This is a genomic window from Mycobacterium kyogaense (genome assembly GCF_003254575.1).
GTDB classification, from domain to species: Bacteria; Actinomycetota; Actinomycetes; order Mycobacteriales; family Mycobacteriaceae; genus Mycobacterium; species Mycobacterium kyogaense.
Genome location: NZ_QJUA01000020.1, coordinates 1 through 57,671, shown reverse-complemented (window position 1 = coordinate 57,671; position 57,671 = coordinate 1). Strand labels below are relative to the sequence as shown.

General features: G+C 69.2%; 51 protein-coding genes and 1 other RNA gene (1 of these 52 running past the window's edge). 28 read left to right on the top strand and 24 right to left on the bottom strand.

The features are described 5' to 3' along the window. Together DMB80_RS15230 and DMB80_RS15225 are read right to left on the bottom strand one after the other, a co-directional pair. A protein-coding gene (locus tag DMB80_RS15230; RefSeq protein WP_111510620.1) for a site-specific integrase crosses the window boundary here: on the bottom strand, window positions 1-691 show its 5' portion. Its footprint begins 716 nt before the window's first position; the window shows 691 of its 1,407 coding nt (coding positions 1-691); the start codon lies at window positions 689-691; the stop codon falls past the left edge of the window. Window positions 692-742: 51 nt separating this feature from the next. Next, on the bottom strand, window positions 743-1,171 hold the full coding sequence (locus tag DMB80_RS15225; RefSeq protein ID WP_111510619.1) for a hypothetical protein: 429 nt from the start codon (window positions 1,169-1,171) through the stop codon (window positions 743-745). A gap of 44 nt (window positions 1,172-1,215) precedes the next feature. Here DMB80_RS15225 and DMB80_RS15220 point away from each other — a divergent pair, with 44 nt between their 5' ends. From DMB80_RS15220 to DMB80_RS15215, 4 genes are all read left to right on the top strand, one after another. Next, window positions 1,216-2,286: a hypothetical protein gene (locus tag DMB80_RS15220; RefSeq protein ID WP_111510618.1), complete on the top strand. Its 1,071-nt coding sequence runs from the start codon at window positions 1,216-1,218 to the stop codon at window positions 2,284-2,286. A gap of 492 nt (window positions 2,287-2,778) precedes the next feature. Beyond that, window positions 2,779-2,904 carry a hypothetical protein gene (locus DMB80_RS28825; RefSeq protein WP_276131549.1) on the top strand — a complete coding sequence of 42 codons (126 nt, stop codon included), beginning with the start codon at window positions 2,779-2,781 and terminating at the stop codon, window positions 2,902-2,904. A gap of 12 nt (window positions 2,905-2,916) precedes the next feature. Continuing rightward, on the top strand, window positions 2,917-3,066 hold the full coding sequence (locus tag DMB80_RS28150) for a hypothetical protein (RefSeq protein ID WP_162938544.1): 150 nt from the start codon (window positions 2,917-2,919) through the stop codon (window positions 3,064-3,066). Window positions 3,067-3,466: 400 nt separating this feature from the next. After that, a complete protein-coding gene (locus DMB80_RS15215) occupies window positions 3,467-3,727 on the top strand; it encodes a hypothetical protein (protein ID WP_111510617.1) in 261 nt (86 codons plus the stop codon). 4 nt (window positions 3,728-3,731) lie between these two features. On the opposite strand, the gene DMB80_RS15210 is transcribed toward DMB80_RS15215, so the two are convergent. The 3 genes from DMB80_RS15210 to DMB80_RS15200 all read right to left on the bottom strand — a co-directional run bounded on the left by DMB80_RS15210 (window position 3,732) and on the right by DMB80_RS15200 (window position 8,523). Further along, a complete protein-coding gene (locus DMB80_RS15210) occupies window positions 3,732-5,288 on the bottom strand; it encodes a hypothetical protein (protein ID WP_111510616.1) in 1,557 nt (518 codons plus the stop codon). Window positions 5,289-5,546: 258 nt separating this feature from the next. Next, window positions 5,547-6,797: an MgtC/SapB family protein gene (locus DMB80_RS15205; protein ID WP_111510615.1), complete on the bottom strand. Its 1,251-nt coding sequence runs from the start codon at window positions 6,795-6,797 to the stop codon at window positions 5,547-5,549. Window positions 6,798-6,813: 16 nt separating this feature from the next. Beyond that, window positions 6,814-8,523, bottom strand: a complete 1,710-nt coding sequence (locus DMB80_RS15200) for an amidohydrolase (protein ID WP_111510614.1) — start codon at window positions 8,521-8,523, stop codon at window positions 6,814-6,816. 36 nt (window positions 8,524-8,559) lie between these two features. Between DMB80_RS15200 and DMB80_RS15195 the strand changes: the two genes are divergently transcribed. Next, window positions 8,560-9,525, top strand: coding sequence for a cobalamin biosynthesis protein (locus tag DMB80_RS15195; protein ID WP_111510651.1), 966 nt, complete (start codon window positions 8,560-8,562; stop codon window positions 9,523-9,525). On the opposite strand, the gene DMB80_RS15190 is transcribed toward DMB80_RS15195, so the two are convergent. The 3 genes from DMB80_RS15190 to DMB80_RS15180 are packed head-to-tail and all read right to left on the bottom strand — an operon-like array spanning window position 9,479 to window position 11,453. Next, window positions 9,479-10,285: an SURF1 family cytochrome oxidase biogenesis protein gene (locus tag DMB80_RS15190; RefSeq protein WP_111510613.1), complete on the bottom strand. Its 807-nt coding sequence runs from the start codon at window positions 10,283-10,285 to the stop codon at window positions 9,479-9,481. The genes DMB80_RS15195 and DMB80_RS15190 overlap by 47 nt on opposite strands. Window positions 10,286-10,288: 3 nt before the next feature. After that, complete coding sequence (locus DMB80_RS15185; protein ID WP_046366447.1) at window positions 10,289-10,783, bottom strand: low molecular weight protein-tyrosine-phosphatase; 495 nt, start codon at window positions 10,781-10,783, stop codon at window positions 10,289-10,291. Beyond that, on the bottom strand, window positions 10,776-11,453 hold the full coding sequence (locus tag DMB80_RS15180; protein WP_111510612.1) for an HAD-IA family hydrolase: 678 nt from the start codon (window positions 11,451-11,453) through the stop codon (window positions 10,776-10,778). Before DMB80_RS15180 ends, DMB80_RS15185 begins: the two co-directional genes overlap by 8 nt. Window positions 11,454-11,541: 88 nt before the next feature. On the opposite strand from DMB80_RS15180, the gene DMB80_RS15175 reads away from it, so the two are divergent. From DMB80_RS15175 to DMB80_RS15165, 3 genes are read left to right on the top strand one after another with little or no spacing between them, the layout of a single operon-like run. Continuing rightward, window positions 11,542-12,672: a Nif3-like dinuclear metal center hexameric protein gene (locus DMB80_RS15175; RefSeq protein WP_111510611.1), complete on the top strand. Its 1,131-nt coding sequence runs from the start codon at window positions 11,542-11,544 to the stop codon at window positions 12,670-12,672. Next, window positions 12,662-13,399 (top strand): zinc ribbon domain-containing protein, encoded by a 738-nt coding sequence (locus DMB80_RS15170; protein ID WP_111510610.1) that lies wholly within the window; start codon window positions 12,662-12,664, stop codon window positions 13,397-13,399. Before DMB80_RS15175 ends, DMB80_RS15170 begins: the two co-directional genes overlap by 11 nt. Beyond that, a complete protein-coding gene (locus tag DMB80_RS15165) occupies window positions 13,396-14,457 on the top strand; it encodes a bifunctional RNase H/acid phosphatase (protein ID WP_111510609.1) in 1,062 nt (353 codons plus the stop codon). Before DMB80_RS15170 ends, DMB80_RS15165 begins: the two co-directional genes overlap by 4 nt. On the opposite strand, the gene DMB80_RS15160 is transcribed toward DMB80_RS15165, so the two are convergent. After that, complete coding sequence (locus DMB80_RS15160) at window positions 14,448-15,032, bottom strand: helix-turn-helix domain-containing protein (RefSeq protein ID WP_111510608.1); 585 nt, start codon at window positions 15,030-15,032, stop codon at window positions 14,448-14,450. The two genes, DMB80_RS15165 and DMB80_RS15160, sit on opposite strands and share 10 nt — an antisense overlap. 47 nt (window positions 15,033-15,079) lie before the next feature. Here DMB80_RS15160 and DMB80_RS15155 point away from each other — a divergent pair, with 47 nt between their 5' ends. Further along, window positions 15,080-15,997, top strand: coding sequence for an NAD(P)/FAD-dependent oxidoreductase (locus DMB80_RS15155; protein ID WP_111510607.1), 918 nt, complete (start codon window positions 15,080-15,082; stop codon window positions 15,995-15,997). Beyond that, window positions 15,994-16,632: a class I SAM-dependent methyltransferase gene (locus DMB80_RS15150; RefSeq protein ID WP_111510606.1), complete on the top strand. Its 639-nt coding sequence runs from the start codon at window positions 15,994-15,996 to the stop codon at window positions 16,630-16,632. The genes DMB80_RS15155 and DMB80_RS15150 overlap by 4 nt, the downstream gene beginning before the upstream one ends. On the opposite strand, the gene DMB80_RS15145 is transcribed toward DMB80_RS15150, so the two are convergent. After that, complete coding sequence (locus tag DMB80_RS15145; RefSeq protein ID WP_111510605.1) at window positions 16,610-17,236, bottom strand: maleylpyruvate isomerase family mycothiol-dependent enzyme; 627 nt, start codon at window positions 17,234-17,236, stop codon at window positions 16,610-16,612. The genes DMB80_RS15150 and DMB80_RS15145 overlap by 23 nt on opposite strands. Before the next feature lie 54 nt (window positions 17,237-17,290). On the opposite strand from DMB80_RS15145, the gene DMB80_RS15140 reads away from it, so the two are divergent. After that, window positions 17,291-18,589: a DUF222 domain-containing protein gene (locus tag DMB80_RS15140; protein WP_111510604.1), complete on the top strand. Its 1,299-nt coding sequence runs from the start codon at window positions 17,291-17,293 to the stop codon at window positions 18,587-18,589. Between the two features lie 62 nt (window positions 18,590-18,651). Further along, window positions 18,652-19,080: RNase P RNA component class A (rnpB, locus tag DMB80_RS15135), an RNA gene on the top strand. Between the two features lie 12 nt (window positions 19,081-19,092). Here the strand turns inward: rnpB and DMB80_RS15130 are convergent. Then, window positions 19,093-20,574 carry a CYTH and CHAD domain-containing protein gene (locus tag DMB80_RS15130; RefSeq protein WP_111510603.1) on the bottom strand — a complete coding sequence of 494 codons (1,482 nt, stop codon included), beginning with the start codon at window positions 20,572-20,574 and terminating at the stop codon, window positions 19,093-19,095. A gap of 152 nt (window positions 20,575-20,726) precedes the next feature. On the opposite strand from DMB80_RS15130, the gene DMB80_RS15125 reads away from it, so the two are divergent. After that, entirely contained in the window at window positions 20,727-22,508 is a 1,782-nt protein-coding gene (locus DMB80_RS15125) for a fatty acyl-AMP ligase (RefSeq protein ID WP_111510602.1), read from the top strand. Window positions 22,509-22,533: 25 nt separating this feature from the next. After that, a complete protein-coding gene (locus DMB80_RS15120) occupies window positions 22,534-23,313 on the top strand; it encodes an enoyl-CoA hydratase/isomerase family protein (protein WP_111510601.1) in 780 nt (259 codons plus the stop codon). 3 nt (window positions 23,314-23,316) lie between these two features. Here the strand turns inward: DMB80_RS15120 and panB are convergent, their stop codons facing one another. Next, on the bottom strand, window positions 23,317-24,159 hold the full coding sequence (gene panB / locus DMB80_RS15115; RefSeq protein WP_111510600.1) for a 3-methyl-2-oxobutanoate hydroxymethyltransferase: 843 nt from the start codon (window positions 24,157-24,159) through the stop codon (window positions 23,317-23,319). 157 nt (window positions 24,160-24,316) lie between these two features. On the opposite strand from panB, the gene DMB80_RS15110 reads away from it, so the two are divergent. From DMB80_RS15110 to DMB80_RS15075, 8 genes are all read left to right on the top strand, one after another. Beyond that, complete coding sequence (locus DMB80_RS15110) at window positions 24,317-25,714, top strand: WS/DGAT/MGAT family O-acyltransferase (protein WP_111510599.1); 1,398 nt, start codon at window positions 24,317-24,319, stop codon at window positions 25,712-25,714. Window positions 25,715-25,770: 56 nt separating this feature from the next. Continuing rightward, window positions 25,771-27,306, top strand: a complete 1,536-nt coding sequence (locus tag DMB80_RS15105) for an alpha/beta hydrolase (protein WP_205538694.1) — start codon at window positions 25,771-25,773, stop codon at window positions 27,304-27,306. Window positions 27,307-27,317: 11 nt separating this feature from the next. Next, window positions 27,318-27,746: a GNAT family N-acetyltransferase gene (locus DMB80_RS15100; RefSeq protein WP_240431212.1), complete on the top strand. Its 429-nt coding sequence runs from the start codon at window positions 27,318-27,320 to the stop codon at window positions 27,744-27,746. Window positions 27,747-27,853: 107 nt separating this feature from the next. Then, entirely contained in the window at window positions 27,854-29,320 is a 1,467-nt protein-coding gene (locus DMB80_RS15095) for an alpha/beta hydrolase (RefSeq protein WP_240431211.1), read from the top strand. Between the two features lie 45 nt (window positions 29,321-29,365). Beyond that, entirely contained in the window at window positions 29,366-30,706 is a 1,341-nt protein-coding gene (gene glnA / locus DMB80_RS15090) for a type I glutamate--ammonia ligase (protein ID WP_111510597.1), read from the top strand. Window positions 30,707-30,736: 30 nt separating this feature from the next. Next, entirely contained in the window at window positions 30,737-33,721 is a 2,985-nt protein-coding gene (locus tag DMB80_RS15085; RefSeq protein WP_111510596.1) for a bifunctional [glutamine synthetase] adenylyltransferase/[glutamine synthetase]-adenylyl-L-tyrosine phosphorylase, read from the top strand. Window positions 33,722-33,779: 58 nt separating this feature from the next. Continuing rightward, window positions 33,780-34,418, top strand: coding sequence for a PaaI family thioesterase (locus DMB80_RS15080; protein ID WP_111510595.1), 639 nt, complete (start codon window positions 33,780-33,782; stop codon window positions 34,416-34,418). Then, window positions 34,415-35,275 (top strand): TIGR03619 family F420-dependent LLM class oxidoreductase, encoded by an 861-nt coding sequence (locus tag DMB80_RS15075; protein WP_111510594.1) that lies wholly within the window; start codon window positions 34,415-34,417, stop codon window positions 35,273-35,275. Before DMB80_RS15080 ends, DMB80_RS15075 begins: the two co-directional genes overlap by 4 nt. Here DMB80_RS15075 and DMB80_RS15070 read toward each other — a convergent pair. The 4 genes from DMB80_RS15070 to DMB80_RS15055 all read right to left on the bottom strand — a co-directional run bounded on the left by DMB80_RS15070 (window position 35,264) and on the right by DMB80_RS15055 (window position 41,656). After that, the gene (locus tag DMB80_RS15070) at window positions 35,264-37,783 is read right to left on the bottom strand and encodes an Ig-like domain-containing protein (RefSeq protein WP_111510593.1); all 2,520 of its coding nucleotides are present in this window, start codon (window positions 37,781-37,783) and stop codon (window positions 35,264-35,266) included. The genes DMB80_RS15075 and DMB80_RS15070 overlap by 12 nt on opposite strands. Before the next feature lie 181 nt (window positions 37,784-37,964). After that, window positions 37,965-38,414, bottom strand: coding sequence for a DoxX family protein (locus DMB80_RS15065; RefSeq protein WP_111510592.1), 450 nt, complete (start codon window positions 38,412-38,414; stop codon window positions 37,965-37,967). Window positions 38,415-38,423: 9 nt separating this feature from the next. After that, complete coding sequence (locus DMB80_RS15060) at window positions 38,424-40,577, bottom strand: MDR family MFS transporter (protein ID WP_111510591.1); 2,154 nt, start codon at window positions 40,575-40,577, stop codon at window positions 38,424-38,426. A gap of 95 nt (window positions 40,578-40,672) precedes the next feature. Next, window positions 40,673-41,656, bottom strand: coding sequence for an NAD-dependent epimerase/dehydratase family protein (locus DMB80_RS15055; RefSeq protein ID WP_111510590.1), 984 nt, complete (start codon window positions 41,654-41,656; stop codon window positions 40,673-40,675). Window positions 41,657-41,722: 66 nt separating this feature from the next. Between DMB80_RS15055 and DMB80_RS15050 the strand changes: the two genes are divergently transcribed. Beyond that, the gene (locus DMB80_RS15050) at window positions 41,723-42,571 is read left to right on the top strand and encodes a carbon-nitrogen hydrolase family protein (RefSeq protein WP_111510650.1); all 849 of its coding nucleotides are present in this window, start codon (window positions 41,723-41,725) and stop codon (window positions 42,569-42,571) included. A 55-nt stretch (window positions 42,572-42,626) separates the two neighbouring features. Here DMB80_RS15050 and glnA (DMB80_RS15045) read toward each other — a convergent pair whose 3' ends face one another. Next, window positions 42,627-44,063 carry a type I glutamate--ammonia ligase gene (gene glnA, locus DMB80_RS15045; protein ID WP_046362830.1) on the bottom strand — a complete coding sequence of 479 codons (1,437 nt, stop codon included), beginning with the start codon at window positions 44,061-44,063 and terminating at the stop codon, window positions 42,627-42,629. 145 nt (window positions 44,064-44,208) lie between these two features. On the opposite strand from glnA (DMB80_RS15045), the gene DMB80_RS15040 reads away from it, so the two are divergent. Further along, window positions 44,209-44,673, top strand: coding sequence for an RDD family protein (locus tag DMB80_RS15040; RefSeq protein WP_111510589.1), 465 nt, complete (start codon window positions 44,209-44,211; stop codon window positions 44,671-44,673). Here DMB80_RS15040 and DMB80_RS15035 read toward each other — a convergent pair. The 6 genes from DMB80_RS15035 to sucB form a co-directional block, all read right to left on the bottom strand. Continuing rightward, window positions 44,670-46,493, bottom strand: coding sequence for an amidohydrolase (locus tag DMB80_RS15035; protein WP_111510588.1), 1,824 nt, complete (start codon window positions 46,491-46,493; stop codon window positions 44,670-44,672). The genes DMB80_RS15040 and DMB80_RS15035 overlap by 4 nt on opposite strands. 82 nt (window positions 46,494-46,575) lie before the next feature. Then, on the bottom strand, window positions 46,576-47,328 hold the full coding sequence (locus DMB80_RS15030; RefSeq protein ID WP_111510587.1) for a DUF4191 domain-containing protein: 753 nt from the start codon (window positions 47,326-47,328) through the stop codon (window positions 46,576-46,578). A gap of 13 nt (window positions 47,329-47,341) precedes the next feature. Beyond that, window positions 47,342-48,286, bottom strand: coding sequence for a lipoyl synthase (lipA, locus tag DMB80_RS15025; protein WP_111510586.1), 945 nt, complete (start codon window positions 48,284-48,286; stop codon window positions 47,342-47,344). Continuing rightward, window positions 48,283-48,969, bottom strand: a complete 687-nt coding sequence (gene lipB, locus DMB80_RS15020; RefSeq protein WP_111510585.1) for a lipoyl(octanoyl) transferase LipB — start codon at window positions 48,967-48,969, stop codon at window positions 48,283-48,285. The genes lipA and lipB overlap by 4 nt, the downstream gene beginning before the upstream one ends. A gap of 10 nt (window positions 48,970-48,979) precedes the next feature. Continuing rightward, a complete protein-coding gene (locus DMB80_RS15015) occupies window positions 48,980-49,891 on the bottom strand; it encodes a TIGR01777 family oxidoreductase (RefSeq protein WP_111510649.1) in 912 nt (303 codons plus the stop codon). A 12-nt stretch (window positions 49,892-49,903) separates the two neighbouring features. Then, entirely contained in the window at window positions 49,904-51,712 is a 1,809-nt protein-coding gene (gene sucB / locus DMB80_RS15010) for a 2-oxoglutarate dehydrogenase, E2 component, dihydrolipoamide succinyltransferase (protein ID WP_111510584.1), read from the bottom strand. Window positions 51,713-51,878: 166 nt separating this feature from the next. Here sucB and DMB80_RS15005 point away from each other — a divergent pair, with 166 nt between their 5' ends. Both DMB80_RS15005 and DMB80_RS15000 read left to right on the top strand, forming a co-directional pair. Then, window positions 51,879-52,229 (top strand): oxidoreductase, encoded by a 351-nt coding sequence (locus tag DMB80_RS15005; RefSeq protein WP_111510583.1) that lies wholly within the window; start codon window positions 51,879-51,881, stop codon window positions 52,227-52,229. A gap of 4 nt (window positions 52,230-52,233) precedes the next feature. Continuing rightward, window positions 52,234-53,589: an SDR family oxidoreductase gene (locus DMB80_RS15000; RefSeq protein WP_240431210.1), complete on the top strand. Its 1,356-nt coding sequence runs from the start codon at window positions 52,234-52,236 to the stop codon at window positions 53,587-53,589. A gap of 50 nt (window positions 53,590-53,639) precedes the next feature. On the opposite strand, the gene DMB80_RS14995 is transcribed toward DMB80_RS15000, so the two are convergent. Then, window positions 53,640-55,160, bottom strand: a complete 1,521-nt coding sequence (locus tag DMB80_RS14995) for a leucyl aminopeptidase (RefSeq protein ID WP_111510581.1) — start codon at window positions 55,158-55,160, stop codon at window positions 53,640-53,642. Window positions 55,161-55,200: 40 nt separating this feature from the next. Between DMB80_RS14995 and gcvT the strand changes: the two genes are divergently transcribed. Beyond that, window positions 55,201-56,298 (top strand): glycine cleavage system aminomethyltransferase GcvT, encoded by a 1,098-nt coding sequence (gcvT, locus tag DMB80_RS14990; protein WP_111510648.1) that lies wholly within the window; start codon window positions 55,201-55,203, stop codon window positions 56,296-56,298. A gap of 32 nt (window positions 56,299-56,330) precedes the next feature. Further along, complete coding sequence (locus tag DMB80_RS14985; RefSeq protein WP_046366479.1) at window positions 56,331-57,434, top strand: branched-chain amino acid aminotransferase; 1,104 nt, start codon at window positions 56,331-56,333, stop codon at window positions 57,432-57,434. Window positions 57,435-57,671 lie beyond the last annotated feature (237 nt).

Genomic DNA, 57,671 nt, shown 5'->3' with positions numbered 1-57,671 from the left:
CCGCGCCGAACGTGGTCAGGGTGGAGCGCACCGTCTGCGGGCTGAGGCCGCGTTTCTCGGCGGCGGCGACCTCGGGCGCGGCGGGGGCGTAGACACCACGGCGCAGCCGGGTCACCCGCCCGGTGGCCAGCAGTGCGGACAGCGAGGTGTGAACGTCGCCGGGCAGCGCGGCAGCGAGGTCGACGGCGGTGATGCCGTCGGGGTGCTCGGCCACCAGCGCGACCACTCGACCGGCCAGCGAGTCGGCGCGGTAGTGGCGGTGGTCGGTGCGTGCCGCCGTGAGCATCCACGCCACCAGGCCGTCCACGTCGGCCTTGGTGAGCGCCTGCAACTTGCGCCCACCGAGTTGGCGCACAACGGGTTTCAGGTCCATCTCGTAGCCGTACTTGGTCACCTGGCGGATGCCGCGCCGCCCGGCCAGCCACGCGTCGCACGCCTCGGCGACTGTGATGGCGGTGGGGCGGGTGTAGGTGCCCGCCGCCACCTCGGAGGTGATGCGGCGATACTCGCGGCGCGCCTCGGCCAGGGTGCGGTAGGTGAACCGTCGGCGGTCGCGGGTGCCGTCGGCCTTGGTGCCCACGTCGGCGCGGAACTCGTAGGTGGTCGCGCCATTGCTCGCGGTGCGCTTGCTGATCGGTTCGGCGCGGCGGCTGCGCTTGGCGGGCTGCGGGCCGGTCTCGGTGGTGGTCATATCGGGGTGGTCTCCTCGGTGCGTGGTTGTGGTCATCGGTGGTGGCGGTGGCTAGGTGGCAGTGGTATCCCGATGGCGTGGCGGCGGCCGTTTCGGTAGCGGCTCGCCGTCGAACCACCCCTCTGCCTTGGCCCGTTTGAGTAGTCGGTCCACCGTCTTGGTGCTGACGTGCAACTCGGCGGCCACGGTGGGGCGCACCGGCTGACCGAGGGCCAGTGCCCGCTCGGCGATGTGCGCCGCTTGATACACGCGCGGATCGTGGTTCTCGGGCTGCGTGTGGACCTCGGCGGTGTCGTCGGGGTAGCCGATCTGACCGCCGAGTCGTTCGATCCATTGCGCGGCGGTGACGGCCAGCCTGCGCACCGAGAACGCGCGCACAGCGGCGTAGTCCACCGCCGCCCCGTCGTCGGCCGTCAACGTCAGTTCGGTAAGGACGGGACCGGACCCCCGGCTCGTCGTCACTCGCACGACGTAAGTCACGGGGTGACCAACCAGGCGAATCGTCACCCGCTCGTCGGGCCGGCTTGCTCGCCTCGGGCATCCTGTCCGGCATCACCGGCCACGGCACCGACGGGCTGCTGATCGTGGACGATGCCGTCAAGAACATGATGGATGCCGATAGCCCGACCTTGCGCCGCCGGGTCGCCGAGGAGTTCCGCGCCACGCTCATGTCGCGCGTCGAGCCGGGAGCGTCGGTGGTCGTCGTCGGCACGCGGTGGCACCGCGAGGACCTGATAGGCACGCTCCTGGCCGAGGAGGGCGACCGCTGGCGGCTGGTGAGCATCCCGGCGGTGGCGGCCGACGGCGTGCCCGACTCACTGGGCCGCGCCCCTGGCGAGTGCATGGTGGGCGCGGTGGGCCGCACCGCTGCCGATTTCGCCGAACGCCGCCGCAGCCTCGGCGAGCGGGCGTGGTGGGCCGAGTTCATGGGTCTGCCCGCATCTCCCGAGGGCAACGTCATCCGTCAGGAATGGATTGACCAACACCGCCTCTCGGCCATGCCGTCGCGGCTGCTGCGCACGGTCGTCGGCATCGACCCGTGCGACAGCGGCCAGGGGGATGCAGCGGGCATCGTGGCCGCCAGCCTGACCGCCGAGGGTGCGGTCGTCGTCCACCGCGACATCAGCGCGCCCATGACCCCCGACCAGTGGGCTGAGGCGGCGGTGCGGCTGGCCACCGACACGGGGGCGACCGAGATCGCGGTGGAGTCGTTCGCCGCGCGCGAGGGGTACCTGTCGGTGGTGCGCACCGTCCTGGCCCGGCACAACCCGCCGCACCACATCATCGTGTCGGCCTGGCCGCCGCGTAGCAGCAGCGGCCGGGGTCGGGGAAACGCAATGCAGCGGTCGGCCAAGCTCGTTCAGGGGTTGGAGACGGGCACCACCCGCCTGGTCGGGTCGCTGCCCAATTGGGAGAACGCCGCCGTGAGTTGGCAGGGCGGCGAGCGCGACCACCAGGCCGACAACCTGGCGGCCACCGTCGTCGCCCACGACGTTCTGACCCACGGCGGACAGGTGTACACCGTCAACCCCGCCGACGTGGCCCGTCGTGCCCGCGCAGCGCCGCCCGCGTGGATGCGCCGCCGGATCGGTTAACCGTCTGCGGCACCCCGACCGGCCAGGGCGGCTCGAAGTGCTTCTCGCGCGTTGGTCGGCAAAGTCATGCGCGAGTTCACCGACGTTGGCGACGGCGACTGACGCCGTGCGACACGCCCAAGCGGGAGTTTGCTCAACCACTTATTTCGCCGTGCCCGTCGGGGTTGCGCGCCGAGACGTGGCGCGGAAGACTCTGGATGCCGACCTGGCCTTTTGCCGGCAAATTGTTAACGGCGTGTTAAATCTCGCAACATGACCCTGCAAAAACGATGCCGCCGAACCTATCGGGGTCACGTTCTCGCCCCGTCGGTTTCGGATAGCTTTGCTGCCAAAACTGGGGCTAGACATGCAGTTCAGAGCTACTATCCTGGATCTCGCATGGTTTGCTGGACTGGCCGGGGCGCTAGGAACTCCGTCAGTTCGACCGGCACGCCGTGTCCCGACCGAGCTATCGCCCGGCAGGGTTCGCTCGACCGTGAGGAGGTGGTGGAGATGAACAGCCACCGCACCTACGACGGACACGGATCTGGTCACTGCCAGGAGTGCAACAACACCCTGACGCAGAACGACTGCGATGCCCGTGGCCTCGGCCTGTACGACTTCCTGATCGAGAAGTAGGCCGACCGTCGGATGACCGAACCCGTCACCAGGTGGGTGACGGGTCTCGGTCCCGACCGGCGGCGTGCTCGCCCGTTCGTCCAAGGGGCCGTCGATGACGTGGAGGATGGGCGCGCGGCCGTCCTCCACCGCCGCTCGGCGCACCGCGACGAGCGGGCGTAGTTCGGAATCAATCACGTCGAGGCTGCGCACACCATCAGCGCAGGACCGCCGGATCGGTTGACCGCCACCGACACGCTGAACCCGGCATCAATCGCGGGCCGGTTTCCGTTCGCCGAATAGGGGCGACGCCCACGTCAGCGGGTGCGACAATACCGTATTAGTCGGGAAAGTGCCTCTCTCGCAATGTAATTCGATGCTGCGACATGCACGCTCTAGTGACACACTGGCGACCTGACCACAGCCGAGAGTACGAACGTCGCCCCGGGGTCACCGACGGCGGCGGGCCGACCAGCTCGCAACTCGCCGGGCTGCGGGCCGGGATGCGCCCGGTGCCGCCCCTCACCTGACGACGGACCACAACCACGCGGGGCCACCTCACCAACGACACCGAGGAGACACCGTGACGACGACGACCGCGCCGGACAGCCGCCGCCTGCAGTTCCTGGACGACTACTGCCCCGAGTGCAACCCGGCCGGGCACCACGCCGACAGCCGGGTGCGCCGCGCCACTCTCACCGAGCCGACCGAGGTCAGCCGAGGCGGCGGGGCGTGGGCGCTGTGCCGCTATGAGTGCGCCGGGTGCGGGCACCAGTGGCACCGAGACGACCTGTGGACCGCCGAGTCCGCCGGGTTCAATTCCACGCGGCGGCGGGCCGCGTGATGGCTTAGTCCCAGCGGAACAGCCGCCGATAGAGCGCCTCGGTCGGATGGAGTTCTGGTGGTCGGTACCCGGTATCGGTGACCTTGCCGAGCAATTCGATGGCGTCGGACGCGTTGGCCGGTTTCGTGCACATGACCAGATAGGTGAACAGGTCGATGTATTCCAGGCTGGCTCTGAACAACTCGACGGCCGTGGTCGCGACTTCGGCCACGGTCGTCGGTTGCCCGAAGATCGCGTTGGGCGGAGTGGCCCGCCACACACCGAGCCGGTCCACTAGCTCCTGCGTCAACTCGACATCGGTCTGGCCGAGGTCGATGGCGATGGCTTGGCTGTTGCCGTAGGTCCGGTTGGTGAACGATCCGGTGGGCAGGACGGCATCGTGGATGCGGTTGCGGAGTTGAGAGCAGGCGAACGCGAACCGCTGCAACTCGCGCAATCGGGTCAATTCCGGCGCGTCGGGGTAGTTGGGTTCCACGTAGTCATCGAGTGTCTTGGACGAGTGCAGCGACTTGCGCAAGTCCTTGCCCGAGGTGGGGTCGAGCCACCGAACGAACGCACGCCCGTAGCCGTCGAAAACCGCCATCAAATAGAGCATCTCGCGGTCGAACGCCTCGCTGACGGACTCGATGGTGTCCGTCGTCGGTGCGGCGTCGTGACCGTTGGTGCGGCTCAGTGCAGCGATGACCTCATCGAGCGCCCGCGCGGCGCGGCGGATTCGTGTCCGTAGGGTCTCGATCTCCGCCAGCGCACGAATGTCCCCGAGTTGTGCGGCGACGAGGCGAAACATGTCGAGCCAGGCGACCAGGCTGCCCAGCCCGATGTCGTACACCTCTTTCATCGACGGGGGTTCCATCTTCTCGGTGGCACTGCCGTAGGAAGTGCTGTACCGATATTCGGCGACGGTCCGGTTGCCGGTCATCCGCAGGTAGTGACCGAACACCGGGTGCAGATCGTCAGGGGTGACCGAGGTGACGATGTCGTTGTCGCCCACATCGGCCCGACCAACCGACGGCGCAAGCGTCACCACCACGTCGGTACCGAGCCCGAACCCGGCAGAGGCGAGCACCGCCCCCCGTATGCGGTCGTCATTGCTGATGTCGTCGGCGGTCGTGTTCTGCGCGTCGAACAAGGCGAAGATGTCGAAGAAGTGGCACTTCCGCCACCCCCAACTCTCCTCTCCGCGCATGGTCGAGACGCTGAACTCCACCGAGTCCAGGAATCGGCCCACGCTCTGCGGGTCGGTGTAGTGGATGACGTAGTGCTCCTCGACCTCGCACGCCTCGATCCACGCGGTGGCCAGTGCGTCGTCGTCATCCTCGAACACCATGAGCATCGGGGTGACGACATCGCGTCGGAGGACGTGCACCAGGTCCTCGTAATCCGACGGCTGCGGTCCCAGCGTGCGCAGGTCGAGCCCGACGACGAGTGGCCGCGTCGCGGGGGTGATGGGGAACAGCGGTTGACGGTCCTTGGCGACCGCGCGGGCGTATCGCACAAACTTCGCGTGGGGACCGTCCGACGGGATGGTCAGCGCGGCGTCGGCGGCATTCGGTGAGGCCATGGACCGATTGTCGCGTGAGCCCCCGACACGTTCGGGCGTGTCGGTCTGCGCACTACCGCTGGCGTGTCGGACGCGCGTTCGCCAGTGTCCCAATGGTGTCCCAAGACATGCACGAACGGCGTGGACACCGTGGACGAGGTGGACATCCGAACCGCCTCTGACCTGGACATGGCGGACACCGCCGCGCGCGGGTTCACACGTTCCGATCCCTTTACACACCAGCGGTCGGCGGTTCGATACCGTCCGCGCCCACCAGAATCAGGCCGCGACGGAACCGGCCGCCAGCACGAGGCCGAAGACGAGCGCCGGCAAGGCCATCCCGGCCATGAACCGCAGGCCGAACCGACGGCCGCCGGCGGTGAACGCGAGCACCACCTTGACGAGCAGGTTCGAGCCCAGCGCGGCGGCGATCGCGAGAAGGGCCGTGTCGACGGTGACAGCTCCCTTGGCCGCGAGGCTGGCGGCAGCCACCGCGCCGGCGTGTGCGTCGGCGAGGCCCGCGGCGAACGCAGCAAGCACCGCGCCCTGGGCGCCGAGGACGGCGGCTCCCCATCGGGCAACGAGCAGAGCGACGGTCAGCACGGCGGCCAGGATCAGGGCCGGCCGCAGGGCGAACGGTCGCGTGCGGGACAACGCGGCGGCCTCGTCGCCGTCGGTGTTCTGCTGCGAGTGCGCGCCGCCCCGGTAGACGACCGCGGCAATCGCCACCAGGACGACTGCTGCCCCGATCAAGGGTGGCCACAGACGACCGAGCACATCGACGTCGACCAGGCCGATGACGATGAGCATCTGCACGATCGTGGCGAGGCTGGCGAGCAAAGCGCCGGCCAGTGGTCCCCGGATGCCGGCGGCCGTCCGGGCCAGCCGACCCATCGAAGCCGTTGCCGCGCTGGCCGATACGAAGCCGCCCGCGAGGCCGGCGACGAGCAGACCGCGCTCGGGCCCCAGGGCGCGCACACCGACGTAACCGAGCCAACCGATCCCCGTCAGCAAGACGACGAGAAGCCAGATCCTCTCCGGATTGAGCACGCCATACGGTCCCAGTGGCCGGTCGGGTAACAGCGGCAGGATCACGAACGCCACGACCAGGAACTTGATGGCGTCTTCGACTTCGATTTCGCTGATGATCTGCCGGGCGAAGCGATGAATTCTGGCCTTGGACACCAGGAGTCCGGCGACGATGACGGCCAGGGCTACGGCCACCGTCGGGCGGGTGTAGGACAGCGCACCGAGCATGTAGGCGAGGAGGGCGGCGATCGCCGTCGTGGTGCCCGGGTCCTCCTCGCTGGTGCGAAAGTACGCCAACGCCGAGATGGCGCTGACACCGGCAAGCCCTATGACGACGACCCACGGGCCAAAGCCGGCCGCGACGGCTCCACCCAGCGACAGCAGTGCGAATGACCGTGATCCGGCCGGCAGTTTGCGACGGTGGCTGCGTTCTCGCTCGAAGCCGAGCAGAAGCCCGATGGCCAGCGCCACGAGGAACGGCTGGATCTCCTGCCAGCTCACGGTGTTCCTCCCTACGTCAGCAGCAGCCGGTGGTCTTCCGCTCGGCCAGGTGGGCGTGTTCGGCGTTGTCGCCGCCCCGAACCGCCGCGACGAACTCGTCGAGATCGATGCGTCGCCCGCCCAACCAGGTGCCCGTCACCTGCACCGTGTCGATCAGCGCGGTCGGTTCGACCTGCCACGGGTCGGCCGTCAACTCCACGAAATCGGCAAGCTTGCCGGGGCTGATGGTTCCGACGAGATGGTCGCGGCCCAGTGTGCGGGCGGCGTCGATCGTCTGTGCGCGCCACGCCTGATCGAGCGAGATGGCCTGCTCCGCACAGTGCACCGTGCCTTTGCGGGTACGCCGGGTCACCGCGGTGGCGATGTTGACGATCGGCGTCGGCGGCGACACCGACCCGTCGTTGTGCAGCGACACGCACGCCCCCGAGTCGACGGCGTCGGCGAACGCCGCCCACCGCGCCCCGTGTTCGGGGGAGAACATCGCGCCGTCGAGCAACTCGCCCCAGTAGTAGTACTGGAACGGCGCCATCGACACGTGCACCCCGAGCCGCGCCGCGCGATCGAAGTGGGCCCGGGTGCCCGCCCCGCAGTGCTCCAGCCGCCAGCGGTGATCGGTGCCGAGCAGGCCGTGGCGCGCCAGCGCGTCCTCGTAGGCGTCGAGCGCGAGATCCAGTGCCAGATCGCCGTTGGCGTGGAACGCCATCTGCCATCCCGCCGGCGCCGCTTTGTCGAGGATCGCGTCGAGCTGTTCGCGGCTGTAGTTCATCGAGTGCGCCCCGCCGGCCATCGCGGGATCGATGCCGGCGGTGCGGGTGGCTTCGGTGTCGAGGTAGGGAAACGAGATCGCGATGTTGCCCACCCACGGCGATCCGTCGGTCCAGAGCTTCACCCCGGTCTTGGTCAGCCAATCCTCACCGGCAGTGAATGTGGTTGGCTCCCAATAGGTGTCGGTGACCGACATCTCCCACATGCTCACCCGCAGAGGACACGACGGCGCGGTGGCCAGCGCCTCGTATCCCGCCGCGAACTTCGGGTCGTACGTCATGTCCGACGTCGAGGTGTAGCCGCCGCGCGCCATCAGCGCGTAGTAGCTCGCGGCCGACACCAGCGGGTCACCCATCTGCGACATCAGCGGCATCGTCACCGCCGTCACGACGGGGAGTTCGAACCCCTGCCCGTTCAGCGACCCGTCGGCGTTGCGGCCGAATCGGCCCGCGACCGGATCGGCCGGTGGATCGGCATCCCAGCCGTGGGTGCGGATCACCGCGGAGTTGAAATACACGCCGTGCCCTGAGTTGTCGGTGATCACGGTGACGCGATCACCGAAGATATCGTCGAGTTCCTCGGCTTTGGGGGACGGATGTCCGTGCAGCAGTGCGTCGTAACCCGCGAACCACAGCGGGGTGTCGGGGTCGGTGTCGGCCAGGGCGTCGGCGAAGATCTGCTGCACCTCGGACCACGACGCCGCGACCCACGGCGCGATCGAGCGGGCCGGCGCCTCGGTGGCGATTCCGCTGATCAGCGGATGGCTATGCGGCTCAACGAATCCCGGCGCCAACACCGCTGCGCCGGAGTCGATCTCTTCTGCTCCCGGCAGCGCGGCGCGGCACTGGTCGACGCTGCCCACCGCGACGATTCGCCCGCCGGACACCGCGACGGCCTCCGCGCGCGGCACGGCCTCGTCCATGGTGATGACGGTTCCTGCGGTCACGATCACGTCGGCCATGGGCACAGTCTGACACCGATGTGACAAGCTGCCGTGGTGTTCGCAGCAGTTCGCCGCCGCCGCGCCGCCGGAATCGCGCTCGGCGTGCTCGCCGACGCGGCATTCGGTGATCCGCAGCGCGGCCACCCGGTGGCGGTGTTCGGCAGTGGCGCTGCCGCGCTCGAGCGCCGGTGCTACGCGGACAGTCGCGCCGCGGGTGTCGGGTACGCCGGCACGCTGCTCGCGGCGGTGACGCTGACGGCTGCCGGCCTGGGGCGACTGAGCCGGCGCAGCGCGCTCGCCGAGGTGGTGTGGATCGCGGCGGCGACGTTCACCGCGCTGGGCGGCACGTCGCTGGCCCGCACCGGAGACCGGATGGCCGACCTGCTGGGCGCGGCCGACCTGGCCCCAGCGCGTGACCTGCTGCCGTCACTGTGTGGCCGGGATCCGTCGGTGCTCGACAGCGCGGGGCTCGCGCGCGCCGCCCTGGAGTCGATCGCGGAGAACACCTCCGACGCTCAGGTGGGGCCGCTGCTGTGGGCTGCCGTCGGAGGCGCCCCCGGCGTGCTGCTGTACCGCGCGGCCAACACCCTGGACGCGATGGTCGGCAACAAGTCGCCGCGGTATCGCAGATTCGGCTGGGCGGCAGCGCGATTCGATGATCTGCTGAATCTCGCCGCGGCCCGGTTGACGGGTCTGCTCGTCGTGGTGTGCGCACCGCTGGTGGGTGGCTCACCCGTCGGCGTGATCCGGGCGTGGCGCAGCGACGCCGCCCGCCATCCGAGCCCGAACGCCGGTGTCGCTGAGGCGTCGTTCGCCGGGGCGCTCCGAATTCAGCTGGGCGGGCCCACCCAGTACGCCCACGAACTGGAGATCCGCCCCACCCTCGGCACCGGACGGCCACCCGGTGCCGGTGACCTTCGGCGAGCGGTCCGGCTGTCGCGGGCCGTTCAGTTCGCGGCCGCGGCGGCCGCCGTCAGCGTCGCCTGCCGTATCGGTCGGCCAGTTTGTCCGCAGGCGTGACCGGCTCGGCGGGCACGGCCTTCTCCCGACGCCTGGCCTGCACCTCGGCATAGACGAAGTAGCCCACCCCGATGGGGGCGATGATACCGAACGCGATCCACTGGATGCCGTAGGACAGGAACGGACCGGCCTCCAGGCGCGGCAGCGGAACGACGCCGAGGCCGCCCGGTTGGTCCTCGACCAGCTGCAGGTAGGCCCCGGCGAGCGGAACCCCGACCAGCGCGGAGATCTGGCCGGGATTGATCGAATACACCTGCTGCACACCGGCGTCGCGGAACGGGTCCTTGCCGACGGCGACAGGTTCGGGGTCGCGCAGCCGGGCGGTGATCGTGACTCGCCCGGTCGGGGCGGGAGCGATGTCGGGCACCGCGGAGCCGGTCGTGGGCTTCACATAGCCGCGATCCACCAGCACGGTCGGGCCGCCGTCGACGGCGAAGGGCACCAGCACCTCGAACGCCGGATCGCTGTCGATCACGCGCAGCCTGGCCACCACCTGCGCATCGGTCAGGTACCGCCCGGTGGCCGTCACGCGCTTCCACTGCTGGTCCGGCGCCGACGAATCCTGCTGCGGCAGAAGCGTCGTCAACGGCACCGCATCGGCGTTCAGCGACGCCGAGATCTGGGCGTTCTCCCGGGACGTCTTCGTGTTCTTGTGCAGCTGCCAGGGCGCGAGCACGGTGAAGCACAGGTAGGCGAACGCGATCACCACCACGTAGAGCGCCAGCCACTGCGGGCGCAGGAGGAAGGCGAGCCGGCGCATACCTCAGCCCGCCTGCCGCCGCTCGGCGAGCTGCTCGTCGACCCAGGCGTGTAGACCGGGCAGGGCGGCGTCGATCACCGCGAACACCGCCTCGAAATCGTCCTGCGTGCCGTAGTAGGGATCGTCGACGTCCAGCGCGTGCTTGCCCGAGCGCGGGTCGAACGAGCGCAGCATCCGCAGCCGGTCGGTCGGCACGCCCCTCTCGGAGAGCATGCGCAGATGGTTGCGACCCAGCGCCACCACCAGATCGGCGTCGAGATGGTCCTCGGTCATCTGGGCGGCCCGGTGCCCACTCGGGTAGCCGTGCTCACGCAGCGTCACCCCGGCACGACGGTCCGCCGGCTCACCCTCGTGCCAGTGCCCGGTGCCCGCGCTCGTGACCCGCACCGCGTCGGCCAGGCCACGCTCGCTCAGCTGATGGGCGAACATCTTCTCGGCCATCGGGCTGCGGCAGATGTTGCCCGAGCAGATGAAGGTCACGTGCAACTGGTCAGACACCCAGCACCTCACGCAGCGCTGCGACGTCGGCCACATGGGCCAGGGCGGGGCTGGGCGAGGCCGTGAAGTCGGCGCGGCCGTACCCCCAGTCGACGACGATCGTGCCGATCCCGTGGGCGGCGGCGCCCTCGACGTCATGAGAGCGGTCACCGACCATCACGACGCGGTCGGGGAGCGGCGCCAACTGAGCGAGTGCATGGGCCACCACGTCGGCCTTGCGGGCCCGGCTGCCGTCGACGCTGGCGCCGGCGATCACCTCGAAGAAACCGTCGAGTTCGAAGTGCGCCAGGATGCGTTGCGCGGTGGGTTCGGCCTTCGAGGTGGCCACCGCCAGCCGGACACCCGCGCGGGTCAGGTCGATGAGCAGGTCGGGCACGCCCGCGAACGGACGGTTCATCGACCAGCCCCGGGTCGTGTAGTCGGCGCGGTAGGCGGCCATCGCCTCGCCGGCCTGCTCACCCAGACCCATCGACTCCAAGGTGTGCCGCATCGGCGGACCGACGATGCGGCTCACCAGGTCGCCCTCGGGTACCGGGGCGCCGATCGCGGCCAGGGCGTGCCGGAAGCTGGCGACGATGCCCTCGGCGGAATCGGTCAGCGTGCCGTCCAGGTCGAAGATGACCAGATCGCCGCGGCGGACCCGGGTCACCCGAGCCGCGCTGTCCACCATGTCCGTCACGCGACCCATTGTCCCTGATGCCCGGAGTGGCTGGACCCGCGCACTACTGTCGTGATGTGGCATGTCCCGAGGTGATGGAATGACGGTGCGTCTCGCCGACGTCATCGAGGTACTCGACGCGGCCTATCCGCCCCGCCTCGCGCAGAGCTGGGACTCCGTCGGCCTGGTGTGCGGAGATCCGGCCGAGGCGATCGAGTCCGTCACCGTCGCCGTCGACGCGACGGCCGAGGTGGTGGCGACGGTGCCGCAGCGCGGGCTGCTGCTCGCGCATCATCCGCTGCTGCTGCGCGGCGTGGACACCGTGGCCGCCGACACCGCCAAGGGTTCGCTGCTGCACGCGATGATCCGCACCGGTCGCGCGCTGTTCACCGCGCACACCAACGCCGACAGCGCGGCACCGGGCGTCTCCGATGCCCTCGCCGGGGCACTGGGTCTGACGGTCACCGACGTGCTGTCGCCCGAGCCGGCCTCCCCGGGGCTGGACAAGTGGGGCGTCTACGTCCCGCGCCAGAGCGCCGCGGCGGTGCAGACCGCGATGTTCGATGCCGGGGCCGGTCAGATCGGCGACTACGCGCAGTGCAGCTGGAGCGTGTCGGGGGTCGGGCAGTTCCTGCCGCTCGCCGGCGCGTCACCCGCCATCGGAGAGGTCGGCACCGTCGAGCAGGTCGACGAGGACCGCGTGGAGATGGTGGCGCCCCGGTCTCGCCGCGCGGCAGTGCTCGCCGCCCTGCGCGCGGCACATCCGTACGAGGAGCCCGCGTTCGACGTCGTCGCCGTTGCACCCGTACCCGACGGCACCGGACTCGGCCGCATCGCGGCGCTGGCCGAGCCGGAACCGTTGAGCGTGTTCGTCGCCCGGGTGCGTCGCGGTCTGCCGGCCACCACGTGGGGAGTGCGCGCCTCCGGAGACCCGGACGCGATCGTGTCCAGTGTGGCGCTGTGTGGTGGCGCCGGGGATTCGCTGCTCACCGAGGTCGACGGTGCGGGCGTGCAGGCGTACGTGACCGCGGACCTGCGCCACCATCCCGCCGACGAGCACCGGCGGTCATCGGGCGTCGCGCTCGTCGACGTCGCGCACTGGGCCAGTGAGTTCCCATGGTGCGGCCAGGCGGCCGCCCTCTTGCATCAACACTTCGCCGATCTGCCCGTCACCGTGTCCCCGGTGCGCACCGACCCCTGGAATGTCGAGGAATGTTTTCATGAAAGCTGATGTGGCACAGCAACGTCTGGTGCTCGAGCTCGCGGAACTCGACGCTGAGATCGGTCGGCTCGACCACCGGCTGAAGAACCTTCCCGAACAGTCCAAGCTGGAGGCCGCGCAGAGCGCCCACCACGAGGCGAACGACCGGCTGGCCGTCGTCCAGTTGGCGCTCGCCGACATCGACGCGCAGATCGCCAAGTTGGAGAACGAGATCGACGGCGTGCGTCAGCGGGAGGACCGCGATCGTCGCCTGCTCGAGGGCGGCACCGTGGACGCCAAGCAGCTCACCGAAATCCAGCACGAACTCGACACGTTGGAGCGGCGGCAGGCCAGTCTCGAGGATTCCCTGCTCGAGGTGATGGAACGGCGCGAAGAGCTGGCCGGCGATCAGGATCGGGAACTGGCCGGGATCGACGACCTGCAGAGCGCGATGACCGATGCGCAACGCAACTGTGAATCGGCGCGCACGCATCTCGCCCAGCTCGCACATCAGGCACGTTCGCGGCGTGAGGAACTGGTCGCCACGATCGATGAGTCGCTGGTGTCCATGTACGAGCGTCAGCGCGCCCGTGGCGGGACAGGCGCCGCCACCCTGCAGGGCAGGCGGTGCGGCGCGTGCCGGCTCGAGATCGACAGGGGTGAGTTGGCTCGCATCGCCGCCGCGCCGGACGACGAGGTGCTGCGGTGCCCTGAGTGCTCGGCAATCTTGCTGCGGATCAAGGGTTCCGGGGCGTGAAGGTCCTCGTCGAGGCCGACGGGGGATCGCGCGGTAACCCCGGTCCGGCCGGGTACGGCGCCGTCGTGTGGTCCGCAGATCGCACGGAGGTGCTCGCAGAAGCCAAGGCGGCGATCGGTCGCGCCACCAACAACGTGGCCGAATACCGTGGGCTCATCGCAGGTCTGGAGACAGCCGCGGGCGTCGGCGCGACCGACGTCGAGGTCCGGATGGACTCGAAGCTGGTCGTGGAACAGATGGCCGGGCGTTGGCGGGTCAAGCACCCCGATCTGGCTGCGCTGCACCAGCAAGCACGCGAGCACGCCGCTGCGTTCGAGCATGTCGTCTACACCTGGGTTCCCCGCGAGCAGAACAGCGCCGCCGACGCGTTGGCGAATCAGGCGATGGATGCCGCGGCGGAATCGGAAGCGGTGAAGGCGAATCCGGCCGGATGGACGGGCGCCACCGGCGCGCCCACACGCCTCCTGCTGCTGCGCCACGGTCAGACCCCGCTGTCGGTGGAACGTCGCTATTCGGGGCGCGGCAACCCCGACCTGACCGAACTCGGCGTGCGCCAGGCCGCCGCCGCGGCCGGCTATCTGTCCCGCATCGGAGGGATCGACGCGGTGGTGTCCTCCCCGCTGCAGCGGGCGCGCGACACCGCCTCGGCGGCCGCAGGTGCGCTCGGCCTCGACGTCGAGGTCGACGACGACCTGATCGAAACCGATTTCGGTGCATGGGAGGGGCTGACGTTCCGCGAAGCGTCCGAGCGGGATCCCGACCTTCATCGACGCTGGCTGGCCGACACCGCCGTCGCCCCGCCGGGGGGCGAGAGCTTCGATGCCGTCGCGCGCAGGATCACCCGTGCGCAGCAGCGTCTGCTCGCCGAACGCGCCGGCCAGACGGTACTGGTCGTCTCCCACGTGACGCCGATCAAAACGCTTCTGCGCGTTGCCCTGGACGCCGGCCCGGCGATTCTCTACCGGCTGCACCTGGATCTCGCGTCGCTGTCGATCGCGGAGTTCTATCCCGACGGAGCGGCGTCGGTGCGACTGGTCAACCAGACCGCCTATTTGTGATCGGTGTGCAGGTGCACGCGTTCGCCGTGGAGGCCGAACAGTGCTAGTGCCTCCACCGGACCGTCGACGGTGCCGAACCAGTGCGGCGTCCACGTCGAGAACTCCACGGCCTCACCGGGTTTGATGGTGAAATCGCGATCGCCGAGGAGTAGGCGCATGCGACCGGACAGCACGTACATCCAGTCGTGGCCCTCGTGGACCGGAAGCTGCTCGGGCGGGGTGCGCCGTCGTGCGCTGATCCGGATCTTGTAGGCGTGTAGGCCCCCGGCGGGACCCTGACCGGTCAAGGGCCAGAACGTGATCAGATGGCTCGTGTGGGCGGTGCCGCGCACCCGCGGATCATCGACCTCGGGTTCGCGGAGCAGCTCGTCGGTGCTGACCGAGAGCGCCCGGGCCAGCCGCGGCAGGTGGTCGAGAGCCAATCGGCGCTTTCCGGATTCCAGCCGGCTCAACGTGGAGACGTCGATGCTCGACCGGGACGCCACATCGTCGAGCGTCATGCCCCGCTGGGTGCGCAGTTCGCGGAGCCGCCGCCGCACCCGGGCGTCGACCCCGTCGTCGTCTCTTGCCTGCATGGCAAAAGAGCTTGGCAGATCGCGCGCTCTGCGGGCAAGGTGGTGACATGAGTGAGAGATGGGACTGTGTGGTGATCGGCGGTGGCGCCGCTGGGCTGAGCGCCGCGCTGGTGCTGGGCCGAGCTCGGATGCGCACGCTGGTGGTGGACGCCAGTGCGCAGAGCAACCTTGCCGCGCACGGCATCGGCGGACTCCTCGGTTTCGACGGGGTGCCGCCCGCGCAGCTGTATGCGAGGGGCCGCGACGAGGTCACCCGATATCCGTCGGTGGAGGTGCTCGACGGCGAGGTCACGTCGGTGATTGCACACGAGGGTGGCTTCACGGTCGGGCTGCCCGGCGGTCGCGCCGTCGAGGTGCGGCGGGTTCTGCTGACAACCGGTATGCGCTACGAATTGCCCAGTGTCACAGGCCTCGACGAGTTCTGGGGTGGCTCGGTGTTCCATTGTCCGTTCTGCCACGGCTGGGAGATGCGCGAGCAGCCCCTCGGGGTGATCGCACAGGGGGAGCGGGCGGTCCACATGGCGACGCTGCTGAGTCAATGGAGTGACGACGTCGTGGTGCTGTCCAACGGGCCTGCCGAGGTGAGTCCCGCCGGCCTGGAGCAGTTGACGGCGCGCGGGATCGCGGTCGACGAGCGTCAGATCGCGCGAGTGTCGGGTGCCGACGGACAGCTGGACACCGTGGTGTTCGCCGACGGCACGACGCTGAGCCGGCGGGGCTTGCTGGTGGCGAGCACGCTGTATCAGCGCAGCGGGCTGGCACGAGCGCTCGGTGTGGCTTTCGCCCCACCCGGTCCGTTGTCGGAGGAAGCCATCGCGGTGGACGCGATGTGGCAGACCTCGGTGCCCGGTGTGTTCGCGGCCGGGGATGTGAGCGTGCCCATGCCTCAGGTGGCTGCCGCGGTGGCCTCGGGGTCGGCGGCCGCCGCAGCAATTGTCCGCAGTGTGATGGAGGAGGACGTATGAATACGCATGACGAGCAGGACGTGAAGGCGCACTGGGAAGCCAGATACGGCGAACGGGACCGTGTGTGGAGCGGGCGGGTCAATCCGTGGGTCGCGGAGGTGGCGGGTTCGCTGCCGCCGGGCCGGGCGCTCGATCTCGGCTGCGGCGAGGGGGCCGACGTCCTGTGGCTGGCCGAGAACGGTTGGCGCGCCCTCGGGGTCGACATCTCCGAGACGGCACTGCACCGCGCGACCGACGAAGCGGCCCAACGGGATCTCCGCGATCGGACTGCCTTCGTTCAGATGAACCTCTCCGAGGACTTCCCGGAGGGGACCTTCGATCTGGTCTCGGCGCAGTTCCTGCAGTCGATGGTGCAGCTGGACAGGGAACGCATCTTCGCCGCGTCGGCGCGGGCCGTCGCGCCGGGCGGGGTGTTGATCATCGTGGACCACGGCGCAGCTCCGCCCTGGGCGAATCTGAAGCACGATCACGAGTTCCCGACGGTCGAGGGTGTGCTGGCTCAGATCGACCTGGATCCTGGGCAATGGGAAACGCTGCGTGCGGCGCCTGTGGAGCGGGATGCGGTCGGGCCCGACGGTCAGCAGGCGGTCCTGATCGACAACCTCATCGTGCTCAGGCGCCGAGCCGACGGCTGAGTTCGTCCACGCCCGGCCCGCTCAGCTGTGACAACGCGTCGGGGCGGCCGGTCATCGCCATCAGTACGGCTTCTCCCGGACCTCGGACTGGAGCGCCGCGGCCGGCGGCCCAGTCGAGATCGGTGGCGATCATCCTGAGGCCTCGGGTTCGCATCGCGCCGCGAATCAGCGGCGCGATGCGCGCGAAGTCGAGAGCGGCCAGCAAGGGGCCAGCCTCGATGGTGCGTGGCAAGTTCAGAGCCCGGCGGACGTCTTGGTGGTGAATCATGCATTCTGTCAACGCGATTCGGCCGCCGAAGCCTGAGCTGACGCCGCGGGGCTCGGCGTTGACGCGCAGGGCGGTGATCAGCTGGTCGCGGGACCAGGTCGTCAGGCGAGTGACGTCGGCGGTGTTGAGCCGATCGACCCGGCCGCGGTGTCGCGCCATGTGTGCGAAGAAGCCCGCGCGGCTGCGATCGAGGTAAGCCACCAGATGAGCCCCGACATCGCGAACCCGCCAATCGCCGCACAGGCTCGGCGCATTCCATTGCTCATCGTCGAGGCCTGCCAGCAGGTCGGCGAAGTCCCGCCGCTCCGCGGTCGCCCACTCCGTCTTCGAATACACCGCGCTCCACTGTGGCAGATCGAGTTGTCGGTGGCGTGTTGTAGCGTCGGGATCATGTTCGCACAAGTGTTCGATGTCGATGGTTCAGCCTCAGAGGCTGAGCTGCGCGAGGTCGTGACTCGCTGCGAACAACTCAAGGCCCAGGCTGCGGCGGCGCAGGCCCGCGCGACCGCATTGTGGGCCGAGAAACGCCGCGTAGCCGAAGCTCAGGCGGGGATGCCGTTGCGACGGCGCGGCCGGGGGTTGGCTTCGGAAGTCGCGCTGGCGCGGGCGGATTCGCCGGCCCGCGGCAACCAGCACCTCGGCTTCGCCCAGGCCCTCGTCGGAGAGATGCCCCACACCCTGGCCGCGCTCGAAGCCGGGGTATTGACCGAATACCGGGCCACGCTGATCGTCAAACAATCGGCCTGCCTGACCGTCGAAGACCGGCAGGCGCTCGATGCCGAGCTCTGCGCCGATATGGATGCGTTGACCGGGTTGGGCAATGCGCGCATCGAGGCCGCGGCCGCAGCGATCGCCGCCCGCCTCGACGCCGCCGCCGTGGTGCAACGCAAAGAACGCGCGGCGGCGTCCGCGCGGGTCTCCACCCGGCCCGCACCGAACGGCATGGTGTACCTGACCGCGCTGATGCCGCTGGCCCACGGCATCGGGGTGTACGCCGCGCTCAAGCGCGAAGCCGATCTGTGCGGCGACGGCCGACCGCGCGGGCAGGTCATGACCGACACCCTCTACCACCGGGTCACCGCCCGCCCGGCCGAGACACCGGCGCCGATCGCAGTCAACCTCGTCATGGCTGACACCACCCTCCTCGGTGACGATGACAGCCCCGGCTGGGTGCAGGGCTACGGCCCCGTCCCGGCCGCGGTGGTGCGGGATCTGGTGTCCGATGCGGTGGCTGATGAGGCGGCGAAAGCGACGTTGCGGCGGCTCTACCGCCACCCGGCCAGCGGACAACTGGTCGCGATGGAATCCCGGAGCCGCCGGTTCCCGAAAGGGTTGGCGATTTTCATCGGGCTGCGCGATCAGACCTGCCGCACCCCCTACTGCGACGCGCCGATCCGCCACCACGACCACGCCACCCCCGCCCGCCGGGGAGGCAAAACCTCAGCGCTCAACGGGCTCGGCACCTGCGAAGCCTGCAATTACGCCAAAGAAGCCCCCGGCTGGACCGTCACCACCCGCGAGGCCGAGGGCCGCCACACCGCCGACTACACCACCCCCGCCGGCGCGACCTACCACTCCACCGCACCACCACTCCCCGGACCACCGCCGGCCCGTCGCTACAGCGTCATCGAAGGGGGGCTCAGCATCGACCTCGTGGAATTGGGCGTCGAACTCAAACGCAGCGCCTGACCAATCGGCGGGCGCATTCGTTTCCGGAATCTCTGCGGCAGGCGCTACGTTGTCAGGGCGGATGAGCTGGCCGGGCGGCCGCGGACCACACCAGACCGGACAGGGGTACGGCCGAGGTGGTTCGAGGAAAGTCCGGACTTCGCAGAGCAGGGTGATTGCTAACGGCAATCCGAGGTGACTCGCGGGAAAGTGCCACAGAGAGCAGACCGCCACACCGGGTCTTCGGACCAGGGGTGGTAAGGGTGAAACGGTGCGGTAAGAGCGCACCAGCGCTCCGGGTGACCGGAGTGGCTAGGCAAACCCCACCCGAAGCAAGGCCAAGAATGTCGCGTGGGGGGCGCGGCAGCGCAGACGCCCGAGGGCTGCTCGCCCGAGTCTGCGGGTAGGCCGCTCGAGGCACCCGGCGACGGTGTGCCCAGATGGATGGTCGCCGCCGCGCCGCCAGACATGGCGGGGCGGAACAGAATCCGGCTTAGAGGCCAGCTCATCCGCCCCCGACGGGTTCAGGCCTTCTTGACGGCCTTCGCCAGTTGCTCCAGGGCGTCGGCCACCTGTTCTTCGCAGCGCACCGCCAGGTCGTGTTCCTGCTGGTACAGCAGCCCGTAGGTGAACGTGTCCTCGCCGGCGGCGTGCGCCTGCTGGGCCTGCCGGCTCAGATGGGCCCTGCTCACCACGCTGTCCTGATGATCGCCCAGCAGCGACTGGATGGCTCTTGCCCGATCGGCCACCTTGGCTTTCCCGGTGGCCGCGGCCGTGTACCGCAGCTGCTTGGCGCGCTTGCGGATCTTGTGCAACGCCTCGTCGGCGTGCTCGCCGCCCTCCTCGGCGGTCGCCTTCTTCGCCGCTTTGCGCACCCGCTTGTAGGCCGAATCGATGGTCACCTCGGCGGGTTCTTCGCCGGGCGCGAGCGAGGGCTCGGCCGTCGTCAATTCCTCCAGCGCATCCAACAACCGGAAATACCTGGGTGTGCGCATCGCTGCCAACGAGCGCTTCCACCCGGTCTCGTATCGCTTCTTCGCACCCTCGACCAGCCGCTCGCGCACCGGTCCTCGGACGAGGTCGTCAGGCAACCCATCCAGTGCGTGCTCATACCGCTCGGCCAGCACCTCCGCATCCCGCGCCACCCCGAGCACACCGGCCAGTTCGCGTAGCTCCGCAAGCACCCACGAGTCGTCGTCGATGCCGAACGCGCCCTCGGACGACTGCAGCAGGCTGCGGATCTTGCGTGTCGTCACCCGCATCTGATGCACCGAGTCGTACACGTCCGCGCGCACGGCGCGGTCCCATTCGACCAGTTGGGCGACCTGCTCAGCCACCGCGCGGTGCACCGGATCGTCGAGCGCCGCCAAATCCTCACCGGCGGGGGTCGCCAGCACCCGAGCCAACTTCGAGCCGTGCCCGGCCGCGCGGGCCCCGGCGTCGAGCAGACGACGCGTCAACGGTTTGAACAATCCGCGATCTGCGCCTTCGGCGAGCTCGAGCTCCCACTCCCGCCAGTGCTGCTCCTCGCCGCCCACCGCGCCCGCGGTCACGTGGTCGTCGCAGAATTCGGCCACCTCGGTCCCGTCGGCGCCGTAGAGCGTCGTGACCTCGCGCACGGTGCTGATCCGCGCGACCGGAGCCAGCCCGTGATCCCTGACGATCGCGAGGACGACGTCGCGCAGCCCGTCGGGCACCTGCGGATGCGCCGGCGTGCCGTCCTCGAGGGGAAGCCGGACCTCGGTGCGGCTGTCCTGACCTGCCGGCAGCTTCAGATGCCACCCCGCGTCCGTGCCGCCGGTGCGGCGACGCAGCGTGATGCGGTGGCGCGCCAGGTCATGGGCCGATGTGTCGTAGTAGACAGCGTCAAGAGACTGTGACGGCGACCGCTCTGCACGAGACACCGCAGCCAGACCCTCGAATGACGGGGACACCGTCGCATCGTCGACGTCGAACTTGCGCTCAGTCTCGGTGTACCTGGACATATCGGACGCTCGGCCGGGCATGGACACCTTCGTTTCGGCGGGATCGGGGCCACAAGACTGCCACACGGAGGTGAACCGCAAACCCGGCCGCCGTTATCGAAACGGAATCCACTCGACACCAGACTCGCCGGACGGGTGCACACGACAACTTAAGTAACTCTTACAATTCTCTCATGAGTCCAGAGATGAGGCTCGAGGATTATCTCGACGCCGAAGGCAACATCGAGATTCCTGTCGGAGTCACGCTGACGTCGTTCATCGATCGCCACGCTGAACAGTCGGGTGAGGCGCCGGCCTACCGCTACCTCGACTACGAGCGCGACTGCACGGTCGAGTTGAGCTGGTCGCAGATGCGCACCCGACTCCGCGCCGTCAGTGCCCGGCTCCAGCAGATCACCGACTCCGGCGACCGCATCGCGATCCTCGCCCCGCAGGGCGTCGAGTACGTGGTCGGGTTCTTCGCCGCCATCCAGGCCGGCGGCATCGCCGTCCCGCTGTTCGCCCCCGAACTGCCCGGGCACGCAGAGCGCCTCGACGCCGTGCTGGGAGATGCGCAACCGACCGTCGTGCTGACCACCACCGCCGCCGCCGCGGCCGTGCGTGACTTCCTGCGCACCATCCCGCGCGACCGACGGCCGCGGATGATCGCCGTCGACGCCGTTCCCGACGCCGTCGGCGAGCACTTCACACCGGTCCGCATCGACACCGACGACATCGCCTACCTGCAGTACACCTCCGGATCCACGCGCACGCCGGCCGGCGTCGAGATCACCCATCGCGGTGCCGCGACCAACGTGGTGCAGATGATCGAGTCCGTGGGGCTGGACTGGAACACCCGCAGTGTGAGCTGGCTGCCGCTGTTCCACGACATGGGTCTGTTGATGATCATGTTCCCGGCTCTGGTCGGCGCGCACATCACCCTGATGTCACCCGTGGCCTTCGTGCGGCGGCCCTACCGCTGGATCCGTGAGCTCGGCGCATCGGATGCGCCCACGTTCGCGGCGGCGCCGAACTTCGCGTTCGAACTCGCCGCCCAGCGCGGCCGCCCGCCGGCCGGCGAGGCGCTCGACCTGACCAACGTGGCCGGCCTGATCAACGGCTCCGAGCCGGTGAGCATGGCATCGGTCGATGCCTTCGTCGACGCGTTCGCGCCGTACGGACTCGACCCCGCAGCGATCAAACCGTCCTACGGAATGGCCGAGGCGACGCTGTTCGTGTCCACCACCGAGTCCGGGTCCGCGCCGAAGGCTGTGCACCTCGACCGGCAGGCGTTGGGCGGGGGAGACGTCGTCGAGGTCGACGCCGATGATCCCGACGCCGTGATCAGCGTGTCGTGCGGTCAGATCGCGCGCAGTCAGTGGGCGGTGATCGTCGACCCGCAGACCGAGGCCGAGCTGCCCGACGGGCGAGTCGGTGAGATCTGGTTGCACGGCGACAACATCGGCCGCGGGTACTGGAACCGTGCCGACGAAACCGAACTGACCTTCCGCAACAAGCTGCAGTCGCGCTTGACCGACCGGAGCCACGCCGCCGGCGCGGCCGAGAGCGCCCTGTGGCTGCGCACCGGTGACCTCGGCGTCTACATCGACGGCCAGCTGCACATCACCGGGCGCGTCAAAGATCTGGTGATCGTCGACGGTCGCAACCACTATCCGCAAGACATCGAGGCGACGGTCTCCGAGGCCTCCAAGGCGGTGCGGTCCGGCTTCGTCACCGCGTTCTCCGTGCCCGGTGTGGGACGCGAAGAGGTGGTGATCGTCGCAGAACGTGCCCCCGGCGCCGGACGCGCGGACGCCGCCCCGATCGTCGAAGCCATCCGCGCTGCCGTCTCGCGACGCCATGCCATTCCGCTGGCCGACATCAAACTCGTTGCGGCAGGGGTGATCCCGCGGACCACGAGCGGTAAGTTGGCACGCCGGGCCTGCCGGGCGCGCTACCTCGACGGCACTCTCTGAACCGCAGCGCGATACCGTCGCCGGTGTGAGCGACTTCCACACCATCGACGTGCACCGCAGCGAGGGGCTGGTGCGGCTGACGCTGAACCGGCCCGACGCGGCCAACGGCATCGACGCCCAGATGGCGCGTGAGCTCGCGGCGGCTGCCGCCGCATGCGACGACCCGACCGTGAAAGTCGTCGTCATCACCGGCGCCGGCCGCTTCTTCAGCGCCGGAGGGGATCTCAACGACTTCGCCTCCGCGCCGCACCGCGGCCGCCACCTCAAGGGCGTCGCCGACGACCTGCACCGCGCGATCTCGACATTGGCGCGCTGCGACGCCGTCGTGATCACCGCGGTCAACGGTGCCGCGGCGGGCGCCGGGTTCTCGTTGGCGGTGCTCGGGGATCTCACCCTGGCCGCGGAGTCGGCGTCCTTCACGATGGCCTACACCCGAGTCGGATTGACGCCGGACGGCAGCGCCACCTATCTGCTGCCGCGCCTGGTGGGGATGGCGCGCGCCAAGGAACTGATGCTGACCAATCGCAGGCTGTCGGCCCAGGAGGCGCTGCAGTGGGGTCTGGTGACCGAGGTGGTCGCCGACGACGCGCTGGCGTCCCGCGCCGACGAGCTCGCCACCGCGATGCTGGCCACCTCCGGCGGTGCCAACGGTGGCGTCAAGGCGCTGCTGCACGACAGTTTCGGCAACGGGCTCGAGGCCCAGATGGAGGCCGAAGGTCGGTTGATCGCCCAGCGCGCCGAATCCGCCGACGGCCGCGAGGGTGTGGATGCGTTCCTGGCGAAGCGGACCCCCGACTTCGCCTGACGGTCAGAAGGAGTGTTCCTCGGCGGGGAACGCTCCGGTGGCCACCTCGGCTGCGTATTGTGCTGCAGCGCGGCGCAATTCATCGCCCACGGCGCCGAACTTCTTGACGAACTTCGCGGTGCGGCCGCTGGTCATGCCGGCCATGTCCTGCCAGACCAGCACCTGGCCGTCGCAGTTGGGGCCGGCGCCGATGCCGACGGTCGGGATGGTCAGCTTGCCGGTGATCTGCGTGGCGAGCTCAGCGGGAACCATCTCCATCACCACCGCGAACGCACCGGCCTCCTGCACGGCGATCGCGTCGTGGATGGTCTGCTCGGCGCCGTCACCGCGGCCCTGCACCTTGAACCCGCCCAGGCCGTTGACGCTCTGCGGGGTGAAGCCGATATGGGCCATCACCGGGATTCCGGCCGCCGACACGGTGGCGATCTGCTCCGCCACCCGCTCGCCGCCCTCGAGCTTCACCGCGTGCGCGCCGGTCTCCTTCAGGAATCGGGTGGCCGTCGCCAGAGCTTGTGCCGGACCGGCCTCGTAGCTGCCGAACGGCAGGTCGGCCACCACCAGCGCATGCGGTGCACCCCGGACGACGCCACGCACCAGCGGGATCAGCTCGTCGATGGTCACCGGGACCGTGGTGTCGTAGCCGTACACGACGTTGGCCGCCGAGTCGCCCACGAGGAGCACCGGAATCTCGGCCTCGTCGAACACCCTGGCGGTCGAGAAGTCGTACGCGGTCAACATCGCCCACTTGTGGCCTTCTTGCTTCCACTTGGCGAGGTGATGAGTGCGGACCTTGGTCCGCGGAGCAGCGGTGTGGGTGGCAGCCCCGTACACACTCTGTTCAGACATCGATGTCTCCAGATGGGTGGTCGTTTCGGATCCTCGAGGCCGCTCTGGGTCCCCGGGTTCCGCTGACCCGTCAAGTCTGCCATCACGTCACCAGAAGTTGAACAACGCGTTAAGTGGATTTGCTCACATCCACCTGCGGCGCGCTTACGATCGGCGGATGCAACGGCTCAGCGGGCTCGACGCCAGTTTCCTGTACCTCGAGACCGCGGCGCAGCCGTTGCACGTGTGCTCGATTCTCGAGCTGGACGCGTCCACGATGCCCGGCGGTTACTCGTTCGCCAAGCTGCGTGACCTGCTGGCCGAACGCATCCGCGCGATGCCCGAGTTCCGTGAACGGCTGGCCGACAACCGTTTCAACCTCGACCACCCGGTGTGGGTGGACGACAAGGACTTCGACGTCGACCGGCATCTGCACCGGATGGGCCTGCCGTCCCCGGGTGGCCCGCGCGAGCTGGCCGAGATCTGCGGACACATCGCGTCCCTGCCGCTGGACCGCACCCGCCCGCTGTGGGAGATGTGGGTGATCGAGAACCTCGGCAGCGACCCCGACGATGGCAGCGCAAGTCAGCGCATCGCGGTGATGACCAAGGTGCACCACGCCGCTGTCGACGGCGTGACGGGCGCGAACCTGATGTCGAAGCTGTGCACCACCGAGCCCGATGCCCCCGCGCCGGAGCCCGTCGCCGGTCCCGGCGGCGGAAGTGATCTCGAGATAGCCCTCAGCGGCGCCGCGCGCTTCGTGAGCCGCCCGCTGGGCTTGGTCAACGCGGTGCCGAACACGTTGACCACGGTGATCGACACCGTCCGCCGGGTTCGCAGCGGGCAGACGATGGCGCCGCCGTTCATCGCGCCGAAGACCGCGTTCAACGCCAACGTGACCGGGCATCGCAACGTGGCGTTCGCCCATCTGGACCTCGACGACATCAAGACCGTCAAGAACCACTTCGGGGTCAAGGTCAACGACGTGGTGATGGCCCTGGTCTCCGGTGTCCTGCGCACGTTCCTGCTCGACCGGGATGAACTGCCGGACAACTCGCTGATCGCGATGGTGCCGGTGTCGGTGCACGAGAAGTCCGACCGGCCCGGCCGCAACCAGGTGTCGGGGATGTTCGCCCGGCTGGAAACCAACATCGCCGACCCCGTCGAGCGGCTCAAGGCCATCGCGGAAGCCAATACCGTTGCCAAACAACACAGTTCGGCGATCGCAGCCACCCTGCTGCAGGACTGGACGCAGTTCGCCGCGCCCGCGGTGTTCGGCGCGGCGATGAGGGTCTACGCCAGCAGCAGGCTCAGTGGTGCCCGTCCGGTGCACAACCTGGTGGTGTCGAATGTTCCTGGACCCCAGGGCAGGCTCTACATGCTGGGCTGCGGCGTGGAAGCGATGTACCCGCTGGGGCCGATCTTCCACGGGTCCGGACTGAACATCACCGTGATGTCGCTGTCGGGCAACCTCGACGTCGGCATCGTGAGCTGCCCCGAGCTACTGCCGGACCTGTGGGACATGGCCGATGACTTCGACGTTGCGCTCAAAGAGCTGCTGAACGCGACCAAGTAGGCGCTCCGACCGCGCCTTGCCAGCGCAGATGCCGGTTCATGGCAGCATGTGTTGCCATGAAGCTCATGACCGGGATCGCGAGATCCGGCCTCGTCCTCGCGGCGGTCATGCTGCTCGTTGCCGGTTGCAGCAAGGTGGTCGACGGCCGTGCCCTGCTCGCGGTCCCGCGCCCCGGTTCGCCGATCCAGTGGAGCGCATGCAAGGCCGTCGGGCCGTCCGATCGCTCCCGCATCCCCACCGGTGCCGAATGCGGCCTGCTCTCCGTCCCGGTGAACTGGGACAACCCCGACAGCGCCGAGGGCGCGGTCGCCCAGCTCGCCGTGGTGCGGTTCAAGGCCACCGGTCAGAAGATCGGCTCGCTGATCATCAACCCTGGCGGACCCGGTGAATCGGGGGTCAACGCCGCCGCCAACATGCTCGCGACCATGCCCGAAGCGTTGCGCGAGAAGTTCGACCTGGTGGGCTTCGACCCGCGCGGCGTCGCGAATTCCTCACCCGCGGTGTGGTGCAACAGCGACGCCGACAACGACCGGCTTCGCGCCGACAACGTGGTGGCCTACACCCCCGACGGCGTGGCGCACATGGAGAAACTGACCAAGGAGTTCGTCCAGCGCTGCGTCGACAAGATGGGTAAGGACTTCCTCGCCAACGTCGGGACGGTCAGCGTGGTCAAGGACCTCGACGCGCTGCGCCAGGCCCTCGGCGACGAGAAGCTGACCTATCTGGGGTACTCGTACGGCACCCGCATCGGCGCCGGCTACGCCGAGGCCTACCCGGACAAGGTGCGGGCGATGATCCTCGACGGTGCGGTCGACCCGAACGCGGACCCGCTCGAGGCCGACATCCGCCAGGCCGCCGCGTTCCAGAAGGCCTTCGACGATTACGCCGCAGACTGCGCCAAGGACGAGAACTGCCCGCTGGGCACCGATCCGGCCAAGGCCGTCGAGGTCTACCAGTCCCTGGTCTGGCCGCTGGTCGACAAGCCCGCCGCCACCGCCGATCCCCGCGGCCTGAGCTACTCCGACGCGGTGGTCGGCACGATCCTGCCGCTCTACTCGCCGAACCTGTGGCGGCACCTGACCCAGGCGCTGACCGAGATCAAAGAAGGCCGCGGCGACACCATGCTCTCGCTGGCCGACCTGTACATGGGCCGCGACGCCCAGGGCCACTACAACAACTCCACCGACGTCCGCGTCGCCGTCAACTGCGTCGACAAACCCGCGATCACCGACCGGGCCACGCTCGTCGACCAGGACCGGCGACTGCGTGACGCCGCGCCCTTCATGAGTTACGGCACGTTCACGGGATACGCGCCGTTGGGCACATGCGCGATGTGGCCGGTGCCGCCCACCAGTCAGCGCCACGAGATCAAGGTCAACGGGCTGCCGCCGGTCCTGGTGGTTTCGACGACCAACGATCCCGCGACCCCGTACCAGGCCGGTGTCGACCTGGCCAAGCAGCTCGGCGGGAGCCTCCTGACCTATGAGGGCACCCAGCACACGGTCGCCCTGCAGGGCAACGCCTGCGTCGACGACATCGCCACCCAGTACCTGCTCGACCTGACTGTGCCGCCGGCCGGTGCCCGATGCTGACGATCACCGTCGTGGGCGAATCCGACCTGCCCGACCTGATGCCGCTGATGCGTGGGTACTGCGACTTCTACCGTGTCGATCCCGCCGACGCCGACCTCACCGCGATGATGCGGGCCCTGATCGCCGACCCGCGAGAAGGCCTGCAGCTGATCGCTCGTGACGAGGCCGGAGCCGCCGTGGGTTTCGCGACGGTGTTCTGGACGTGGCAGACGCTCTACGCCGCGCGCGTCGGAGTGCTCAACGACCTGTTCGTGACCGAGCAGACCCGGGGGACCGGTGCCGGTCGGGCGCTGATCGACCGCTGTCTGCAGCTGTGCCGCGAGCGGGGAGCCCAGAAGCTGGTGTGGGAGACGGCGCCGGACAACGTCACCGCCCAGCGTCTCTATGACGGCATCGGGGCCGAGAAGTCCAGCTGGCTGACCTACGAGCTGGACGCCTGATAACAGCCCGGTCACCGTTGGGCCCCATCCGAAGCCGCGCGTGGCATCGCGTGACAGCATGGACTCCCATGTGGCGGGTGGGACGGGCGATAGCAGCTGTGTGCGTCATGACGGCTGCGCTGTGCCCGCCCGCGGCCGCGCAGCCGTCCGCAGCGCCGGCACCAGCATCGGCGGTGTCGTGGGGGACGTGCGCCGACGTCGTCAAGGACGCCTCCCGCATCCCCACTGCTCGATGCACCACCATCTCGGTACCGGTGGACTACGCGAAACCCGATGGCGCACAAGCACAATTGGCGGTCATCAAGATTCCAGCCAGCGGCCGGCGCATCGGTCCGCTGCTGGTGAACCCGGGCGGACCGGGCGCCTCGGCCGTCGACACCGTCGCCGACATGGGCGCATCCCTGGCCGGCTCGCCGATCGCGGAGCAGTTCGATCTCGTCGGTATCGATCCCCGCGGCGTCGGACACTCGACCCCGCAGCTGCGCTGCCGTACCGACGCGCAGTTCGACGCCTACCGGGCCCAGCCGATGACCGACTACAGCCCCGCCGGCGTCGCCCAGATCGAAGGCGTGCTGCGTGATTTCGCCGGCCAGTGCCTGTCCGCGATGGGCGCCGACTACCTGGCCAACATCGGCACCGCCGTCGCCGTGCGCGACATGGACACCGTCCGCGAAGCACTCGGCGACGCGCAGATCAACTATCTCGGCTTCTCCTACGGCACCCAGCTCGGCGCCCTCTACGCGGGCCGCTACCCCGACCGGGTGCGCGCCATGGTCCTCGACGGTGCGGTGGACCCCAGCCTCGATCCGATCACCGCGAGCGTCAACCAGATGGCCGGCTTCCAGAAGGCCTTCGACCGGTACGCCGCCGACTGCATGTCCGACGCCGACTGCCCGCTGGGCACCGATCCGGCTCAGGCCGTCACGCGCTATCACCAGCTGATCGACCCGCTGGCCGCCCGGCCGGCCGCCACGTCGGACCCGCGGGGGCTGAGCTATCAGGACGCGTTCACCGGGACGGTGTCCGGGCTCTACTCACCCCGGTACTGGCCGTACATCACCAGTGGCCTGCTCGGGCTGTCGCGCGGCACCGACCCCGTCGACCTGCTCCTGCTCGCCGACGACTACCAGCAGCGCGACCGCACCGGCCACTACAGCAACCGGCAGGACGCGTTCACCGCGATCCGCTGCCTGGACTCGGTCTATCCGGACGATCCGGCCGTCTGGGCCGACGCGGACAGGCGCATCCGCGCCGCGGCTCCGTTCTCGTCGTTCGGACAGTTCACCGGCTTCGCCCCGCGCAACACGTGCGCGCTCTGGCCGGTGCCGCCCACCCCGGTCGTCGGCGCCGCCACCTCACCCGGGCCCGGCAAGGTCATCGTCGTGTCCACGACGGGCGATCCGGCCACGCCGTACCAGGCTGGTGTCGATCTGGCCCGGCAGTTGGGCGCCCCACTGGTCACGTTCGACGGCCCGCAGCACACCGTCGTGTTCAACGGCGACCGGTGCGTCGACACCACCGTCGTCGACTACCTCACCGCGCTCACGCCGCCGCCCGCCGGTTTGCGCTGCTAGCCGCGTCGTAACACGGAATTAACAGGCGGAAATTAGGCTTCGGTCATGGATCGGCAGAAGGAATTCGTGCTGCGCACGCTGGAAGAACGCGATATCCGCTTCGTCCGGTTGTGGTTCACCGACGTGCTCGGATACCTCAAGTCGGTCGCGATCGCTCCCGCCGAGTTGGAGGGCGCGTTCGAGGAGGGCATCGGGTTCGACGGATCGTCGATCGAAGGCTTCGCCCGGGTGTCCGAAGCGGACATGGTGGCCCGGCCCGACCCGTCGACGTTCCAGGTGCTGCCGTGGACGTCCAGCGCCGGTGAGCACCACTCGGCGCGCATGTTCTGCGACATCACCATGCCCGACGGATCACCGTCGTGGGCCGACTCCCGGCACGTACTGCGTCGCCAGCTGTCCAAAGCCAGCGACCTCGGCTTCTCCTGCTACGTGCACCCCGAGATCGAGTTCTTCCTCCTCAAGCCCGGCCCCGACGACGGCACCCCGCCGGTGCCCGCAGACAACGGCGGCTACTTCGACCAGGCCGTGCACGATTCGGCCCCGAACTTCCGCAGGCACGCCATCGACGCCCTGGAGCAGATGGGCATCTCGGTCGAGTTCAGCCACCACGAAGGCGCCCCCGGCCAGCAGGAGATCGACCTGCGGTACGCCGACGCGCTGTCGATGGCCGACAACGTGATGACGTTCCGCTACGTCGTCAAGGAGGTCGCCCTCGGTGACGGCGTGCGGGCCTCGTTCATGCCCAAGCCGTTCGCCGAACACCCGGGCTCAGCGATGCACACCCACATGAGCCTGTTCGAGGGCGACAACAACGCCTTCCACAGCCCGGATGACCCGCTGCAGCTCTCCGAGGTCGGAAAGTCGTTCATCGCAGGCATTCTCGAGCATGCGCAGGAGATCAGTGCCGTCACCAACCAGTGGGTGAACTCCTACAAGCGGCTGGTGCACGGCGGCGAGGCGCCGACCGCGGCGTCCTGGGGCGCAGCCAACCGTTCGGCTCTGGTGCGGGTGCCGATGTACACGCCGCACAAGGCCTCGTCGCGCCGCGTCGAGGTGCGCAGCCCCGATTCGGCCTGCAATCCCTACCTCGCATTCGCCGTGCTGCTGGCCGCAGGCCTGCGCGGCATCGAGAAGAACTACGTGCTGGGCCCGCAGGCCGAGGACAACGTGTGGAGCCTGACGCCCGAAGAGCGACGGGCGATGGGCTACAAGGAGCTGCCCGGCAGCCTCGGGGTGGCGCTGACCGATATGGAGAACTCCGAGCTGGTCGCCGAGGCACTCGGCGAGCACGTCTTCGACTTCTTCCTGCGCAACAAGCGCGCCGAATGGGAGAACTACCGCAGTACCGTCACGCCGTTCGAGCTGAAGAACTACCTGTCGCTCTAACTGCGAACGGGCCGGGCTAGATTCACCGGTATGGCCAAACCCGCGACGCAGCGTCCCAAGCTGCCCGGTGTCGGCCGACTCGGGCTCGTCGAGAAGACCGCGCAGGCCGATCTCGATCAGCTCGGGTGGAACACCGACGCCCACGTCGAGCTGCTGTGGTCGCTCTCGCGGGCACCGGACGCCGACAGTGCGCTGCGCACGGTGGTGCGGCTCTCCGAGGCGCTCGGCCGCGACTGGGCCGAGCTCGACGCCGCGCTGCTGACCGACAAGCCGCTGCGCGGCCGGTTGTTCGCCGTGATCGGCTCCTCGCTGGCGCTCGGCGATCATCTGGTGGCCAATCCGCACTCGTGGCGCCTGCTGGCCGGCCGGGTGCGTCTGCCGAGTATCGCCGAATTGGTGCGGATGTTCGCCGACGTCGCCGAAAAGGTAAGCGGCGCAACGGCTGCTGCGCCTGCGCTGCGCACCCTCTACCGGGATCGGCTGCTCGTGCTGGCCGCCCTCGACGTGGCGCCGACCGTCGAGAACGAACCGGTGCTGCCCTTCACCGTCGTCGCAGAGCACCTGTCCGACCTCGCCGACGCGGCGTTGCAGGCAGCGCTGACCGTCACCACCCGCGCGGTGTGCGGGGAGCGAAAAGAGGAGGCCCCGCCGCCGCTCGCGGTGATCGCGATGGGCAAATGCGGCGCGCGAGAACTGAACTACGTCAGCGACGTCGACGTCATCTTCGTGACCGACGACGGTTCGCACAGCAGGCTGGCGCTGGCCACCCGCATCGCCGGGGAGATGATGCGGCTCGCGTCCGACGCGTTCTTCGAAGTCGATGCCGCGCTGCGGCCCGAAGGCAAGCAGGGTCCGCTGGTGCGCACCCTGGATTCCCACGTCGCCTACTACGAGCGCTGGGCCAAGACCTGGGAGTTCCAGGCCCTGCTCAAAGCGCGGCCCGCCGCCGGTGATGCCGACCTCGGTCGCCGCTACGTCGAGGCGCTGATGCCGATGGTGTGGACGGCCAGCGAGCGTGAGGCCTTCGTCCCCGACGTGCAGGCCATGCGCCGCCGTGTCGTCGAGCTGGTGCCCGCCGGAGTGCGCTCCCGTGAGCTGAAGCTGGGCACGGGCGGGCTGCGCGATGTCGAATTCGCCGTACAACTCCTGCAATTGGTGCACGGGCGGCTCGACGAGTCGCTGCACGTGGCGTCCACCGTGAACGCGCTGGCCGCCCTCGGCGACGGCGGCTACATCGGACGTGACGACGCGGCCAACATGACGGCGTCCTACGAGTTCCTCCGACTACTCGAACACCGTCTGCAGTTGCAGCGGCTCAAGCGCACCCACCTACTGCCCGAGGACGACGACGACGAGGCGATGCGCTGGCTGGCGCGCGCCGCGCACGTGCGGCCCGACGGCCGTCACGACGCGCTGGGGGTGCTGCGCGAGGAACTGAAGCGGCAGAGCCACCGGGTGTCGCGGCTGCACGCCAAGCTCTTCTACCAGCCGCTGCTGGAATCCGTCGGCGAGACGGCGCTCGGACTCTCCGAGGTGATGAGCGCCGAGTCGGCCGAAAGGCAGCTCGCCGCACTGGGTTACGAGGGACCGCAGAGTGCGCTGACCCACCTGGCGGCCCTGACCAGCAGCGGCGGCCGGCGGGGCCGGGTGCAGCAGGTGCTCCTGCCGACCCTGCTGGACTGGCTCTCCGACACCCCCGATCCCGACGCCGGTCTGCTGAACTACCGCCGGCTCAGCGACCAGATGGCCGACCAACGGTGGTATCTGGCGACGCTGCGCGACGAGGGCGCCGTGGCCAAGCGACTGATGCACGTGCTGGGCACCTCGGCGTACGTGCCGGAATTGCTGATGAGGGCACCCGAGGTGATCCAGCTCTACGCCGACGGGCCGAACGGGCCCAAGCTGTGCGACGTCGACACCGACGGGGTGGCCCGCTCCCTGGTCGCCTCGGCCGCCAGGCACAGCGACCCGATTCGCGCGATCTCCGCGGCGCGCTCCCTGCGCCGGCGCGAACTGGCGCGCATCGCCTCTGCCGACCTGCTCGGCATGCTCGACGTCACCGAGGTGTGCGCGCAGCTGACGTCGATGTGGGTGGCGGTGTTGCAGGCCGCCCTGGATGCGGTGATCCGGGCGAACACGCCCGCCGGCGGGCCGCCGGCGCGCATCGCGGTGATCGGGATGGGGCGCCTCGGCGGGCGCGAGCTCGGCTACGGCTCGGACGCCGACGTGATGTTCGTGTGCGAACCCCGCGACGGAGTCGAAGAGTCCGTCGCGGTGAAATGGTCGGTCACCGTGGCCGAACAGGTACGCGCCCGGCTCGGCACGCCGGGCGCCGACCCGCCGCTGGAGGTCGACGCGAACCTGCGGCCCGAGGGCCGCTCGGGGCCTCTGGTGCGCACGTTGGCGTCTTATGAGGCCTACTACTCGCAGTGGGCGCAGGCGTGGGAGATCCAGGCGCTGCTGCGCGCCCACCGGGTGGCCGGCGACCTGGAGCTGGGGGAGCGCTTCCTGCTGATGATCGACAAGACCCGCTATCCCGCGGGTGGGGTGTCGGCCGAGGCGGTGCAGGAGATCCGCCGCATCAAGGCACGCGTGGACGCCGAGCGGCTGCCCCGCGGCGCCGACCCGAACACCAACACCAAGCTCGGCCGGGGCGGGCTCGCCGACATCGAGTGGACGGTGCAGCTGCTGCAGTTGCGGTTCGCGCACAAGATCCCGGCGCTGCACACCACCTCGACGCTGGACACGTTGAACGCGATCGGGGCCGCTGAGCTGATCGCCGAGGGCGACATCGAGCTGCTGCGTGATGCGTGGCTGACCGCCACGCGGGCCCGCAACGCCCTGGTGCTGGTGCGTGGCAAGCCCACCGATCAGCTGCCCGGGCCGGGCAAGTTGCTCAACGCCGTCGCGGTGGCCGCCGGCTGGCCCGAGGGCGACGGCGGCGAATTCCTCGACAACTACCTGCGGGTCACCCGGCGTGCGAAGGCCGTGGTGCGCAAGGTGTTCGGGGGCTAGTGGGGCGTCTGCCCAGCCCGGCCGCTGGACAGCAGTCCAGCAATGCTAAGAAACATAGATGGACTTGACGTTCGACACGATCAGCGCGGAGGAGTACGACGAGCACCGCCGTCGTTTCGATCCGCTGACCGACGCGCTGCGTGCTCTCATCGATGTGGGCATCCACACCGACGTCGACGATTCGACCGTCCTGCTCGCCCTTGAACACCTCGAAGAGGCGCACGCTCTGCTCGAGCAGAAGGTGCGCACCACGCGATCGACGCTTCGGCACGCCGACACCGGCCGCGCCGTCGTATGGGGCAACCCCGCGATCGGGCTCCGAAACGCCATCGCGCCACCGATGGAGGTGCACCGTGAACCCGACGGCTCCTGCTGGAGTGAGTTCACCCTCGGCCCCATGTACGAGGGTCCGCCGGGGCGGGTGCACGGCGGTATCTGTGCGCTCCTCCTCGACCATCTGCTCGGGGAAGTGGCCAGCGAGGGGTTGAACCTGCCGAAGTTCACCGGCACCATCAGCCTGCGTTACGTGCGCGGTACCCCGCTGGGACCGTTGCGGGCGGAGGGCTTCGTCGAGCGCAGCGAGGGGGTGAAGACCTTCGCCCGCGGCCAGCTCAAGGACGCCGACGGGGCCACCGTCGAGGCCGAGGGCGTGTTCATCATGCCGGCCTGGGCGCGGGACGCCGGCAGATCCGCATGAAGGTATACGTGTCGATCGCCTTCCAGGAAACCTCCGAAGCGATCGAATTGGCCCGCGCCGCAGACGAACTGGGGTACGACGGCATCGGCATTCCCGACCACGTCGTGAACCTCGAGACCCTGCAGACGCCGTACCCCTACACCGCGGACGGCAGCCGGCGCTGGGAGGCCTTCACCGACTGGCCCGACCCGTGGGTGATGATCGGCGCCATCGCCGTACAAACCACTCGTCTGCGCTTCGTCACCACCGTGTACCTGCCTGCGATGCGCGACCCCTACTCGGCGGCCAAGGCGATCGGCACCGCAGCCGTGCTGGCCGGCGGCCGCCTCGAGCTCGGCATCGGAGTGGGTTGGTGCCGTGAGGAATTCGAGCTGCTCGGCCAGCAGTTCGAACGACGCGGCAGACGTACCGACGAGATGCTCGAGCTGATGAAGGAGCTGTGGGCGCCCGGCTGGACCGAGCACTCCGGCCAGTTCTACACCGCACCCCGCCTCGAGATGGAACCCACGCCGCCGCCCATCCCCGTCTACGTCGGCGGGTTGTCCGACATCGCGCTACGCCGCGCCGCACGGCACGACGGCTGGATCGGCGATCTGATCACCACCGACCAGGCCCTCGAGCGGATCGCCACGCTGCGCCGAATTCGTGCCGAGAACGGCTCGGACATGGCCGGTTTCGAGGCGATCACCCCGCTCAGCGACGCTTTCACTCCCGAGCACTACGCGCGGGCCGAGGCGGGCGGCGTCACCGGCATCATCACGATGCCGTGGATGTTCTACAGCGGTCCGGCCGCCACGCTCGAGCAGAAGATCGACGGCATGCGCCGCTTCCGCTCGGACATGGGGCTAGAGGACTGACGTCACCGTCGTCGGCACGATCGTGACGCGCACCGTGATGTCCGACGTGCCGCCGTGGCCGTCGTCGACGGTGACGGTGAACGCATCACGGCGGTCCGACAACGGCGCCTTCGGTGCACCGGCCGCTGCGCGCGCAGCGTCGGTCGGCACGTAGGTGAATCCGCCGGTGCTGGTGACGACCACGCTGCCCTTCTCGGTCACCGCGGTGCCCCGGTAGGTGAGCAGATCCCCGTCGGCGTCTTTGGCGGACACCTGCCCGCTGACCAGACCCGTGGCGTCGTCGGTGGTGCTGGTGTAGGACAGCTGCGACGGCGCGCGATTCGCCGACGGCTTGATCGACACCGTCACCGGGACCGCCAGGGTGCCACCGAAACCGTCGGACGCGGTGACGACGAACGTGTCCACCTTGTCCTGTTCGGTGGCGTTGTCCGCACCGGCCTGGTGACGTGCCGCAGCGCTCGGGGTGTAGGTGAACGTGCCGTCGGCGTTGACGACCACGCTGCCCTTGGGGGTGAGCCCGGTTCCGCTGTAGGACAACGAGTCCTGGTCCGGATCGGTGGCCGTCACCGTTCCGGTCACCTTGCCGGTGAACACGTTCGGTGCGCCCGTGCTGAACGTGCCGTCGACCGGCGCATGGTTGTCCCCGCCCAGCGGCGCGATGCCGACCCGCACCGTCAGCGTGGTGGTACCGCCATGGCCGTCGTCGATGGTCACGCGGAAGCTGTCGATCTTGGCGCTGCGCGGTGCGAACGGCCGACTGGCCTGTGCGCGAGCCGCTTCCGAGGGTGTGTAGACGAACGTGCCGTCCGCGGCGACCGAGACCGTGCCCTTGCGGGTCGTGGACGCAGAGCGGTAGGTGAACGAGTCTCCGTCGGCGTCGACGGCGGTGACCGCGCCGGTGACCACGCCGGTGTTCGGATTGGTGAACACGTCCTTGACCGACGCCGACGTGGGTGCCACGTTGGCGGGCTTGACCGCAACGGTGACAAGGGTTTTGGTGACACCGCCGTGATCGTCGGTGACGGTGATGACGAAGCTGTCCTGCTTGTCCAGCTGCGACGCGTTGTCGGCAGCTGCCGCATGCCTGGCCTGCGGGGACGGTGTGTAGGTGAACCGGCCCCGCTGGTCGATCACCACGGTGCCGCCCTTGTTGGTGTCGCCCACCTCGTAGGTCAGCGGATCGCCGTTGGGGTCTTTCGCGATGACCACGCCGGTCACCGTGGAGCTGAATGGCGATGTCCGGGTGCGGACCTTGACCTCGGGATCGATGTTGTCGGGCTTGATCGGCACCGTGACCGTCACGACGGTGACGCCGCCGTATCCGTCGGCGACCGTCACGGTGTAGGTGTCGGTCTTGTCCGCCTCGGTGGCATTGGAGGCACCCGCGGCGTGCCGCGCCTCGTCGGTGGGCAGGTACGACATGTGCCCGTCCTCGTCGATGGTGACCGTGCCGCCCTTGGCCGTCGGGGACAGCGTGAACGTGTAGGCGTCACCGTCGGCGTCACGGACGCGAATCGAGGAGCGGACCTCCGCGCTTCCGAAGGGCGACAGGCGCGGCTTCGTCAGCTGGATGGTGGGCGGGGTGTTGGCCGGTGCGATCTCGACGGTGATCGGCACGGTGGTGATGTCGCCGGAGCCGTCGACGACGGTGAGCACGAAACTGTCGGCCTTGAGCGCGGGGTCGGCCCCCACAGCGGCCGCGGCGTGGCGCGCCTGCTTGGTGGGGGTGTAGGTGAAGGACACCGTGTCGCCGCTGACCGACACCACCACGGTGCCCTTGCTCGGACCACTGGCCACGGCGGTCTCGGCGTCGGGCACGACGACCTCTCCGGTGACCACACCGGCATCGTCGGGCGGGTTGACGACCGGCTGCTCGGCGACCACGGCGGATCGCAGGCTCGCCATGGTCACCTGGTCGGTCTGACCCAGTTGACGTCGCGCAGCTGCGGCCAGCAGCCACATCGCCGGCGAGGCCACCGGCGCGACCGGGGCGTCCTTCGGGTTCAGGACGGAGGAGAGCAGTTCGCCGAGCCGGACCCGGGTGGTCGCGGTGGCCCGTTCGGCGGTGTCGCTCGCTGGGGCCACGACATCGGCCGGTACGACATGGACCTCCGCGACGGCGGCGACGACCTTCGCCGGCGCCGGGGTGACCGTCGCCGCGGGCCCCGCGTCGTCGTCCGGCTCAGTGCTGCGCACGCGGGTCCGTTCGACCTTCGGGGTCTTCACCGGCGCGTCCTCGCGGACAGTGCGAAGCGGACGGTGCCGCGACGGGGTGCCTGCATCGGCGTCAGTGTCGGTGTCTGTGTCGGCTCTGCCGGCCCTCTTCGACTTCCGGGCGGGCTTCTGTTCGTCGGTCTTCGTGTCCTTCGCCGCCGACGGCGCCGTATCCGTGTTCGCGCTCACCGACGGTGTGCTGTCCCCGGAGTCGTCGGCCCAGGCGACGCCCGGAGTGGCGCCGATCCCGATCCCGACGCCCAGGGCGAACGCGAGTGCGCCGATCCTGCCCACGTGCTTAGAAGAAGACCCCACAGTGCTACCCCCCGACAATTGCCAACACGGTCAATATCGGGTCATCCTAGGGACCTCAGCAACGAAAAAGAGTGGCGTTCAGCGAATCTTTTCCTCGTGTCTGCAAACTCGGATGCCAGCGGCGTTCGCTAGCGGGGCGCGGTCGGGAGCAAAGGCGACGTCATCGCCGCGCGACCACTGTGCCCCGTCGTCGCCCGTCGACTGACCAAGCGCCCCCGCCGGTCGTTGCCAACAGCAGGAACGCGAAGCACAGCAGCACCGCCAGTTCACCGCCGTTACCGCCCATCTGGGGGTCGAAGGGCCAGAAACTCGCCGGCGCCCCGCTGAACAGCGCCCAGTGTTGCCAGAAGTAGGCGACCGCCATCTCGCCGGAGGCGATGAACGCGGCGATCCGCGTCACGAATCCGACCGTGATCAGAGCGCCGAGGACGATCTCCAGGATTCCGGCGAACCAGAACGGCCACGTGCCTGCCGGGACCGCCGTGCCCAGCGGCCAGCCGAACACCTTCATGGTGCCGTGCAGCAGCAGCAGCACGCCGGTCACGATGCGGAAGATGCTCAGGACAGGGGAGGAGTACGCGGACAGTCGGGCGTCGAGTCGTTGCGTCATGCACGCAGACTAACGGAGCGGACCGCGGTCCGGATGACGTACGGGTGGGCGATCCCGCATTGTCGCGTGTGATCGGAACGGGCGGGTGGGTGGCTCGGCCGCCGGCGGCGCCGACAGCGCCCGCATCCTGGTGGTCTGTAGATCGGACACCGGCGGTCGCGGCGGTGAGCCCAACTTCATCGGCCGCGTCTCCGCCCGCGGGGACTGACGTTCCAGCAGCACGCTGCGGGCCAGGCGGTCCAGCGCCCCCTGCACCTGCAGGCGATCGGGACGGCCCTCGAACTCCGGAGACCGGGCCAGCATGTCGGTGATCCACGACGCGATGACGTCGCGGGCGCTGTTCACCTCGGCCGCACCCGCGGCGGTCAGCGAGTACGCGTCGCCGACCCGGGTGGCGAAGCCGTCGGCGACGAGACGGTTGAACGTGGGTTCGAGGATCTGGGGTGGCACGCGCCGCTCCTCGGCGATGTCGTCCAGATGGGCCGCGCCCGTCGCGGCGGCATACCGGTAGACCTGCATCGTCGCCCACAGCCGAGGCACGTCGAGGCGGCTGTGCGCCGCCCGGGCCACCGCGTCGAGATCCACGCCGTGGCTGCGCTGCAGCAACCGGCCGACCGCCACTTCGAGCAGCTTCTCCGGGGTCGCGGTCGTCGGCATGCCGAACCCCTCGCCCATGTCGGTGCTGCCCGCCGCGGCGGCGTCGCGCAGCGGCACCTGCTTGAGGAACAACGCCAGCACCAGTCCGACCACAGCGAACGGCGCCGCGAACAAGAACACGCGACTCAGCGAATCCGCGTACGCGTCGATGATCGGGGCCGCCACCTCCTGGGGCAGCCGGTGCAACGCCTGCGGGGAGGTCGCGGCTTCCGCAGGCGCCCCGCTGCGCGCCATCGCCGCCGGCAGACGGTCGTCGAGGAAGTTCGCGAACAGCGATCCGAAGATCGCGGCGCCGAACGAGCTCCCGATGGTGCGGAAGAACGTGACGCCCGAGGTGGCGACCCCCAGATCGGTGAAGTCGACGGTGTTCTGCACGACCAGAACCAGCACCTGCATGCTCATGCCGATCCCGGCACCCAGCACGAGCAGGTACAGCGACTCCACGAGAGTCGACGTGTCGGCCTCCATGCGCGAGAGCAGCACGAAACCCAGCGCCATGGTGGCGGTGCCCGCGATCGGGAAGATCTTGTAGCGCCCGGTCCGGCCGACGATCACACCGCTGCTCAGCGAGGTGACCAGCAGGCCGAGCACCATCGGCAACGTCCGCAAGCCGGACTCGGTCGCGGAGACACCGTCGACGAACTGCATGAACGTCGGCAGGAACGTCAACGCGCCCAGCATCGCGAAGCCGACCACGAACGACAGCACGCAACAGACCGTGAAGACCGGATTGCCGAACAGCCGGATCGGCAGTATCGGTTCGGCCGCGCGGCGTTCGACGAACACGAACGCGACCAGCGCCGCCACCGACACCACGAACAAGCCGATGATCGTCACCGACCCCCAGGCGTAGGTGGTGCCGCCCCAGCTGGTCGCCAGCGTCAATCCGGCCGCGCCGAGACCGACCAGCACGATGCCGGCGTAGTCGAGCACGGGCCGCGCGGTGCGGGCGAGCTCAGGGATGGCCACCGCCGCGATACCGAGGACCACGACCGCCACCGGCACGTTGATCCAGAAGGCCCAGCGCCAGGTGAGGTGGTCGGTGAACAGCCCGCCCAGCAGCGGGCCGATGACCGTCGTGACGCCGAACACCGCGCCCAGCGCACCCTGATAGCGACCGCGTTCGCGCAGCGGGATGACCTCGCCGATGACGGCGACCGCGGTCACCGTGATCGCGCCGCCACCCATACCCTGCAGCGCCCGCGAGGCGACGAGCATGCCCATCGACTGGGCCAGCCCGCAGAGCACCGAACCGACCAGGAACAGCAGCACGGCAACCTGGAAGATCCGCTTGCGGCCGAAGATGTCGCCGAGCTTGCCGACCACCGCGGTGACGATCGTCGACGCGAGCAGATAGCTAGTGACCACCCAGGCCTGATGGCCGGCGCCACCGAGATCGGCGACGACGGTCGGCAGAGCGGTGGCGACGATCGTCTGGTCGAGTGCAGCCAGCAACATCCCGAGGACGACCGCGGTGAACACCAGGTTGCGTGAGCGGACGTCCATGTGCTCAGGCGGACTCACCTTCTCGGCTACATCTGTCACCGCTCGGTTCTACCCGCAGCGGCTTTGATCGACACCAGATCGAGCTGTGAGGATGTTCAGTGCAGCGTGCTGGCGAGAGCTTCGAGCGTCTCCGCCGAGGTGTAGCGCGGGTGCCATCCCAGCTCCGACTTCGCCTTCCCGGTGTCCATCACCACTGAGGTGCGCCCGGCGTGCAGCCACTCCAGCGCCGAGGGCAGGAAGGGCAGGGCCGAGAGGACCTCGGACGTGACGACCGCCGCGGCCCGGGGGACCTTGATCGGCAACGCTCCGAACGCCTCACCGACCTGCGACATCGACACCACACCGTCGCCGGCGATGTTGTACGCCCCGGGCGGCGCCGTCCGCGTCGTCACCGCCAGTGCGATGGCAGCGGCGACATCGTCGTGGTGTACGAGCTGCAGCGGGGTGCCCGGATCGGGGAACGGCCGCAGTACCGGCAGGGCCTTCGAGATGCGCCGGACCGGCCCGGGCAGCTTGTTCCACGGCATCGCGTCGGCAAGGGCCGGCGCATGCGGACCGGCGACGATGCACGGCCGCAGCACGTAGACCTCGAGATCGGAACCGGACGTGATCTCGGTCAGCGCCGCCTCGCACGCAGCCTTCTGCTCGGAGTAGTAGTGCTCGGCCGACCCGCGCGGCGCGACGTCCTCGGTGACCGGCACGGGGTTGTCGGCGTGGTAGCCGTAGGCGGCCACCGACGAGGTGTAGACGAGGCGGCGGGGCCGGGCGGCGGCGACGGTCGCCTCGAAGACGTTGCGGGTGCCGGCCAGGTTGACGCGTGCGCTCTCGCTGCGGCTGCCCATGATGATGAAGGCCAGGTGGACGACCACGTCGACGTCGGCGACGAGCGCGTCGACGGCGTCGCGGTCGAGGATGTCGCCCTGGCGGTAGGTGGTCTTCGTCCAGTGTTGCGCGGCGGGATCGAAGGGACGGCGGGCCATGCCGACGATGGCCTCGACGCCCGCGTGTTCTTCCAAGGCCGCGATGGCCGCCTTGCCGATCTCACCGGTGGGTCCCGTCACGCCGACGCGCAGAGCCATGCCGGGCAGATTGCCGCTTTGTCTGGGTTCGAAACTGCATCAGCAGTCATGACCACAATGGATGCCATGTCACGAGAACTGTCCCTGGCCCTCGTCCAGCACGACGCCGCGACGACCGCTGCCGACTTCGGTCGCGATCTGCGGCTGCTGACCCGCCAGTACCCGGCGACGTCGCTGTTCGTGTTCCCCGAGCAGCATCTGCTCGGAGACTGGGACCCGTGGGACCCGGCCAGCACGGAGAACCACGCGCAACCGCTCGACGGGCCGCTGTGCCGCGCGGTCGGCGAACTGGCCGGGGAACTCGGTGTGTGGGTGGCCCCCGGCAGCATCCTGGAACGCTCCGACGACGGCCGGATCCACAACACGATGGTGGTGTTCGCGCCGACCGGCGAGCTGGCGGCCGTCTATCGCAAGGCCTTCCCGTGGCGCCCTGTCGAGACCACCGAGCCGGGCCGGGAGTTCGTCACCGTGCCGATCGAGCAGGCCACCGTCGGGCTGACGGTCTGCTACGACGCGTGGTTTCCCGAGGTGTCGCGCCAACTGTCCTGGATGGGTGCCGAACTCCTGCTCAACGTCGTGCTCACACCGACCGCGGACCGCGCGCAGGAAGTGGTGCTGGTCCAGGCCAACGCGATCGTGAACCAGGTGTTCGTCGCGAGTGTGAACGCGGCGACGCCGCGCGGGCAGGGTCGCAGCCTGCTCGTCGACCCGCAGGGGCGCATTCTCGCGGCCGCGGTGGGCGCCGAGCCGACCGTGCTCGCCGCGACCATCGACCTCGACGAGGTGGGCCGCACCCGACGCCACGGCACGGCGGGGGTGACGCGGCCGTGGTCACCCTTCACCGAGACCGACGTGCCGATCGAGCTGCCGGTCTACGGCGGCAGGATCGACCCGGCGACGTGGACGCCGCAATGAGAAACGCCCGCCCGGTCGGTGACCGGGCGGGCGAATCCTATTGCCTTACAACGACTTACACGTCGTAGTAGAGCGAGAACTCGTACGGGTGAGGACGGATCTGGACCGGCATGATCTCGTTCTCACGCTTGTACGAGATCCAGGTCTCGATCAGATCCTCGGTGAACACGCCGCCCTCGGTGAGGTACTCGTGGTCCTCTTCGAGCTTGTCGATCACCGCCGCCAGCGACGTCGGCGCCTGCGGGATGTTGGCGGCCTCCTCCGGGGGAAGCTCGTAGAGGTCCTTATCGACCGGCGACAGCGGCTCGATCTTCTTCTTGATGCCGTCGATGCCGGCCATCAGCATCGCCGCGAACGCCAGGTACGGGTTGCCCGAGCTGTCCGGGCAACGGAACTCGAGGCGCTTGGCCTTCGGGTTGTTGCCGGTGATCGGGATACGCACGCAGGCGGAGCGGTTGCGCTGGCTGTACACCAGGTTGATCGGCGCCTCATAGCCCGGCACCAGACGCTTGTAGGAGTTCACCGTCGGGTTGGTGAACGCCAGCAGCGACGGCGCGTGGTGCAGGATGCCGCCGATGTAGTGGCGCGCCATGTCCGACAGGCCGGCGTATCCGGACTCGTCGTGGAACAGCGGCTTGCCGTCCTTCCACAGCGACTGGTGGGCGTGCATACCCGAACCGTTGTCGCCGAACAGCGGCTTCGGCATGAAGGTGACGGTCTTGCCGTTCTTCCACGCCGTGTTCTTGATGATGTACTTGAACAGCAGCACATCGTCGGCCGCGTGCAGCAGCGTGTTGAACTTGTAGTTGATCTCGGCCTGACCGGCGGTGCCCACCTCGTGGTGACCACGCTCGAGCACGAACCCGGCGTTCTGCAGGTTGGTGGCCATCTCGTCGCGCAGGTCGACGTAGTGGTCGTACGGGGCGACGGGGAAGTAGCCGCCCTTGGGACGCACCTTGTAGCCCAGGTTCGGGCTGCCGTCGGACTCGAACGGCTCACCGGTGTTCCACCAGCCCGACTCCGAGTCGATCTCGTAGAACGTGCCGTTGATCTTCGAGTCGAAGGTCACCGAGTCGAAGATGTAGAACTCGGCCTCGGCGCCGAAGAAGCAGGTGTCGGCGATCCCGGTGCTGGCGAGGTAGTTCTCTGCCTTGCGGGCGACGTTGCGCGGGTCGCGCGAGTACGCCTCACGGGTGAACGGATCGTGGACGAAGAAGTTGAGGTTCAGCGTCTTGGCGGCGCGGAACGGGTCGATCTGCGCGGTCGCGGGGTCGGGCAGCAGCATCATGTCCGACTCGTGGATGGACTGGAAGCCGCGCACCGACGAACCGTCGAACGCGAGACCGTCCTCGAACACGCTCTCGTCGAACGCCGAGGCCGGGATCGAGAAGTGCTGGACGACGCCGGGCAAATCGCAGAACCGAATGTCGACGTACTCGACCTTCTCGTCCTTGATCAGCTTGAAGATGTCGTCTGAGGTCGTTTCTGCCACTGAGTGCTCTCCTTCACTTGGTAACCCGCTGGTGACGCTATGGACGCGATGTTGCACGGCCGTCAAGCACATGTTGCGTGGACGTTACGCGTGCCGTCTCGGCCGCCGTGGGCGGTGCCTGCCGCCGCGACACTATCCTGGCGATATGGCACGCACGTCCGGTTCCGGTCTCGGCTCGTGGCTGTCCGGAGCGGGAACACCCGCGCCCGGCAGCTATCCCGGCGAGCGGTTGGGCCTGCCCAAGGACGGCCCGGGCTCGATCGCCCGCTTCGGCCGCCGCATCGCAGCGCTCATTGTCGACTGGGTGATAGCTCTCGGTCTCGCCGCTCTGGTGGTGGCAGTCGTTTCCTTCACCGTGCCGGTGCAAACGGTCCAGCTCATCGTCTGGTTCGTGCTCGGCGTGGCCTCGGTGCGTCTCTTCGGGTTCTCGCCCGGCCAGCTGGCGCTCGGTCTGAAAGTGGTTCCGGTCGACGGCCGGCTGCACGTGGGCGCCGGCCGTGCGCTGGGGCGTGGCCTGCTGATCACCCTGGTGATCCCCGCGCTGTTCACCGACTCCGACCTGCGCGGCCTGCATGATCTGGCGACCAAGACCGCGGTGGTGAAGCGCTAACCCTGGTGGACGACCTTGCCGTTCATCATCGTCGTCGTCACCGTCGCCGCGTGGATCTCGCGCGGATCGATCTCCAGCAGGTTGCGGTCCAGCACGATCAGATCGGCGCGCTTGCCCACTTCCAGTGAGCCGACTTTGTCGTCGAGCCTCAGCTGGTAGGCCGCGCCGAGCGTATTGGCGTGCACCGCCTCGGCGACCGTGAGTTTCTGGTCGACCGGGACGAGGACCGGGGCGGCCGGCTCACCGATCAGCTGGCGCGTCACCCCGATCTGGATCGAGTCGAGTGGCTTGTAGGTGGAGAAGTAGCCCGCGGCCGGCCAATCGGTGCCCAGCGAGATGCGGCCGCCTGAGCGCAGCACCTCCTGTGCGCGATACATCAGGTCAGCGCGGGGCTTGCCGTACCGGACGGCCATGTTCTGCAGGGTGTCGGGATCTCCTGACATCCAGTTCGCCGAGAACTGCGCGACGACACCGAGCGGACCGAACCGCTGATTGTCGGGATCTTGGACGTACACCAGGTGCGCGATCGTGTGCCTGCGGTCGCGGGGTGGGTTGGCCGCGATCGCCGCCTCGACCGCATCGAGCGCCGTGCGCACGGTGCGTTCACCGCAGGCGTGGACGTGCACGTCGAAGCCGGCGGCGTCGACCTCGCCCACCAGTTGACGCCACTGCGCCTCGGTGAACGGCGACGCGCCGATGGAGTCCGGTTTGTCGGCGTAGGGCTCGATCAGCCAGGCCGTGTATCCGCCCTGGGTGCCGTCGCCGATCACCTTCACGACGCCGACACTGACCAGGTCGGTCGATATGCGGTCCCGGATGCCGGTCAGCTCGGCGACCGCATTGTCGACCGGTGGTCCCTTGACGCTGTAGGAGGCCACCACCCGGAACGGCAGGTTGCCCTGCTTCTCCACGTCGGTGTAGAGCGCGATCAACGCCCCTTGATCGTCGCCGATCGGCGGCACCCCGGCGTCGAACACCGTGGTGATGCCGGCGGCCGACGCCTTCGGCAGCCAGTCGATGAGCAGCGTCTTCATGGTGTCCGGCGAGATCGGTTCGATCGCGTTGACGATGCCGAGCACCGCCGTCACCTCCAGCACGTAGCCGGTCGGCTCGCCGTTCTCGTCGCGCGCGTAGTAGCTGAACCCGGGGATGGGGTCCTGCGTTTCGCGGGTCACCCCGGCGATCTCCAGCGCCTTGCTGTTCGCCCACAGGCTGTGCCCGTCGATGGCGAAGAAGAATCCCGGCCGGTCGGGCAGCACCCGGTCCAGATCGGCGCGCGTCGGCCCCTCGGGGCCGAACATGTCCACCCGCCAACCGAACCCGCGTATCGGCCCGTCGGGATGGGCCTTCGCGTAGGCGGCGATCGCGTCCAGCGCGTCCTGCCCGGTGGGCACCTGCAGGTCGACGCCGGTGGTCAGGAACGCGCCCAGGAACGGGTGGATGTGGCCCTCCACGAAGCCCGGCATGACGAACCCGCCCGCCAGGTCGACGACCGTGGTGTCCGGTCCGGCCAGCGCCTTGGCCCCGGCGCTGTCGCCGACGTAGCTGATCGTGTTACCGGTGACCGCGACCGCCTCGGCCCACGGCTGCGCGGTCGCGACGGTGTAGACGCGGCCGTTGTGGAACACCGTGTCGGCCTTGCGCTCGGCACCGGCGGTGGTGGTGGCCGGTGCCTGGGACCCCGTCCCGCACGCGCTCGCAGTCACGGCCGCCGCCGTCGTCACCGCGGCAGCGCGAAGGACCGAACGGCGCGTCAGCGACGCCGAGCTCGTCCTGCCGAACGCAGCAAAATGCGGCGCCCACTCACACGCAGTGCACATGGCCCGTCCCCCCTTGGGCGCGACGGCCCGCAGCGAATTGTCGCCGCCGTCGACGGGTGTGGCAAGTGTGGCGCGCGGGGCGTCAGCGTCGACGCACGGTGCGCTGCACTCCGCGCATCTTCGCCTGTGCGGGCAGCGGACCCTTCGGCATCGCCGCCGGGCCGATCTTGGAGCCCAGCGCAGCCAGCCTCGACTCCAGCGAATCCATCTGCTTGACCGTGATGTTGGCCGGCAACTTGCGCATGTGCCGGTCCAGCTTCGACAGCGGCACCTCGCCGTCGCCGTTGCCGATGATCACGTCGTAGATCGGGACATCGCCGACCAGGCGGGCCGTGCGCTTCTTCTCCTGCGCCAGCAGCGGCTTGAGCCGGTTCGGTGCACCCTCGGCCACGAAGATCACGCCGGGCCGGCCGATCACCCGGTGCACGGCATCGAAGTGTCCGGTCGCGGCGACCCCGGGCGTCACCCGCCACTGGCCGCGCAGGTTGTCCAGTGCCCACGCCGCCGCGCCGGTCTGCCCCTCGGCCTTCGTGTACACCGACTTCTGTGCGCGCCGGCCGAAGATGATGAACGCGACCAGCGCGCCCAGCACGATGCCCAGCGGGATCAGCATGAACATCGTGAAGCCACCCGCATAGAGACCGGCCGCCACAGACGCCGCCACGATCAGCACGAACGCGCCGATCATGTACGGCAGGAGCCGCTTGTCCTCTTTGCGCTGGATCTGGAACGCCTGCCACAGCTGGCTGCGCCGCTGCTTCGATGCGGCCTTGCGAGCGGCCTTCGCCTCCGCCTTCGCGGCCTTGACCTCAGCGGGGTTACGCGATTTCGCCATACGTTGAGGATATCTATGGCGTGGGCGTCGGTTGCGCGGACCGCGACGCTATTGTCTGCGCGTACAACTTCCCCGCCCGGTACGACGAGCGGACCAGGGGTCCGGCCAGCACACCGGCGAAGCCGAGTTCGGTGGCGAACTGCTGATGCTCGACGAACTCGTCGGGATGCACCCAACGCTCGACGGGGTGGTGCCGCGCCGACGGCCGCAGGTACTGGGTGATCGTGACGATGTCGCAGCCCGCGTCGTGCAGATCGCGCAGCGCGGTGCGCACCTCCTCCGGTGTCTCACCCATGCCGAGGATCAGGTTGCTCTTGGTCACCAGATCGTCTGCGCGGGCCATCGTCAGCACCGACAGGCTGCGCTCGTAGCGGAACGCCGGCCGGATTCGCTTGAAGATGCGGGGCACCGTTTCGACGTTGTGCGCCAACACTTCCGGCCGCGTCTCGAACACCTGCGCCAGCTGCTCGGGGTCGGCGTTGAAGTCGGGGATGAGAAGTTCCACGCCGGTGTTCGGGTTGAGCGCCTTGATCTGGCGGACCGTCTCGGCGTAGAGCCACGCGCCGCCGTCGGGCAGATCGTCGCGCGCCACACCCGTCACCGTCGAATACCGCAGCCCCATCGCCTGCACGCTCTCGGCGACGCGGCGCGGCTCGTCGCGGTCCAGATCGGCCGGCTTACCGGTGTCGATCTGGCAGAAGTCGCAGCGACGGGTGCACTGTTCGCCGCCGATCAGGAAGGTGGCCTCGCGGTCTTCCCAGCACTCGTAGATGTTGGGGCAGCCCGCCTCTTCGCACACCGTGTGCAGGCCTTCGCGGCGGACCAGAGACTTGAGCTCGGTGTACTCGGGGCCCATCTTGGCGCGGGTCTTGATCCACGGTGGTTTGCGCTCGATCGGCGTCTGCGCGTTGCGCACCTCGAGCCGGAGCAGTTTGCGGTTACCGGGATCGACACTCACTGCATCGATGCTACTGCGTGACCGGCCACGGGGAGCCGGCCGTCGAGCACGTCACAGACCGCGTCGGCCACCGGGGTGAGGACGTCGTCGACGGTGACGCGGCGGCCGAGCTCGGCGGTCAGCGAGGTGACACCCGCGTCGGCGATGCCGCACGGCACGATCGAGCCGTAGGCGCCGAGATCGCAGTCGCAGTTCAGCGCGAACCCGTGCTGGGTGACCCCGCGCGCCACCCGGATGCCGATCGCGGCGATCTTGCGCTCCGGGCGCGGCCCGTCGGCGGCCAGCCACACGCCGGAGCGACCCTCGACGCGGCCCGTCTGCAGGCCGAAGCCGGCGCACACGGTGATCAACGCCTCTTCGAGACGGCGCACGAAGTTGACGACGTCCATCGGCTCCGCGAGCCCGACGATCGGATAACCGACCAGCTGACCGGGTCCGTGCCAGGTGATCTTGCCGCCGCGGTCGGTGTCGACGACGGGCGTGCCGTCCGCGGGACGTTCCTCGGGCAGCGTGCGCCGACCTGCCGTGTACACCGACGGATGCTGCAGCAGCAGCAACTCGTCGGGGCCGCCGTCGACCCGGGCCGCGACGATCTCCCGCTGCAGATCCCACGCCGTCTGATAGTCGAGCGTGCCGAGCCTGCGCACCACGACTGTGTCGCTGCTCGAGCGGATCGACCCCATGGAATCGACGTTACTCACGGCTGCCGGCGGTGGCGAACCGCAATGCCTCGCCGATCGTGTTGTGGTGGAACCGGAAGCCGGCGTTCTCGAGTGCGGCCGGGATCGCGCGCTGACCGCCGAGCACCCCCTCGTCGGCGAACTCGCCCAGCACCGTGCGCAGCGCGAACCCGGGCACCACGAACGGTGTCGGCCGGTTCACCGTGCGCCCGAGCGCCGTGGTGAACTCCGCGTTGGTGACCGGCGCCGGGCCGGTGAAGTTCACCGGGCCCGCCAGCTCGTCGTGGGTGATCGCGAACAACAGCGCGCGGATCTGGTCCTCCAGGCTGATCCACGACATGTACTGACGTCCGTTGCCCAGCCGCGCGCCCAGCCCCAGCGAGAACAGCGGCCGAATCCGCCCGAGCATCCCGCCCGACGGCGACATCACCAGACCGGTGCGGGGGAGGACGACGCGCACGCCCGCCCGGGCGGCGACCGTCGTCGCGGCCTCCCAGTCCACGGTGAGCCGCGCCAGGAACGTGCTCCCTGGCGCGGCCGTCTCGTCCACCGGCCGGGAGCCGGTGTCGCCGTAGTAGCCGACGGCGCTGGCGTTGACCAGCACGGGGACCCCCGCGTCGACGACGGCGCGCGACAGCACCTCGGTCGGGCCGATCCTGCTGTCGCGCAGGCTCTGCTTGAACGCGCCCGACCACCGCTTCTCGCCGACGTTGACACCGCACATGTTGACCACGGCCGACACGCCCTGAAGGGCGCTCGCGTCGAACTCACCGGTGTCGGGGTTCCAGTACACCTCGTCGGCGTTGGAGGGGGCGCGCCGCACGATGCGGATCACCCGGTGATCGGTGGAGCGCAGCGCATAGACCAGCGCCGTCCCGATCACACCGGATGAACCCGCGATCGCGATGACCGAATCGGGTGGCATCGACACCGTCGTCTACAGCCCCAGGTCGGCCTCGAAGGCACCCTCTTCGAGGCGACGCTTGATCGTCGTGACGAACCGGCCGGCGTCGGCGCCGTCGATGAGGCGGTGGTCGTAGGTCAACGGCAGGTAGCTGACCGAGCGCACGCCGATCGACTCGTTACCGAACTCGTCGACGATGACCCGCGGCCGCTTGACGATCGCGCCCGTGCCCAGCATCGCCGCCTGCGGCGGCACCAGGATCGGGGTGTCGAACAGAGCGCCCTGGCTGCCGATGTTGGTGATCGTGAACGTGCCACCGGACAGCTCGTCGGGCTTGAGATCACCCGAGCGGGCGCGGGCGGCGATGTCGGCGATCGCCCGCGCCAACCCACCCAGCGACAGGTCCCCGGCGTTTTTGATCACCGGCGAGAGCAGACCCTGATCGGTGTCCACCGCGAAGCCGAGGTGCTCGGCGTCGTAGTAGGTGATCTGCTTGGAGTCCTCGTCGTAGCTGGCGTTGACGTTCGGGTGCAGCTTCAGCGCGTCGATCACCGCGCGGGCGATGAACGGCAGGTAGGTCAGTTTGACGCCCTCCCGCTCGCTGAAGCCGGCCTTGGCCTTGGCCCGCAGCGCCACGATCTTGGTCATGTCGACCTCGTGGACCTGGGTGAGCTGCGCCGTCGTCTGCAGCGACTCCCGGGTCTTCTTCGCGGTGATCTGCCGGATCCGGTTCGCCTTCTGCGTGGTGCCGCGCAGATGCGCCAGGGCACCCTCGGGCGCCGGAGCGGGCGTGGTCGTCTTGCCGGGCGCCTCGGCGGCGGGTGCCGGCTTGGATTCCTCGGCCGGCTTCTTGGCTGCCTCCGCGGCGGCCAGCACGTCCTGCTTGCGGATGCGGCCGCCGACGCCGGTGCCCTTCACCGAGGACAGGTCGACGTTGTGCTCGCCGGCGAGCTTGCGCACCAGCGGGGTGACGTAGGGACCCGAATCGCCGGACGACGAGCCGGCCGATGCCGGCTCCGGTTCCTTCTCGGGTTCCTTCTTGGGCTCGGGCTTGGATTCTTTCTTGGGCTCCGGCTTGGGCTCGGGCTTCGATTCCTGCTTCGGCTCTTCCTTGGCCTCGGGCTCGGGTTCCGGCTCGGGCTCCGGCTCAGGTTCCGGCTCCGGCTCCGGCTCAGGTTCCGGCTCGCTGTCGGCCTCACTGGCGTCGCCGATCTTGGCCAGCTCACCGCCGACCTCGACGGTGTCGTCCTCCTCGGCGGTGATGGACAGCAGCGTGCCGGCCACGGGCGAGGGGATCTCGGTGTCGACCTTGTCGGTGGAGACCTCGACGAGCGGCTCGTCGACCTCCACGCTGTCGCCGACCTCCTTGAGCCAGCGCGTCACGGTGCCCTCGGTGACGGACTCGCCGAGCTCGGGCATCAGCACCGGTGTGGACTTCCCGGAGCCGCCCGAGGACTTCTTGGGTTCGGGCTTGTCCTCCGGCTCGTCCGCGGACTCCTCCTCGTCGGCGCTGTCGTCGGCCTCGGGCTCGGGCTCTTCGGCCGGCTCCTCGGCCGGCTCCTCGTCAGCTCCGTCGTCGTCGCTACCGCTGTCATCGGACTCGTCGGCGTCACCGATCACGGCGAGTTCGCCGCCGACCTCGACGGTGTCGTCCTCCTGAGCCACGATCTTCTTCAGCACCCCGGATGCGGGGGACGGGATCTCGGTGTCGACCTTGTCGGTCGACACCTCCAACAGCGGCTCGTCCTCCTCGACCGTGTCACCCTCCTGCTTCAGCCAGCGGGTGACAGTCCCTTCGGTCACGCTCTCTCCGAGGGCGGGCATCTGGACGGAGATGGCCATAGTGTCGTGGCTCCCTTGCACGGTCGTTCGTGGTCGATTTCACGGTCTCGAGGTGTCGGTTCCCCATCCTGTCACGTCCGATGCGACGTTTCGCCGCAGACGCGTGCACCGAGCGCTCTGGCACTATCGAAGCGAGGGGTTCGGCAGTCGGAAGGAGCGACCCCAGGTGGGACTGTTCGACGCGCTGAAAGGCCGGCGTCGTGGCGGGCGTGCCGGTGCCGATCCTGCGGTCGATCTGCGCTACCTGCAGCAATGGGTCGCCGAACACGTCGGTGTCGAGGCCTTCGTGGAACCGAAGACGACGGTCACCGACGTCACCGTGGTGCTCGTCGCCGCCGACGGCGAATGGACCAGACGCCGCGCGGGCGGTTACGCCGGCGCACGCAAGTTGTCCGACCGCTTGAAGATCCCCGTCTACGACGTGCAGAAGGTCGGCTATCCGCAGCGCATGCGGGACTACGACGAGCGCCGTCGCATCGAGCGCAAGCGCGCCGCCCGCGAGGAGTTGGACCGCTAGTAGCGTGCGGCTCGTGAACACCGACGGGCCGACCATCGTGGCGGTGCATGCCCACCCTGACTCGCCGCAGATCTGGACGAACGTGGCGGGGTTGCTTGACGGCGCGCGCGTCGTCCACACCGACCCGGCCGGACTGTCCGCCGCGCTGACCGGGGACCGCCCCGTCCACGTGATCGCCCACGGGCCCGCGGTCGCCGCGGTGTGGGACGCGCTGACGCGGCCGGGTGCCGCTGTCGCGTCGGTGACGCTGTCGCCGCCGGTTCAACGGCGACGGCGTCGGCGGCGCCCGTTCGGGCCCGCGCAGCGTGTCGATGTGCCGGTGCAGCTGATCGTCTCGTCGGATCGCGTGGCCGGCCGTCGCGACGATCTCCCCGCGACACTGCCGCGCCTGTGGCGGCGCGAGGTGGCGACCGGGCAGCCCGCCCCCGACACCCACCCGGAGCTGTACGCCCGCGCGGTGCGCCAGTTCGTCGAGCACCTCGACGGTGCCCCCGCGGCCCGGGAGTTGCGACGCGCCGAGATGCGACGGGAGCGGCGACCGTTCGGCGACACGCTGGTGTCGGTCACCGGTGCCGGCAGTGGAATCGGCCGCGAGACCGCGTTGGCGTTCGCGCGCGACGGGGCCGAGCTGGTGATCAGCGACGTCGACGGCGACGGGCTGGCTGAGACCGCACGCCAGCTCGCCGCCGTGGGTGCGACCGCGCACCGCTACCTCGTCGACGTGGCCGACGCCGCCGCCGTGGAGTCCTTCGCCGAGGAGGTCTGCGGCGAGCACGGGGTGCCCGACATCGTGATCAACAACGCCGGCGTCGGGCATGCCGGCTACTTCCTCGACACGCCCGCCGACGAGTTCGACCGCGTGCTCGACATCAACTTCGGCGGCGTGGTCAACGGCTGCCGGTCCTTCGGTCGGCGCCTGGTCGAGCGCGGCACCGGCGGACACATCGTCAACATCGCCTCGATGGCGTCCTACACGCCGGTCAACATGATGAACGCCTACTGCACGTCGAAGGCGGCGGTCTTCATGTTCTCCGATTGCCTTCGCGCAGAACTGGATTCGGCCGGTATCGGGGTGACCACCATCTGTCCCGGAGTGATCGGCACCAACATCGTCGACACCACCCGCTTCTCACTGCCCGAGTCCAGGAACGCCGACGCCGAGAAGCTGCGGGCGCGGGCCAAGCGGGGCTTCGCGGTGCGCCGCTACGGTCCCGAGAGAGTGGCTGCGGCGATCGTCAGCGCGGTGACCAAGAAGAAGGCGGTGCGTCCCGTCACACCGGAGGCACACGTCGTCTACGCGATCGCACACGCCGCCCCGGCGGCGATGCGCAGTGGGGCGCGCGGCGGCAAGTTCGTCTGACCCTGCTTCACCCCGACTGCTCAGCCGTTGACTGCTCAGCCGTTGACTGCTCAGCCGTTGACTGCGATGTCCTCCAGGACCGCGAACATCGTGCGCGTCGGCACGCCGGTGCCGCCCTTGGGGGTGTAGCCCCACGGCCCACCCGAGTTGTAGGCCGGCACCGCGATATCGATGTGAGCCCAGGCCACCCCGTCGGCGACGAACTCCCGCAGATACGTGCCCGCGACCAGCATGCCGGCGTTGCGCGACGCACTGACGTTCGCCAGATCGGCCACCGTCGACTTCAGGTCGTCCTTCAGCTCCTCGGGCAGCGGCATCGCCCAGCCGTTCTCGCCCACCGACTGCGAGATCTCGGCGACCCGGTCGCGGAACTCGTCACTGCCCATCACCCCCGGCGTACGCGCACCGAGCGCGACCATCTGCGCCCCGGTCAACGTCGACGTCTCGATCAGGTAGTCGGGCTCGTCCTCGCACGCCCGCACGATCGCGTCGGCCAGGATCAGCCGGCCCTCGGCGTCGGTGTTGAGCACCTCCACGGTGATGCCGCCGTACTGCGTCAACACGTCACCCGGCCGCTGCGCGGTGCCCGACGGCATGTTCTCGGCCATCGGCACCGTCGCGATCACGTCGATCGGCAGCTTGAGGCGGGCCGCCAGCACGACGGTCGCGATCACCGCGGCGGCGCCACCCATGTCGGAGGTCATGTGGTGCATGTTCGCCGCCGGCTTGATCGAGATGCCGCCGGTGTCGAATGTGATGCCCTTGCCCACCAGCGCCACGGTCTTGGCCTTGCGGCCCTTGCCGCCGCGGTGGGCCAGGCGCACCAGCCGGGGCAGCCGCGACGAGCCCTTGCCGACGCCGATGATGCCGCCGTACCCGCCCTTGGTCAGCGCCTTGTCGTCGAGCACCTCCACCTCGAGGCCGGCATCCTCGCCCAAAGCCTTTGCGCGCTTAGCGAATTCGTCTGGGAAGAGATGGCTCGGCGGGGTGTTGACGAAGTCGCGGGCCGTGGCGACTGCCGTCGCGATGGCCTCACCGCGGGCCGCGGCCTCCTTGGTGGCGGCCTTCGTGTCCGCGGTGAGCGCGGTGATCTTGCGCAGGCCGGCGTCCTTGGGGGTGGTCTTGCCGCTGCGGAACTCGGTGAAGCGGTAGGAGCCGAGGATCAGGCCTTCGACGGCGGCCTCGGTGTCCAGCACCGACAGCGTGGTCAGCACCGACTCCACCCCGTTGAGTGAGCGCGCGGCCGCTCCTGCGGCCCGCCGGATCGTCTCGGCCGAATACTCGTCGCGGCTCTTGCCCAACCCGACCGCGAGCACGCTGCCCACCGGCAACGACGCCACCGGCACACGGGTGACCTGTTCCGCGCCGCCCTTGGCGCCGAGCGCGGCCAGCGCGGCCTCGATCTCGGCCACCGAACCCGCGTCGAGGTGGTCCGCGGCGACCACGCTGGCCCGTGGCTCGTCGCCGACGCTCACCACCGGCACGATCAGCACGGACGACTCGACTTTGCGCTTGGGCAGCGCGCTGGCGACGGTGACGGCAGGGGACTGGTAACCGGCTGGGGTGCTCACGGGGATTCACCCTAGCCACTGCCTACTAGTGTGGGTCGGCGTGAGTGACACACCGTTGACCGGCCCGCTCGAAGACCGGCACCGCGAGCTCGGGGCCACCTTCGCCGAATTCGGGGGCTGGCTGATGCCGGTGTCCTACGCGGGCACCGTCGCCGAGCACACCGCCACCCGCACGACGGTCGGCCTGTTCGACGTCAGCCATCTGGGCAAGGCGCTGGTCACCGGTCCTGGTGCAGCCGACTACGTCAACGCCGCCTTCACCAACGACCTGGGCCGCATCGGTCCGGGCAAGGCGCAGTACACGCTGTGCTGCACCGACGACGGTGGGGTGATCGACGACCTCATCGCCTATTACGTCTCCGACGACGAGATCTTCCTGGTGCCCAACGCGGCCAACACCGCTGACGTCGTCGCCGCGCTGATCGAGCGCGCACCCGCCGGGGTGACGGTCACCGACGAACACCGCTCACGCGCGGTGCTCGCCGTGCAGGGACCCCGGGCGGCCGATGTGGTCGGCGGGCTCGGACTGCCCACCGACATGGACTACATGGGTTACGCCGACGCGGTGTTCGACGGTGTCGACGTCCGGGTCTGCCGCACCGGCTACACCGGCGAGCACGGCTACGAGCTGCTGCCGACCTGGGATCAGGCCGCGGTGGTGTTCGACGCCCTGGTCGAGAAGGTGCGCGACGCGGGCGGTGAGCTCGCGGGCCTCGGCGCCCGCGACACGCTGCGCACCGAGATGGGTTATCCGCTGCACGGTCACGAACTCTCGCGCGACATCTCACCGCTGCAGGCGCGCTGCGGCTGGGCGGTCGGCTGGAAGAAAGACGCCTTCTGGGGGCGTGAGGCGCTGCTCGCCGAGAAGGAGGCGGGACCGCGGCGCACGCTGCGCGGGCTGCGCGCCGTCGGCCGCGGCGTGCTGCGCGGCGAGCTCACCGTGCTCGACGGCGACACCCCCGTCGGTGTCACCACCTCCGGAACGTTTTCTCCCACACTCAAAGTCGGTATCGCGTTGGCGCTCATCGACACCGCCGCCGGCGTCGCCGACGGAGCCCGCGTCACGGTCGACGTGCGGGGCCGCGCCGTCGAGTGTGAGGTGGTCAAACCGCCGTTCGTGGACACCCGCACGCGATAAATCCCTTCCCAGGCGGTTATACAATCGCCTGCATGACTGAAGGCCTCTCGTTCACCGTCGATCGCGCTGCGAATCCGGCGAGCGATGAGGTACGCGCCCAGGTGCTCGGCAACCCGGGCTTCGGCAAGTTCTTCACCGACCACATGGTGTCGGTCGACTACACCGTCGACCAGGGATGGCATGACGCGCGGGTGCTGCCGTACGGACCCATCGAACTCGATCCGTCGGCGGTCGTCCTGCACTACGCGCAGGAGATCTTCGAAGGGCTGAAGGCCTACCGCTGGAACGACGGGTCCATCGTGTCGTTCCGGCCGGAGGCCAACGCGGCGCGGCTGCAGACCTCGGCGCGCCGGCTCGCGATCCCGGAGCTGCCGACCGAGGTGTTCCTCGAGTCGCTGCGTCAGCTGATCGCCGTCGACGGACAGTGGGTGCCGCCGGCCGGCGGTGAGGAGTCGCTCTACCTGCGGCCGTTCATCATCGCGACCGAGCCGGGGCTGGGGGTGCGTCCGGCCGACCGGTACCGCTACCTGGTCATCGCTTCACCTGCCGGCGCGTACTTCCCGCGGGGTATCAAGCCGGTCAGTGTGTGGCTGTCCCACGAGTACGTGCGGGCATCGCCGGGTGGTACCGGCGCAGCGAAGTTCGGTGGCAATTACGCGGCGTCGCTGCTGGCCCAGGCCGAGGCCGCCGACCACGGGTGCGACCAGGTGGTGTGGCTCGACGCCATCGAGCGCCGCTACGTCGAAGAGATGGGCGGGATGAACCTGTTCTTCGTGTTCGGCAGCGGCGGCACCGCGCGATTGGTCACCCCCGAGCTGTCGGGTTCGCTGCTGCCCGGCATCACCCGGAACTCGTTGCTGCAGTTGGCCACTGACGCCGGCTTCGCGGTCGAGGAGCGCAAGATCGATGTCGACGAGTGGCAGAAGAAGGCCGCCGCCGGCGAGATCACCGAGGTGTTCGCCTGCGGCACCGCCGCCGTCATCACCCCGGTGTCTCACGTCAAGCACAGCGACGGCGAGTTCACGATCGCCGACGGTGAACCGGGCGAGATCACGATGGCGCTGCGCGACACGCTGACCGGCATCCAGCGCGGCACCTTCGCCGACACCCACGGCTGGATGACGCGGCTGGGCTAGCTGGCTGTAGGTCGAGTCAAGGGGTGTGGAGGCCGTAGTGGGTCGACGCCTCGGGGCGGGGCGTGATTTCTGTGGTCGGTGGTGCTGCCGAGTTGAGGGCCGGGTGCCTGGCGCCCACGCTGACTTATGCAACCTCGGTGTGGGTTATCTGGCGTCGTTCGGGCTGCCGTGGAGGCGAAGGGCCGGGTGCCAAGCTAGCCTCGGCGTAACCGGTGAGGGTCCGCCATAGCGGATACG

Coding starts and splice junctions, on each gene's coding strand:
- DMB80_RS28825 (WP_276131549.1), top strand. CDS start 2,779: ATGAACAGCCACCGCACCTACGACGGACACGGATCTGGTCACTGCCAG.
- DMB80_RS28150 (WP_162938544.1), top strand. CDS start 2,917: ATGACCGAACCCGTCACCAGGTGGGTGACGGGTCTCGGTCCCGACCGG.
- DMB80_RS15210 (WP_111510616.1), bottom strand. CDS start 5,288: ATGGCCTCACCGAATGCCGCCGACGCCGCGCTGACCATCCCGTCGGAC.
- DMB80_RS15200 (WP_111510614.1), bottom strand. CDS start 8,523: ATGGCCGACGTGATCGTGACCGCAGGAACCGTCATCACCATGGACGAG.
- DMB80_RS15190 (WP_111510613.1), bottom strand. CDS start 10,285: ATGCGCCGGCTCGCCTTCCTCCTGCGCCCGCAGTGGCTGGCGCTCTAC.
- DMB80_RS15180 (WP_111510612.1), bottom strand. CDS start 11,453: ATGGTGGACAGCGCGGCTCGGGTGACCCGGGTCCGCCGCGGCGATCTG.
- DMB80_RS15175 (WP_111510611.1), top strand. CDS start 11,542: ATGACGGTGCGTCTCGCCGACGTCATCGAGGTACTCGACGCGGCCTAT.
- DMB80_RS15170 (WP_111510610.1), top strand. CDS start 12,662: ATGAAAGCTGATGTGGCACAGCAACGTCTGGTGCTCGAGCTCGCGGAA.
- DMB80_RS15160 (WP_111510608.1), bottom strand. CDS start 15,032: ATGCAGGCAAGAGACGACGACGGGGTCGACGCCCGGGTGCGGCGGCGG.
- DMB80_RS15155 (WP_111510607.1), top strand. CDS start 15,080: ATGAGTGAGAGATGGGACTGTGTGGTGATCGGCGGTGGCGCCGCTGGG.
- DMB80_RS15150 (WP_111510606.1), top strand. CDS start 15,994: ATGAATACGCATGACGAGCAGGACGTGAAGGCGCACTGGGAAGCCAGA.
- DMB80_RS15140 (WP_111510604.1), top strand. CDS start 17,291: ATGTTCGCACAAGTGTTCGATGTCGATGGTTCAGCCTCAGAGGCTGAG.
- DMB80_RS15130 (WP_111510603.1), bottom strand. CDS start 20,574: ATGCCCGGCCGAGCGTCCGATATGTCCAGGTACACCGAGACTGAGCGC.
- DMB80_RS15125 (WP_111510602.1), top strand. CDS start 20,727: ATGAGTCCAGAGATGAGGCTCGAGGATTATCTCGACGCCGAAGGCAAC.
- panB (WP_111510600.1), bottom strand. CDS start 24,159: ATGTCTGAACAGAGTGTGTACGGGGCTGCCACCCACACCGCTGCTCCG.
- DMB80_RS15110 (WP_111510599.1), top strand. CDS start 24,317: ATGCAACGGCTCAGCGGGCTCGACGCCAGTTTCCTGTACCTCGAGACC.
- DMB80_RS15105 (WP_205538694.1), top strand. CDS start 25,771: ATGAAGCTCATGACCGGGATCGCGAGATCCGGCCTCGTCCTCGCGGCG.
- DMB80_RS15095 (WP_240431211.1), top strand. CDS start 27,854: ATGACGGCTGCGCTGTGCCCGCCCGCGGCCGCGCAGCCGTCCGCAGCG.
- glnA (WP_111510597.1), top strand. CDS start 29,366: ATGGATCGGCAGAAGGAATTCGTGCTGCGCACGCTGGAAGAACGCGAT.
- DMB80_RS15085 (WP_111510596.1), top strand. CDS start 30,737: ATGGCCAAACCCGCGACGCAGCGTCCCAAGCTGCCCGGTGTCGGCCGA.
- DMB80_RS15080 (WP_111510595.1), top strand. CDS start 33,780: ATGGACTTGACGTTCGACACGATCAGCGCGGAGGAGTACGACGAGCAC.
- DMB80_RS15075 (WP_111510594.1), top strand. CDS start 34,415: ATGAAGGTATACGTGTCGATCGCCTTCCAGGAAACCTCCGAAGCGATC.
- DMB80_RS15065 (WP_111510592.1), bottom strand. CDS start 38,414: ATGACGCAACGACTCGACGCCCGACTGTCCGCGTACTCCTCCCCTGTC.
- DMB80_RS15060 (WP_111510591.1), bottom strand. CDS start 40,577: ATGGACGTCCGCTCACGCAACCTGGTGTTCACCGCGGTCGTCCTCGGG.
- DMB80_RS15055 (WP_111510590.1), bottom strand. CDS start 41,656: ATGGCTCTGCGCGTCGGCGTGACGGGACCCACCGGTGAGATCGGCAAG.
- DMB80_RS15050 (WP_111510650.1), top strand. CDS start 41,723: ATGTCACGAGAACTGTCCCTGGCCCTCGTCCAGCACGACGCCGCGACG.
- DMB80_RS15040 (WP_111510589.1), top strand. CDS start 44,209: ATGGCACGCACGTCCGGTTCCGGTCTCGGCTCGTGGCTGTCCGGAGCG.
- DMB80_RS15035 (WP_111510588.1), bottom strand. CDS start 46,493: ATGTGCACTGCGTGTGAGTGGGCGCCGCATTTTGCTGCGTTCGGCAGG.
- DMB80_RS15030 (WP_111510587.1), bottom strand. CDS start 47,328: ATGGCGAAATCGCGTAACCCCGCTGAGGTCAAGGCCGCGAAGGCGGAG.
- lipB (WP_111510585.1), bottom strand. CDS start 48,969: ATGGGGTCGATCCGCTCGAGCAGCGACACAGTCGTGGTGCGCAGGCTC.
- DMB80_RS15015 (WP_111510649.1), bottom strand. CDS start 49,891: ATGCCACCCGATTCGGTCATCGCGATCGCGGGTTCATCCGGTGTGATC.
- sucB (WP_111510584.1), bottom strand. CDS start 51,712: ATGGCCATCTCCGTCCAGATGCCCGCCCTCGGAGAGAGCGTGACCGAA.
- DMB80_RS14985 (WP_046366479.1), top strand. CDS start 56,331: ATGACTGAAGGCCTCTCGTTCACCGTCGATCGCGCTGCGAATCCGGCG.